This window comes from Staphylococcus shinii (assembly GCF_017583065.1).
Classification (GTDB): domain Bacteria; phylum Bacillota; class Bacilli; order Staphylococcales; family Staphylococcaceae; genus Staphylococcus; species Staphylococcus shinii.
The window spans coordinates 576,716-634,386 of sequence record NZ_JAGEVL010000001.1; the positions used below are offsets into that span (position 1 = coordinate 576,716).

The following is a 57,671-nucleotide window of genomic DNA, read 5'->3' on the forward strand; positions in this document are numbered from 1 at the left end:
TATCATTCAGGTTATATTTATGATTGTTAAAGTATCGCTTTCTTAATGCAACTGTTAATTCTAGTTGAACGCCAGCCTTTTTTTGCCCACAGTTAACAAAATTGTCGGTATGCATACCTGATATATGTGAAGGGGCAGGCTTAACAATAATGTTCATTTTTTCTAATTCTATTTTTATTTCAGACGCTAACTCAACGTCTCTACCACCAACATAGACTTCACGCAAATCTCCCATACATCCATGTATAGATACAACGCTATGATGACTATATACCATCTGCTTAAGTTTTGGTTCATCAAAATGTCTTGACGTAACATGTAATTCATTATTTTTATTATTTCTAATTCCTTTAAAAGTGTAAAAACTATGGTTACCTTGTTCACTAATTAACTGTGCTATTTCTGTTGTTCCTCGCTCAATCGCCCCACCATGTATGGCAGTTATGAGCGTTGCTGATTTTCTTTTTGTAGTCTGTATTTCCCAATCTTTATGTTCTGTGGTCTGTGCAACCAATTCGGTCATCGACTTAAATTTATCTACCATACCTATTGCCTCCGTCACTTAATCATCCTATGAATTTTATAGTAATTTCGCGTTTAAATCAAAACAAAAAAACCGTTACATTATAGATAATAGCATTATGGCATGTTCCCCTAATCTAATTGGTCAATAATGTAACAGTTTTATTACTTAACAATGTTAAATTTTAATTCATATATTTATACAAATTGTTTTGTTAAAGCTTCAAATTGATCCTCATCAATATGAAGATCTTGTTTAGCAAGTGGCGTACCATTCATTTCTTCAATTTGTGATTCATAAGATGGCGTTTCTGAATCTTGATAAACAATACCTTTAAGCAGTGAATTGTATTCTAAAACTTTTTGAGTCGCTTTTTGTTTGTCTGTCGCATCGAAGTCTTCGATTTCATCAATACTTGTTAGATTCTCTTTAAACCAATCATAAGTATTTACTTTATTGTATGTCACACAAGGTGAAAATACATTTACAAATGAAAATCCATCATGATTAATGGCATCCTCAATCATTTTCGTAAGTCCTTTGATATCACTTGAAAATCCTTGTGCTACAAATGTCGCTCCCGATGAAAGCGCAAGTTCTAATGGCGCAACATTTTGTTCGATATTTCCTTTTGGCGTTGATTTAGTTACAAAACCTTGCGCTGAAGATGGAGATGTTTGTCCTTTTGTTAAGCCATAAATTTGATTATCCATTACAATGTATGTCATGTTCATGTTTCTACGTAAGGCATGGATAGTGTGTCCCATACCTATGGCGTAACCATCTCCATCTCCACCTGAGGCGATTACAGTTAAATCTTTATTAGCCATTTTCACTCCTTGAGCAAGTGGCAGTGAACGTCCATGTATACCATGAACACCATAAGAATTTACATATCCTGATAAACGCCCTGAACAGCCAATTCCAGTGATAATAGCTACTTCTTCAGGTTCTAAACCTACATTTGCTGCAGCTTTTTGAATTGCTGCTTGCACTGAAAAATCTCCGCAGCCAGGACACCAATTAGGTTTGACATTATTTCTAAAGTCTTTAAATGTTGCCATTTATACCAACTCCTTTATTTCTTTAGCAATTTCGAGCCCTTTAGTTTCAATTTCTTTTGGTAAAAATGGTGTACCATCATATTTAGTTTGATTGATTAATTTATCACCTAAGTTTACGTTCATTTTTAAAATGCTAGCAAGTTGCCCTTGATAATTATGTTCCACGACAACAACTTTAGAAGCTTTATCTATTTCTTTTTGTATTGATTCACTAGGGAAAGGATGTAATTGTCTAATTTGAAGATGATTTACTTTTAATCCTTGAGCTTCTAATCTTGCTTTCCCTTCTTGAATTGCACCTTTTGTTGAAATAAAGCCTAAATATAAAATATCTGCCGTTTCATTTTTTCCCGTTGTCTCCACAGGATTTTGAATAAGTAAATGTTCTGTTTTACGCATACGTTTATCCATTTGCTGTTGTCTATTGTCTGCAGCTTCGCTTGTTTTACCTTCTTCATTATGTTCAACACCGGTTACATGGTGTATACCGCCTTTAACACCTGGGATAGGTCTTGGCGATACGCCACTTTCTGTAAGTGCATAACGTCTAAAGTAAGTTTTATCATCTTCTTCACGTTCAATATCTGATTGGATAATTTCACCGCGATTGATATCAATTTTACTATAATCTAATTTTTCAACAGTTTGTTTACCTAATGATAATTGTAAATCACTTAATATAATTACAGGACATTGATACATTTCCGCTAAATTAAATGCTTCCATAGTTAAATAAAATGCATCTTCAGCATCAGTCGGTGCTACTACAATTTTAGGGATATCACCGTGTGTACCATAAATCATCTGCATTAAATCAGATTGTTCTTGTTTTGTTGGTAATCCTGTAGATGGTCCACCACGTTGCGTATTAATAACTACAAATGGCGTTTCTGTCATGCCTGATAAACCAATTGCTTCCATCATTAATGAAAGACCAGGACCTGCACTCGCTGTAAATGAGCGAACTCCTGCATAGTTAGAGCCAATTGCCATGTTTGCTGCTGCAATTTCATCTTCAGTTTGAACCACCGTACCGCCTACTTTTGGTAAGTTCTCAATCATATATTCCATGATTTCAGAAGCAGGAGTAATTGGATATGCTGCCATAAATCTAGAACCAGCTGATAAAGCACCTAGACCAATTGCATCATTCCCAATCATATATAAGTGTGGTACACCCTCAGTTTCTTCTAAAACAAAATCACCGTCAACGGTAGTTAATTGTTCACGCATTAAACGATAGCCTTCATTCAATGCTTCTATGTTCATTTCTACAACTTTGTCACCTTTTTTTGTAAACATATTGGTGATTAACGTTTCAAAATCTGAAATATCAAAATCCATAATTGCACAAGTTGCACCTACTGCAACCATATTTTTCATTAAAGCAGTCCCTAATTCCTTTGCAGTCGCAGTAAAAGGTAAATCTATTAATTGTGCGCGACAATCCTCTGGTTTTTCAGGTTTTGCTTTACTATCAGCAATAATCACACTATCTTCACGCATTTCATGATGATTTAACTCTATTGTTTCTTGGTCAAATGCAATTAAAATATCTAAATCATCGCTAATCGCATGTACTGGCGTCGTAGAAACTCTTATTTTATTATTTGTGTGGCCGCCTTTAATTCTACTTGAAAAATGACGATATCCATATAAGTAATATCCTTTACGGTTCATAGCAGTCGCGAAGATTTCTCCAGTAGATTCAATACCTTCGCCTTGTTGTCCGCCCACTTTCCATGATACTTGTGATTTCATATCATCTTGCCTCCTAGTGGTTATAATAATTCATTATTCATCATATCAAAAAATACCACTCTATTACTATGTTAAGAGTGGTATTTTTCAAATTCATACTAATGGACGATACTTTTAAAAAGGATGGTCATCATTAATTAGCACACGTTCAATGTGAGTTGTTTTCCCTTCTTTATTGATATCAATGATAACGCCTGATAATACACTTCTACCTTCGTCTGGTACCACGTGTCTTTGAGGCAAACTTGTGATAAATCGAGTAATCACTTCATCTCTATTAATTCCTAGTATACCATCATAAAAGCCTGTCATGCCCACATCTGTAATATAACCTGTACCCCCAGGTAATATACGTTCATCTGATGTTTGGATATGTGTATGTGTGCCTACAACCGCACTTACTTTGCCATCTAAAAACCAACCCATTGCATTTTTTTCTGAAGTAGTCTCGGCGTGAAAATCTACAAAAATATAATCAGTTTCTTTTTGAGCTTCTTTGATAAGCTCATCAGCCTTTTTAAAAGGATCATCAATGTCTTGCATAAATACACGACCTTGTAAATTGATAATCGCTAATTTAATTTCATTTATTTGAATAAATCGCATACCTACGCCTGGTGCTTCTTCGGGAAAGTTAGCTGGTCTAACCATACGGTTTGCGGAATCAATAAAATCATAAATTTGACGTTGACCATAAGTATGATTACCCATCGTCATAAAATCTACGCCTTCTCGTAATAGTTCTTTATATATCTTTTCGGTTAATCCTTTACCATGTGCAGCATTTTCAGCATTTACAATAGTAACTGTAGGACGATACGATTGTTTCAATTTAGGTAAATACGTTGTAATAGCCTCACGACCTACTTTACCTACTATATCTCCAATAAATAATAATCTCATTTAGATGTTCATCCTCTCTCTTAATGTTAGTTTAATGCAATTTATTTACGATGAAAAGTGGCATTATAAAAATTTCATTAAATTAATTTAGTTTTAACCTTAAAATTGGTGGTATAAATTATAGTAGGAATTAAATAATTCAAAATATAGGAGTTGGAAGTAATACATGGCAATAAATATTGATCCACAACATTTTGCTGACTTAGTTGTCACAGCAAATCCATCCAAAAGTGAAGATCCAGAGGATATAGCTAAGGAAAGCTTAGAATTATATATCCATGCTTATCGTTTAGCTGAAAGATATGCTAATATTTCAACAAATTGTTATGATACAGCTGAAATTATTCAAGAAGTTAAAAATGCTGATTTAGAATTAACTTAGTTTTAAACTCAGTAATTTAGCACAAAACACTTAAAGTTAATTTGAAAATGAATATAAATAATCTTAGCACCTCATTCGTACTTATAGCGTTTGAGGTGTTTTTCATTTGTTTTGGTTTATCTAAATATCAAATCTATATGCTCATTTGACTATAAAAAAACAAACTAAACGATAATTTCGTTTAGTTTGTTTAAAAAATTCGTCATTAAATTTTTAAAATTTTATTTTGCATATTCAATTGCCCTAGTCTCACGAACAACTGTCACTTTTATATGGCCAGGATATTGAAGTTCATCTTCAATTTGGCTCTTAATATCTCTTGCTAAGCGATGTGATTTTAAGTCGTCGATAGTATCAGGCGATACAATAACTCGAATTTCTCTACCCGCTTGGATTGCAAATGCTTTCTCAACACCATCATAGCTTTCTGAAAGTGTTTCTAGTCTTTCCAATCTTCTAATATAGTTTTCTAGAGTCTCTTTACGAGCACCTGGTCTTGCTGCTGACAATGCGTCGGCAGCTGCAACTAAAATAGAAATAATAGAAGTCGGTTCGACATCACCATGGTGAGAATGGATTGCATTAATAACTGTTTCATTCTCAGCATATTTTTTAGCTAATTCAACGCCAATTTCTACATGGCTTCCCTCAACCTCGTGATCAATTGCTTTACCAACGTCATGAAGTAGTCCAGCACGTTTAGCTAATGTAACGTCTTCTCCTAATTCTGCTGCTAACATACCACTTAGGTGTGCAACTTCAATAGAATGTTTCAATACATTTTGTCCATAGCTAGTACGATACTGTAAACGACCTAAGATTTTCACTAAATCTGGATGCATGTTATGCACATTAATTTCAAATGTAGCTTGTTCCCCAGCATCTCTAATGATATCGTCTACTTCTTTTCGAGCTTTATCTACCATATCTTCAATACGTCCAGGATGGATACGACCATCTGAAACAAGATTAACTAATGCAGTTCTTGCAATTTCACGTCTAATTGGGTCAAAACCAGAGAGGATTACCGCTTCTGGTGTATCATCTATAATTAAATCAATACCAGTTAACGTTTCTAAAGTTCTAATATTTCTACCTTCTCTACCAATGATTCGACCTTTCATTTCGTCGTTTGGTAAATTAACAACTGATACTGTTGATTCAGAAGTATGTTCTGCAGCTAACCTTTGAACAGTAGTTGCTAATAACTCTTTTGCATTTTTATCGACTGCTTCTTTTGCTTCTTTCTCTTTTTCCTTAACAAGTATAGCAATATCTTGTGACAATTCCTCTTCAACTCTTTGAAGTTGCTCTTGTGCAGCTTCTTCTTGAGAGAGACCAGAGATGCGTTCTAATTCTTGTTCATGCTTATTTATTAATGTTTGAACACTACTCTCTTTTGCATCTACTTGTTGTTGTCGTTCTTCAAGTTTAGACTCTTTTTGCTCTAAAATCTCATCCTTTTTATCTAACAGGTCAGATTTTCGCTCTAAGTTTTCTTCTTTTTGTAGAAGTCTTGCTTCTTGCTTTTGAAGATCTGCACGTCTTTCACGAAGTTCATTTTCAGTTTTTTCTTTTATGACTTGGTTTTCTTCTTTAGCTTCTAGAAGCTTTTCCTTCTTAATATTCTCTGCTTCTTTATTACCTTGTTCGATAATATCATCGGCAGTCTGTCTTGCTTGTAATTGCTTTTGATGCAATATATTTCGGGCAACGACGTACCCTACAACAACTCCGAGAATAATACCTAGCAAAATGAGTAGGAGGCTTAACAAATTCACACAAACACCCCCTTTTATCTAGGATTTTGCTCTGTATATCAAAATTCAATATGATTATATGAAGTTATATAAGAATCATACAATGTAATTGTACGGTTTTAAACTAAGAAGTGTCAAGGTTTGACTACACAATAATTCAATATTTGAGGCGTCTCTTTTACACTAAATTTACTTCAATGTTTATTAAGCCTTAATTCATCTTGTTTTTGAAACGAAATCGATTAACATAATATTTTTATATTCTTATATGAATATCATACATAATGATAAGATATAATGAATTTCCTTATAAACTATTTTATATTTTAAGTATATCCTGATAAAATTCTACAGATGTTTTAACCAAACAATAATTTAAATTTATGTTGCCAACTTTTTATATACATTGAACAAAAAACAAACTAAACACCTTGTTGAGGGTTTAGTTTGTTTTCCTACTAAATAAATGTAATAAGTTAATAATTTACAGTATGTTATTGCAACTATTTATCCTATTCTTCTTCATCAAAAAGTGTCGCTGTATTTTCAGCTTCCGACTCTTCGACATCGCCATCAAATATGCCTAATTTTTCTCTTAGTTTTCTATCTATTTCTGCTTTAACAGCTGGGTTTTCTTTAAGGTAAGATTTTACGTTTTCTTTACCTTGTCCCATTCTGTCACCATTGTAAGAATACCAAGCACCCGATTTATCAACGATTTCATTTTCCACACCTAAATCGATTAATTCTCCCTCTTTAGATATGCCTTTACCGTACATAATATCAACTTCAGCAACTCTAAATGGTGGTGCGACTTTATTCTTAACAACTTTAATTTTAGTTCTATTACCAACAATATCTTGTCCTTGTTTTAATTGTTCCGCACGACGTACTTCTAAACGAACAGAACTATAGAATTTCAGTGCACGGCCACCTGGTGTAACTTCAGGGTTACCAAACATAACACCGACTTTCTCACGAATTTGGTTAATAAATACTGCAGTTGTATTTGATTTAGATATCGCTCCTGAAAGTTTTCTTAGGGCTTGTGACATCAAACGTGCTTGTAAGCCAACGTGTGTATCTCCCATTTCACCTTCAATTTCTGCCTTAGGCGTTAATGCTGCAACAGAGTCAACGACAACTATCTCAACAGCACCACTTCTTACAAATGCTTCTGCAATTTCTAATCCTTGTTCACCATGGTCAGGTTGTGATAAATATAAGTTTTGAATATCAACACCCAATGCTTCTGCGTAAACTGGATCTAATGCGTGTTCAGCGTCAATAAAGGCTGCCACGCCACCATTTCTTTGAACTTCCGCAATGGCATGAAGTGCCACAGTCGTTTTACCAGAACTTTCAGGACCATAAATTTCTACAATTCTACCTTTAGGGTAACCACCTACTCCTAAAGCATTATCTAATGTTACAGAACCACTTGAAACACTTGAAACTTTGCGTGCTTCATTGTCACCCAATTTCATTACTGCGCCTTTACCAAATGATTTCTCCATATTTTTAATTACTGTATCTAAAGCCTTTTGACGATCGTTATCCAATGTTGGACCTCCTATATGAGAATTCTCTCTCTGAAAAATATCTTAACCATACTATACCTTGATTTAGATTATTCTGCAAGTATTTTGCGAATATTTGTTCGCTAAAGAAATATGATAAACACTCAAAAATAGAACACACGTGCTATATTTTTGAGTTTTAGCAAACAGTTATTAACTATTTAAACAAATTTAGTAACCTAATTAATACATAATTTTGTGTTCTACTTTTCATTAGATTCCTTTTACGAGTCATTTTAAATGATTGAATTGTTAAGTTATCACCTTTTAAAATACCTAAATACACGGTGTCAACTTCACTCAATATCGAGATACCGACTTTTGCATTGTAAAAATCTCTTATAATTTGTGCTGTCATTGAAAGTTGAGATTCAATTGTATCATGTTCATTTATAAATTGTGAGTGATGAGGTAACATACCTCTCAACATTTGACTTTCATCAAAATTTTTCATTCTAGAATATAGTTCGCCATCAGTCACGCCATCATAAATAGCAAAAGTTTCATTGACCAATGACATAAAAGCTTGTTCTAGAAGAATATCATCAGAACCGTAATAATAATTACCAATGCGATTTAATATTGAAGCTTTCACAGGTGCGATTAAATCCTTGCATGCTTGCTGTGATGTCCCGTTTGCAGTTAATCTTATATTTACTTCATGAGTTCCAGCAAGCGGTGCAATAGTAGGATTTGTTTGCTGATCTATTAAATCCATTAATTCAGTTTCTATTTTTGATTCACCTATACCTGCAAAGCGTAGTAACTCTGAAAATATTGTGTGTTCACCATTAAGGAGATGAGGTAATAACTCGTGTTTCGCCATTGGTTGCATTTCTTTTGGGGGACCTGGTAGCAAAGCAATTTTTTTATCTCCATGATTAACAAACATACCCGGCGCCATACCAACTTTATTTTCTAAAATAGATGCACCTTCAATCACAAGCGCTTGTTGTCTATTATTTGGTGTCATGTCGATGTCTTGCTCTCTAAAATATGATTCAATATAATTTAGCGCATGTTCATCAATTACTAATTCGCGACCTAATATTTTAGCTACAGTATGTTTGGTTAAATCATCTTTTGTTGGCCCTAAGCCACCCGTTAAAATCACGGTATCATATTGAGTAAGGGCTTGATTTACTACTCTTTCTAAACGTTGTGGATTATCCCCAATTACAGAATGCTCTACAACATTATGACCGACACCATTTAATAATTTTGATAGATATTGGCCATTCGTATTAACAATCTGTCCTAATAATAATTCCGAACCTACTGCGATGATTGATATATTCACAAATACTCCTCCTCAAAAACAAAGTTCATATAATCTTATATATACTTTTAATGTCCTTTGTTAAACAATATGTTTTTACTTCCCTTAATTATAAAATGAAAACCTCTCAAAAACGAAAAATCTGACTTCATATCATAAAACATCAAAAAACTGGAAGATGTCTATAGAACTAGTCCATCTTCCAGTTTATTAATAAATTTAATTATACTTTAAAAACATCTTTACCTTTGTAGAAGTATTCTATACCAGATAAAATTGTAAAGAACACACCAATGTACAACAACACTTGTCCTATTGGGAAACCAACCCATGTAACGAGTGGATCACCAAAGAGTATCCAAATGATTGCTACCATTGTAACGGCTGTTTTAATCTTACCTAGTTGACCAGCAGCACTTACAAATCCTTGTTCAATCTGCAATAAACGCAAACCAGTAACTGCAAATTCACGGGCAATAATGATAATGGCTACCCATGAATTTGTTAAGCCAATTTCTACAAGCGCAATAAGTGCACTTGAGACTAATAATTTATCTGCAAGTGGGTCTAAAAATTTCCCCATATTTGTAACAAGTCCCCATTTTCTAGCTAAATAGCCATCTAAGAAATCACTTAGGGATGCAATAATAAAAATTACGCCACTTATTAATAATTCAATTTTAATTTCATATCCACCGATAAATGAAACGTTACCAAATCCAAAATCTACTAATGCAAAAACAAGAAATATTGGAATTAGTATAACTCTAAACACAGTTATCCAATTCGGTATATTCATACAAAGTCCTCTTTTCTATTTATAACTTATAACTTACATTTATTTGTCACTTTAAAATACCAATACTGAAAATACCCACAACAATGCTGTAATAATAATTACTACACTTATCACAACAGCCACTTGTAAGGGTTCTTTATTCTTGCTACGGTATGTTGGTTTGTCCTCATTCGCAAAAGCTGCAATTGTTTGATGTATCGCTTCATCATTATTCGGGATTTCTTCTCTGTGTGCATTAATCAACTGTACAGAATCAATATTCACTGCTTTAGCGTATTTCCTAATGAAACCTTCCGCATACTCAGCTTTTTTTAATGATTCGAAATCATTATTTTCAATCATTACTAATGTTTGTCGCTTAATTTGTGTACGCGATTCTAATTCATTTAATGTCATACCTAAACGTTCTCGTCGCCCTTTTAATGTCTGACCAACTAAGTTCATGATGTCAGCCCTCCTCAATCAACAATCATTATTATTCAAAGAAACCAAAGCCGCCACCAAATGGATCATTACCAAAATCCAAATTGTTTTTGCTCTTAACTGTTTGTTTTTTCATTTCTTCATAATGAATCTCTTGATTTTTATTTTCTCTTAATTCAATAATATAATCAAAATCGCTCATCTTATAGTCGCTTGCTTCAACAAATAAGTCAGGGTGTTCAACTACTTTAATAGCTGGAAGACTCATAACTTCTTTCACTAATTCTTGGTGCTTCTGACTGGACTCTCTTGCTGTAACAGCACCATCAATAATATAGACATGGTCTGAATCATATTCACCTTTGATTAGTGAACTACGCACCGTTTGTTTAATAAGGGTAGAGCTAATAAATAACCAACGTTTGTGCGCACAGACGCTACCTGCTACGATTGATTCTGTTTTACCAACTCTAGGCATTCCACGAATACCAATTAATTTATGACCTTTTTCTTTAAACAGTTCCGCCATAAAATCAACTAGTAAACCTAAGTCTTCTCTTTCAAAGCGAAATGTCTTTTTATCATCGGCATCCTGCTCTATGTATCTTCCATGTCTTACTGCCAATCGATCTCTTAACTCTGGTTTTCTTAATTTAGTAATCGAAATATCATCTATTTCTGTCACGATATTTTCGAAACGGCTTACTTTTTCTAGACTATCAGATTTAATTAATAGACCTCTACGACCTTCATCAATACCATTGATTGTTACGATACTAATCCCCATCATGCCTAACAAACTTGATATATCACCTAAAAGTCCTGCTCGGTTCATCGTTATCTCATACTCTAAATACCATTCTTTTTTAGTAGCAACTGTCATGAAATAAGCACCCCTTTATTTTAAAACCACGTATGTACAATTTATACGTAAGCATATAACTCATTTAAAACAACTTAGTCATTACATTTTTTAAACTTAAATATCCATATAAGCATTTTATTGTAATGATATTATATCATTGAATGTTTCATAGTTGGTTTATTTTCTGTATATTATTAAAAAATCTATACGTACCATCCACCATTAACTTTTTGAATTGTTCCGGTAATGCTTCTTGCCATAGGATGACACAAATAACTACAAGTATGCGCTATCTCAATAGGGTCAATAAGTCTTTGCTGAGGCAATTCTTCAGTAATTGCCTGTAATTCTTCGTCAGACCATACTTGAGACATGTTTCCACTAACAAACCCAGGAGTAATCGCATTTACGGTTACTGTTGTCATCGCTAATTCTTGACTCAAAGCTTTTACAAACGCAATTTGAGCCCCCTTCATTGCAGAGTAAATTGTCTCCATACTTGCACCGGTTTCTCCCCAAATAGATGATATGATAACAATGCGACCATGACTGCTTTGTCGTAATCGGTTGGTGAAATATCTACATATTCTAATTAATTGACGCACGTGGATTTGATAACAATCATCTATTTCTTTATCAGTTACATCTTGTAACTGACCATATAAAGCTGTTCCACTTGCGTATACCAAGCAGTCAAGATTTCTAATATAAGCAAAGTGTGATTCTAAATCTATATCTTGATTTAAATCACATTGCAAAAACTCTACTGGCTTTCCAATAAAATCGCTTTGGAGTGTTTCAATATTCGCATTATTATAATGAACAATCACTTCAAAACCATCAGCTAATAATCGCTTCACAATTGCTTTTCCTATTGTACCGGAACCACCTATAACTAATGCTTTCACTATTACTTCATCTCCAAGCGACTATCTACTACTTGTGATAAATTCAAACATGTTTGTGCTGTTTCATTAACACTCTCTAAAGTAATACCTTCAACAATATCTAATAAGTCGAACAAACTTACTCCTTCAAAATATAACTTTGTATATTGATTTGCAATATATTCCGGAGAGTTCAAACCTGAAATAAATTCACCAATAAATTGTTTTTTCAATAGGCTAAAAGCTTCTACATCGTCAAGTTTGCCTAAGTTGCTTTTAATTTCATCTAATAATAATGCCTTTAACTTATCGGGATATTGCGTTGCACTTGTTATAACGGAAAAACTATATGTAGATTCTAATAAAAATTGATATCCAAAAGTTTCATCAATTAATTCGTCATTGAGTAATGACTGATAAAAATCTGTTTCTTCACCAAATATCATTTCATAAAATAAAGTCATTTCTAAATCACGTTTAACAAAAGTTTCATTTGGTTCATCAGATAATGGTTCATTTTTAAAACCTAACATTAATCTTGGTGATTGTAATTTCATCGTTTCTGAAACATTTGGTGTTTTCACTGAAGTCTGCTCAATCAATGGGTCTCTTACAATTTGTGGTTGTGCTTCTTTATCACGTTGGTTCTCATGCTCATCAATAATTTTATAAATATGATTTACGTCTACATCACCAACGACAAATAATACCATATTAGAAGGATGATAAAACGTTTCATAACATAGATATAAATCGTCTTTAGTTATTTCATAAATACTTTCAATACTACCAGCAATATCAACACGTATTGGGTGTGTATCATACATAGCTCTTAAGGTATTAAACATCAATTTATAAGCAGGTTGTTCTTGGTACATTTTGATTTCTTCAGCAATTATACCTTTTTCTTTATCTACTGTTTCTTTAGTGAAGTAAGGTGTTTCGACCATAGTTAATAAGCGTTTGATATTACGCTCTATATTATCTGTTGCACTAAATAAATAGCTTGTTCTATCAAAACTAGTAAATGCATTTACCTGTGCATTGTCTTCAGCAAATGCTGTAAATAAATCTTCTTCATCGTTATCATTTTCAAATAACTTATGCTCTAAGAAGTGAGCCACACCATCAGGAACTGTTACAAATTCATCACTACCATGTGGCTTAAATTTATTGTCTAACGACCCAAATTGCGTTGTATAAGTCACAAAGGTTTTTTGAAACCCTTTTTTAGGAATTATGAATAATTTTAAACCATTTTTTAATTCAGCTTCAAATACTCGCTCGTCAATTTGGTCATAGTAGGTTTCATTCATTAGTCATCGCCCTCTTTTGTCAAAATATAGATTGTATCTAGTGTAGTTGCTTGTGCCAACTGTTGGATTTCTAATTTACCAACATTTTGAATCCCTGAAATATAACTTTCTTCTGACATTGGTTCATCTAACAATATATTGTTATTCATGATTTCTATAATGCTTTTAGCCCTATCATGGGACTCTTGTCTTTGTGATAAAATAACCTTTTTAGCAAGCGTTATTTTATCTTCTTCAAAATCCCCTTGTTGGAATTTCTCGAATTCTGACACAATCGTCTCTTTAGCAACTTCATATTTATCAATTGACACACCACTTAATACAAATAGAAAACCATTTTTAGCGTCTATTTGAGAATGAATGGAATATGCTAAACTTTGCTTTTCTCGTACTTCATTAAATAATACGGATGATGGATCTCCGCCAAACATTACATTAAATACAATCATCGCAAAATACTCAGGATCTCCGTATTTAGCTGGTAATTTAAAGCCCATATTTAATTTAGCTTGATCGACGTCATCTGTCTCTACAATGACTTGAGGTTTAGCATGTGCTTGTCCTATTGGATTAGCTTGTGATAATTCAAAAGAGAATGGATTAATATTAAAATATGTTTGTATTTGAGATTTTACCTGTTGTTGATCTACATTACCTACTACATATACTGCGCAGTAGTCATTTTGCAACATAGATTGATATGTATGATATAAAGTTTCTGGCGTTATGTCAGCTATGTATTCAACTTGTCCAGTTGCTAAATGTCGGTACGGTTGTTCGCCAAACATATATTTCAATAAGTTCAAAAATGAAATTTGCGATTTGTTGTCAATCATAGCATTTAATTTTTTAGATAATAACGATTTTTCTTGAGTAACAAATGTTTCATCAAATTGATTATCTAATATTAAAGGATTGTATATCATTTCTTTAAGTAATTCTAATCCTTTTTCAAAAAGTGGCGTTTGGTCTTTTAAATAACGTTCATTTACTAATTCTAAAGATATTGTGATAACATGTTTATCTTTAAATTTGGACACAAAACTGTTTACATAAGCTCCGTATAAATGAGATAAATGTCGATTAAAATCCTTATCTGATGGCCATTGTTTTGTAGCACGTACTAAGAGTTTGCTTAAAATAGATCGTGCAGTCATCGTTTCGCTATCTAATGGTGCCATAAATTTTAATGTAATCGTTGTGGTTTTAAATTTTGTTGTCGGCAACACTTTAATGTGTAAATCCTTCTGTGGTTTTTCTATTTTCAAATTGTCATGCCTCACTTCCATAAATTTATTATTATAATCTGTTTTTAACCGTTTTAAATTTAACTAAACTACTTTTGAAATAATTAAATGAATATAATATCGGTTGATCATTTGTATCATAGTGGACTAATTTTAACAACATGAGCCCTTCATGTGGCGAAGCTCCTAAGATATCCGATATATGGGGCTCATAACTAATCGCTTCCATTTCAGTATCTGCGTATGAAACTTTTTTATTAGTATAGGCTTCAATTGCACCTAAAAGTGACTCATCACTACTTTGGTATTGTGCACAAGTCAAATCATTTGCAGGCACTTTATCTAAACAATAAACGACTGGCTTTCTATCTGCAGTTCTTAAACGTTCTATAATAGTTACAGGCGCCTTATCTGCAATATTTAATCTTTTAGAATCTAAAGAGGTTGCTGGTTTTTCATCGAAACTAATATATTCTGTTCCTGGGGTATAACCTTGGTCTTTAATCATTTTACTAATGCTCACAACTTCTTCCAATGGATAATAGAATGGGTGCAGTGATTTAACACGTGCACCTTCTTCTAAATTATTGGATAATACTTGCTCAGTAATTAATTCATCTACTGCGTCATAAACATCATCTGTTTTTACTTTTAAAGTTCTTGCTATTGCTAAATTACTCGGAAGTGGCTCCCCATGTTGTAAATTGCCTTCCTTAATTTGTTGAATCATCCATTCTTTTACTTTATAAACTGAAGTTAGTTCCATATTTACACCTCATCACTATCAATATCCACTAAAATTTGTCTAGGTTTACTACCCTTTTGTGGTCCAATAACTTGATTACGTTCTAAATCGTCCATTAATCTTGAAGCTCGATTATAACCAATTCTGAATTGTCTTTGTAATAAAGAAGTACTCGCTTTTTGTTGTTCTAAAACAAACAAATATGCTTCATCATAAAGCGCATCTTCACTTTTCATTTCTGATTTATCAACTGGTGCATCTGGTTCCATTTCTTTTACATAATTAGCTTTTTGTTGTTCTACGACATAATTCACGACATCTTGTACTTCTTGGTCACTTAAAAATGCGCCTTGTACACGCGTTCTAGTAGAACCACCATTAGCTACATATAGCATGTCGCCTTTACCTAACAATTTATCAGCACCGGCGCTGTCAATAATTGTACGAGAGTCGATTTGTGAGCTTACTGCAAAAGCTATTCTTGAAGGTATATTATTTTTAATTAATCCAGTAATGACATCTACAGAAGGTCTTTGAGTTGCAATAATTAAATGAATACCTGCCGCACGTGCCATTTGCGTAATACGTTGAATAGCGTTTTCTACTTCTTTACCAGCAACCATCATCAAGTCTGCTAACTCATCGACAATAACAACAATGTATGGTAGTTCTGATTGTTTTTCTTCTAATTCGGCATTTTGACGTCTAATTGCTTCATTATAACCTTCTATATTCCTAGTAGAAGAATGTTGGAATAAATCGTAACGACGTTCCATTTCAGCAACGACTTTTTCTAGTGCCTGTGATGCTTTGTGAGGATTAGTCACAACTGGTATCAGTAAATGAGGAATACCGTTGTATATGTTCAATTCTACCATTTTTGGGTCAATTAACATAAGTTTTACCTCATGTGGTTTAGCATTAAGTAAAATACTTGTAATTATACCGTTAATACAGACAGATTTACCACTTCCTGTAGACCCTGCAACAAGCATATGTGGCATTTTATTTAGTTCGACTGTTATAGGATCACCTGAAATATCTCTGCCTAAACCTACTTCTAATTTATTTTTAGCTGGGAATTTTTCATCTAAAACTTCTTTTAATGAAACAAGAGAAATCTTATCATTAGGGACCTCAATTCCAACAGCAGAACGGCCAGGTATCGGTGCTTCTATTCGAATGTCTTTGGCAGCAAGTGCAAGTGCAATATCATTATGCAAGTTAACAATTTTACTAACTTTAACCCCTTGTGCTGGTTGGATTTCATATTGTGTCACTGCTGGCCCTATTTTTATCTGTGTAACTCTCGCATCGACACCAAAGTTTTTAAGTGTTGTTTCCAATAGTTGTCCTTTTTTCTGAACTTCTGCTTTAGACGTAGCCTTTTGTTTCGCTGGTTGCTTAAGTAAAGTAAGAGGTGGTAAAGTATATGTTTCATTTTCTACTTCACCTGCTTCAGAAATTGAATTAATCGCTTCACCTTGTTCGCTTTGTTCAGAATCCATATCATCTATTTGTTGGTCTAGTGATGCCTGATTTAATTTAGTGTCTGGTTGTGTTGCTTTTTGTGCGAGATGCCCTTCTTGATCAAACATTCGCTTAGTGCGTTTGCCTATAGGCTTTTCTGAATTTTGCTTGTGGCCATCTTCACTATCACTATGACCGTATATAGGGATAGATAATTGTTGCTCAGATTTTGGCCTTGGTATTTCTTTTAAATCACTAACATCTGTAACATTTTCATCTGATTTTTGAGTTTCAGTTCTCGCTTGTTGTTCTGCCTGTTGTTCTGCTTTTTTCTCTGCTTTAACACGTGCTTTAGCTTCTTTCTTCACTTTATTCTGCTTGCGTCGTTCTTGGTAATTTTCGGAAGCATCTTTACTTTTAACTTTCACCTTTTCAAATAATAACTTAGATACGTCACGATGCTTTTGTTTTAATAACAAAATGATACTTGAAGCGATTAGTAGTATCGTTACAATAATAATACCTACAATAGAAATCAGGGGGATAAATAGTGCTAATAGGTAATGACCTATTAAACCGCCTCCAAATACAGGAAAATTAGAATGCTCATAAGATTTATATACAAAAGATAAAACTGGTTCACGTTGGGCTTGTACTTTATGTGAAAAGTAAAAGACAATATGACTAACTAATAGTAAGGCCAATTGTAATACAAATGCGCCAACAGTGCGCCTCGTTTTGGGCAACGCTTTATAATATGTAATAAAAACTGTACCTATTAAAATAAGAATATATGTTAAGAATCTACTTGTGCCAAATAAATAGTTGAAGAAACTATCTATCATCGTTCCAACAATACCAAGTTGAAAGATACCCAAGGTTACTATTACAAAAATGGCGATTGCCACAATATATCTTAATGGGCTATCCCCTTGTTTTTTCTTATTATTAGTTGTTTTCTTTCTTGTATTCGTAGGTTTTCTTTTTGTTGTTTGTTTCTTTTTTGTTTGTGCCAAGTTTACCACCTTCTTCTTCGACTGTGCTCAAAATTATTTTTATATTCACCCACTACTGTAAAAATAATTTTTTAATATTAGCAATAATAATAAATTTATTAATTGAATATATACAATTTTATGTATGCTTAAAATTTAACCCTTCCATCTATAATAACATAAAAGAGGTAAGACATATTACGCGTGTAGTCATTTCAAAGGGTGCGTGAATGTCATTTCACTTCAAAACATTCAATCGCAATTCACCTTACAAAATATTTACCTGAGCGCTTGTCTTAACCTCTTTGTTTAGTACAGAAATTATTAAATTTCAGAAATTACTGGAATAATCATTGGACGACGTTTTGTATTTTCAAATAAAAGTTTGCTAATTTGATCACGCATATTTTGCTTAATTTCAGACCATTCAATACGTTTCTCTTGTAATCCTAATTCAACGATTTCACGGACTTTTTCTTCAGCTTCATTTAATAAAACTTCACTTTCTCTAACATAAACGAAACCTCTAGATTGAATTTCTGGACCAGCTGCAATTCGTCTATTTTTAGGATCAAGTGTTACAACTGCGATAAAAATACCATCTTCAGCTAACAGGTGACGATCTCTTAGTACGATATTACCGACGTCGCCGACACCAATACCATCAATTAGTACATTACCCGAGTGAACTTTTTCATTTAAAATCATTTCTTCTCCATCGTAATTAACTACGTCGCCTTTTTCAACAAGGAAGATTTTTTCTGGTTGCACACCTGCTTCATTCGCTAATTTTGCGTGTGCAATCTGCATTTTAAATTCACCGTTAACCGGAATAAAATACTGAGGTTTCATAATGTTAATCATCATCTTCAATTCTTCCATACAACCATGACTTGAAGTGTGAATCTTTTTACTATTTGGGATAATTTCTGCACCAGCACGTACTAATTCGTTAAGCGTATTTCCGACAATCACTTCCATATTAGCAGAAGCAGTAATAGCTAAAAATACAGAATCTCCTGGTTCGATATTCATTATTTTGTGTTTTTTTTGAGCCATTTGGCTTAAAGCTTCTACTGGCTCACCTTGCATACCAGTAGCAATAATAATAACTTCATTTTTAGGATAATTTTCAACTTCATTTATTGGGATTAATAAGTCTTTTGATATATCAAAGTACCCCATTTTTCTAGCAATATTAAAAGAACTTTCCAATGAACGACCTAAGAATGATACTTTTCTATTTAATCTTTGTGCAAGATTTAAAACTTGCTGAATACGGATAAAATTAGATGCGTAGCAAGACACAATCAATCTACCTTTCACTTTTGTAAAGGCGTCATACATGTGCGATTCAATCACATTTTCAGGTGTATTATATCCAGGTTTTTCTGCTTCAGTTGAATCGCTAATTAATGCAAATACACCTGCCTCACCAATTTCAGTCATTTTCTTTAAGTCTGGCGCATAATGACCTTGTAAACTTTGGTCAAATTTAAATTCACCTGTATATACAATTGCCCCATAAGAAGTATGAATGCATACACCTAAACTATCTGGAATACTGTGTGTTGTATCAAAGAATGTTACATTGACACCTTTGAAACGCATGATAGATTCATTATTAACGGTATAATATCTAACTTTTTTATTAATATTACGTGCTTTCATATTTTCTTTAATTAAAGCAATTGTAAGTTTCGATCCATAAACTGGTGCATCAACTTGTTCTAATACATAAGTAACAGCACCAATTGCGTGTTCATGTCCATGTGTTAAAAAGATCCCTTTTAATTTATCTTTGTTCTCAATAACATATTGAATATCTGGTATAACGATATCTACACCTAACATCTCATCTTCTGGGAACATTAAGCCAGCGTCAAGCATGAACATTTCGTCATCTACTTCGACGATATACATATTTTTCGCTATTTCTCCAACTCCGCCGAGTGGAATGATGCGAATATCTTTATTATTTTTCTTTATTAAACTCAAAATGTTACCTCCTATTTAAATTCCCGTCCATATATAAACTCATAATTTATTATAAGTTAAAATAGGCTTTATGTACACTATTAAAGTAATATCTGGTAAAGGTTAAACACTTATAAATGTAATCGTTATTACATTTTCTTAAATTATTTGTATTTGAAATCAAGCTGAAATTTCAAAATAGTCTAAAATATTTATAGAAAATTACATATTGCATATCAATAATTTTATAGTATTTAAATTTTATGTATAATTTTATCTTTACGATATAAATAATTGACTTTTATATAATAAAAAAGAAACTAGTTTATACTGATTAAGCATGCTTTTACAATAGAATTAACGGCATTCTACTATAAAAGCATAAACCAATGACTAGCCTCTAATTAAAAATTCAATGTATTAAGATTTTGATTTTACAACAAAGCTTTATGCGAAGCATTAACGCGTCCTTGTTTATCAATTTCAGTTACTTTTATTTTAAATGTGTCTCCAACTTTCAACACATCTTCTACTTTTTCAATGCGTTCATTAGCAATTTGTGAAATGTGAACAAGCGCATCTTTACCTGGGAACAATTCAACGAAAGCGCCATATTTCTCAATACGTTTTACTTTTCCTTCGTATACTTGGCCAACTTCTGCTTCACGCGTGATATCTTCTATAATATTACGCGCGCGATCAATCGCATCTTTATCAACTGCGCCAATGAATATTGTACCATCTTGTTCAATATCTAATTTAACACCCGTTTCATCAATAATTTCATTGATTTTTTTACCGCCAGGCCCAATTACATCTCTAATTTTTTCTGGTTTAATCGTCATAGTTACTACTTTTGGTGCAAATGCACTTAATTCATTACGTGGTGTATCGATCGTTTGTAACATATGATCCAGAATTGCAAGACGACCAACGCGTGCTTGCTCTAAAGCTTCTTTAATAATTTCTTTTGTTAAACCGTCAATTTTGATATCCATTTGAATAGCAGTAATACCTTCAGATGTTCCGGCAACTTTAAAGTCCATATCGCCTAATGCATCTTCCATACCTTGAATATCAGTTAAGATTGTATAACTATCATCACGTGTAACTAGTCCCATCGCAATACCTGCTACTGGTGCTTTAATAGGTACACCTGCATCCATTAATGCTAATGTAGAACCGCAAATTGATGCTTGTGACGAAGAACCATTTGATTCTAAAACTTCACTTACAATTCTAACAGTATAAGGAAAATCTTTTACATCAGGAATAATATGGCTAAGCGCACGCTCTCCTAAAGCACCGTGTCCGATTTCACGACGTCCTGGAGAACGTACTGGACCAGTTTCACCTACTGAATAGTTAGGGAAATTATAATGATGCATAAAGCGTTTTTGTTCTTCTTCGCCTAAACCATCTAGAATTTGATATTCGCTCATTGAGCCTAACGTTAATACTGAAAGTGCTTGTGTTTGACCACGTGTAAATAATCCCGAACCATGAGCTCTTGGTAATACACCAACTTCTGATTCAAGCGGACGAATTTCATCCGTTTTACGGCCATCTGGTCTTATTTTTTCATCTGCAATTAATCTTCTTACTTCTTCTTTAACTAAATCGTTCAAAATGCTATTAACTTCTTTAATTAAAGCTTCATTGTCAGCATCACTTTCATCGATAAATTCAGCTGCAACTTTTTCTTTTAAATTATCTAAGTTAATATCACGTTGTTGTTTATCAAATGTTAAAACAGCATTTTTCAAACCATTTGCTTCTGTCAATTGAGTAACTTTTTCTACAAGTGACTCATCTTTTTCAACCGGAACGAACGGTTTCTTCTCAGGTTGGATATGATCTACAATTTCTTGTTGGAAATTAACTAAGCGTTGAATCTCACTGTGTCCAAAGAAAATAGCATCTAACATTTCACTTTCAGTTATCTCACTAGCACCGGCTTCAACCATATTTACAGCGTCTTTATGACCAGCAACTTCTAAATCTAAACGTGATACTTCCTTTTGTGCAACTGTTGGATTGATAATATATTCTCCATCAATATAACCAACATTCACGCCAGCAATTGGTCCTTGGAACGGAATATCAGAAACGCTCAATGCCATTGATGAACCTATCATTGCCGCCATTTCAGGTGAACAATCAGGATCTGCACTTAATACAGTATTCATGATTTGTACGTCATATTTATACCCTTTAGGGAATAATGGACGAATTGGTCTATCGATTAAACGCGCAGTTAAAGTTGCTTCATCACTTGGTCGACCTTCGCGTTTTTTGAATCCTCCTGGAATTTTACCAGCAGCATACATTTTTTCTTCATAATTAACCATTAATGGGAAGAAGTCACCATCACGTGGTTCTTTTGAAGCGACCGCAGTAGATAAGACTACTGTATCACCATAACGAACGAGTACAGCACCATTGGCTTGTTTAGCAAGTTGACCAGTTTCAATCGTCAATGATCTGTTTGCCCATTCCGTTTTAAAAACTTTTTTCTCTTGAGACATTACAAATCTCCTCTCATATATCTAATAGTACTATCATATCATTTCTTAGAAAATTTTTATATTAGTATATTGTTTTTTAAAAATGCTCATTTCAAATTATAAAAAAGGAGCAGGACAGAAATCTAATAATTTTAATAAGATTTCATTATCCCACCCCAAGTAAAGATGAGTAGAAGAAACATTTAAATCGTTATATAAATCTTACTCGTATTATAATTTAAGTCTTATACATTAGCAGTAGTAGGTTTTATAAGTGCTTTTTCAAATCTATCAATACCTATATCAAAGTTGAGGCTGAGACATGTAATTATGCCCCAGCCTCTATCAATATACGCCTTATAATTAACGACGGATACCTAATGATTTAATTAATTCACGGTAACGTTGAACATCTTTGTCACGTAAATAGTTAAGTAAGTGTCTACGACGACCTACCATTTTTAATAATCCACGACGTGAATGATGATCTTTTTTGTGCTCACGTAAGTGTTGATTTAATGCAGTGATTTCTGCAGTTAATACAGCGATTTGAACTTCTGGAGAACCAGTGTCCGCTTCGTGTGTACGATATTCTTTAATTAATTCATTTTTACGCTCTTGTGAAATTGCCATTGTCAATTTCCTCCTTTAATTTTATTCGCCTTTATCCGAGCAAATCGTCGGAGTTTCGAAGTGCCAAGGTAAAGGTGCTAAAATGTGTAATACACATTCGACTTAAATATTATATGATACTTCGTCACCAAAATCAACCGATAACAAGTATTTCGCTTTTTCTTTATCTTTATTCATTTGTTCCACTAACGGGTCAATACCATCAAATTTAATTTCAGGTCTTAAATAATGATGCCAAAATACGGTAACACGTTCACCATAAATATTTTCACCAAAATCAAATAAATTTACTTCGATTACGACTTGAGCTTTAGAAGGGTCGTGAAATGTTGGTTTTACCCCTACATTAGCAACTCCTCTATAAATCTGCTTATCCGCACCTATTTCCATGCTAACTGCATAAACACCATTCTTAGGCAATACGTAATCACCGCTTGGTTGCACATTTGCTGTTGGAAAACCTATTGTTCTTCCTCGTTTTTCGCCTTGCACAACTGTACCTTTAATACGATAGCGATAGCCTAATTCATCATTAGCTTTTTGTAACTCTCCAGTTTTCAATGATTTTCTTATATCAGTAGTAGAAATTTTTTCAGAATTAATTTCTTGTTTGCTTACAACTGTCGAATTAAATTCAGTCATTTCATCTAGGATCATCATATTTCCTTTGCCATATTTTCCAAAAGTAAAATCAAAACCTGCGATGACTTCTTTAACGTGATTCTTTATAATATAATCTTGTATAAAATCCTCAGCACTTACTTCTGCAAATTTAGATGAAAAGTTAATGACAATACAATAGTCAATATCATATGATTCTAAAATTTCTATTTTATCTTGAATCGGCGTTAAATAATCAGTCCGTTTTAGTTTAGGATTTAATACGACTGAAGGATGTGGATCAAATGTCATCACTGCTTTTTTTAAATTCGCAGCTTCTGCTTTTTGATTTAAAATATCAAATACTTTTGCATGGCCTTTATGCATACCATCAAAAAATCCAAAAGCCATAGCAACATCTTCTGTTATATATTGTTCTTCTTGAATTGGATGAGTTACTTCTATCACTTTCATGCGTATTTCTCCTTTAGTTAAACACCTTTTTAGGTTTAATTTCATCTTGTTTTTCTGGATGAGGTTCATAAATTGCTATTACTTTTTGTGTGTCCTCATCTACCATTGTAACCATATCGTCTATATTTTGCTGGAACATCGTTTTTTCAAATTTTTGTCCATTCAAAATTTTAGCTTTGATATTTTCTTCTGAAATTATAATTTGTGGTAAACCTTTCAAACCATATTCTATAGGAAATAACTTTTCTTGTAATGATTCATGCTCATGTAATTCCACTATTTCATTTAAAGTCAAACTATCTTTAATGTCAAATCCACCACTCTGTGTACGCGTTAATTTTGACATATGCGCAGGGAATTGTAATGCGCTGCCAATATCTGTTGCAAGCGTTCGTATATATGTACCTTTACCACATCCTACAATTATATCAAATTGACAGTGTTTATCTTCAAAACGTAATTCGGATGTGCGCTTAATTTTATATACGTGTACCTGACGTTCAGGTCGCTCAACTTCTTCGTTATTTCTAGCATATTCATATAATTTCTTACCATTTATTTTTACCGAGGAATACATTGGTGGTATTTGAGTAATTACTCCTTCAAATTGTTTGAGAATCAAGTCAACATTTTCTGCAGTAATTTCACCAGGTAATATATATTTTTGCTCTATCACATCACCAGTTTGATCTTCAGTAGTAGTTGTACTACCCAAACTTACTGTTGCTTCATAAGTTTTACCCATTTCCATTATGTAGTCACTAACTTTTGTCGCAGCCCCTATACATATTGGTAACACACCAGAAACTTCAGGATCTAAAGTGCCAGTGTGCCCTACTTTTTTAGTTTTCAATATTTTTCTTAATTTAAAAACCACATCATGACTCGTCAATCCTCGATCTTTAAATACAGGTAATATACCATTATACATTCTTATTTCACCTTCAAAGTCTGATTTTTAAAGCTCTAATCTCATATTAACATGTAATTGTTAATAATAAGTTATGTAAAAAGGAGCGGGACAGAAATCAAAACTAAATTTGATTTCGTATTCCCGCCCCCACAATTTTGTCAAATCAACTAAATAAATTAATTTAATTATAATTTAGAAGAAATTCGGCAATTGCGCAAGTTATATATTACAGCATGAACATTATAAGTTATATGAATGTCTTAACTGTTTTTCGATAAATTAATCCTTTTTATGCAAATCTTGAATCATTCGTTCAATTTTATTACCATAATCGATTGATTCATCATATTCGAAATTTAACTCAGGGATAATTCTAAGTCTCATTCTCGAACCAAGCTCAGATTTAATAAAACCTTTTGCTTTTTCTAGACCTTTGAATGTATCTGCTTTTTGCTTTTCATTTCCTAGTACAGTTAGATAAACTGTTGCAATAGATAAATCATTAGTTAATTGAACCTCTGTAATTGTTAGGAATCCAATTCTTGGATCTTTAACTTTATTATTAGCGATATCCATGATTTCTTGTTTCATTTGTTCGCCTACGCGTTCCGCTCTCATATTCATTAAGTTTCACCTCTCATTGTTTATCAGTCCGTTAATCTTTCCCTTACTTACAGATTATATGACAGTTTATTTCATAACGTCAAACAAATTTCACTTATTCGAAGTTTAAAATAATATATTGCATATAGCTAGGATTGTTAAAAGGATAAATTGCATAGTATTAATAAAATACAAATATCTTATGACAGTTGAGCATTATTTTATTCCCTAACTGTTAAATTATGTAATAATTTTTCATAAAAACGCTATAAATTTCATTTTGAGTTGCCTAACTGTTATAAATTTTTGCTTTAGTGTTAATTTTAATGCAATAAGATATGTTATTATGTATTCCCTTACTATTTATGTGATTTAAAAATAAAATATTACACATTTCATAATTTATAATGGTATACTTCTAAGGAGTGAGACAGTGGCAACATATTTTCAAAAGTATATTATCGCCCTCCCCCATATTTATATCTAAGATTAACCAACAAGCGCACAAATACATTAGCACCATTAACTTAAATTAGTAGATTAATTCATGATGAATTATACTTAAGTGACACTTTAACGGTCGAAACATTTTAATGACCCGGCCTTATTTTCAATATAATAGGAGCGTATATTATTGGAGAAACCAGAACGGCTTTTGTACATTTATACACGATTTTTAAATGGAAAAGCATTAAATAAAGAAGCACTGGCACAACGACTCAATGTAAATGTAAGATCTATCCAAAGAGATATAAGTGATATAAACAATTTTTTATATGAAGATCAAGAATGGCATGGTCTAGAAGGGCAGATTGTATACGATAACGCCTTAGAAAAGCACCGTTTAAAAATTGATAGGTATAAATTCAAAAATAATAGACTACTTAATTTAATTTTTAGAATGAAAAATTTTACCCCTATAATACACGAAGATACATATAATCTCATAAGAGGTTTAAATGCCAATTCGAATTTAGCAGAAAAACTATTATCTAATAAAATGTTAAGCCAATTCAATATCCACCGTGAACTTAGTGAATCAACCTTAATCTTCAGAATACAATTAGCGATTGAAAACAGTCATAAAATTTCTGTTCAATTACAAGATACACAAATTACAGGTATCATTCCTATATACACAAGGTATTTTTCTGATAAATATTGGTTTACTTACTTAGCTAACGGAAAAGTTAATACTCTCATTTATCTGTTGTAAGAGAAGTTGAACAACTTAATGATGTTTATGACCAATCTGTATTCGAAAATATTAATAGTGTGACTATGCTCATTCAAGATTATATTTGGCCTAAAATTAAGCATCAGTTTATCATAGTAAATACCAAATCTGTAGATAATGGACGAATTGTAGATATTATTATTTCAAAAGAAGAAAGCATGCATATTGCTTATGAACATCCTAACCAAATCACTTTACTAAAGCCCCAACACTATGTTGACGATTTCAAAATGATTATAAAATCTTTGTTCAACACTTACAATATTTAAATTAGTTATTGAAAAATAGTTTAGCTAAATAGCTTTACTCTTAGATTTTAGTATTGGCGTGCTATTGATTCAGTAAAAAACTGTTTCGCTTTATTTTGACGCTTATAAAATGGCATAGGTTTTGCTAACTTCTCAAATAAAACTTAAAATAACCATATATACATGTCGATTGATTGTTTCTTTTTATTTAATTGTGAAGTTTTAAATAACTTAAAGATGGGAAAAGTCAGAGACAAAAATTTCTATTCTCAAAATAAAGGACTCACTCGTATTAACGAACCCCATCTTTCAAATAGAAATTAAAAAACAAAATATTTATGGCTACTTTATACTTATGATATAAGGATAGCCATTTTTAATGTAATTCGTTCTTTATTAAAAATTATATGTATGAAATTTCATTTGAAAACAAACAAAAAACTTAATGAAGAATTATAATTGCGAATATTTCAAATTTCAAATTAATCAACAGCTTTCTGAACCATAAAGTAAAAAATCTACAATCAAAGAAAAATTGATATAGAATTAATTTGGGGTTTATAAAAGCTATTTTAGGTTGGACTCGTATGTCAGTTCGAGGAATAAACAAGGTAGAAGTTCGCCTTAATTGTACTATATGTAAGAAAGATGATAGCTCAACACGCTATAAATTTTTATAAAACTAAATAAACGTCAATTTCTATAGAGATTGACGTTTATTATTTAGGCAGAGATATAAATATCTCTGCCTTACTCATTATATTAGCAATAGCTAAAACTTTCACTTCTTCGAAGACCCACCACTTATTAATTTATGAAGTTAATGGCTTTATGCATGCACTACAGCTCAGTAAAACTTTTTATCTCTATCGAGCTTAATCATCTTTGTGAAATAGAACAAATAAACCTTTTTAACTGAATTAGATTTCTGTCCCACTCTTTATACCAATGCTTTATATTTAAACAGCTAGATAACGAGGCTAAATCACTATATTTTATGATGGTATTTATTGATTTTTAATATTAACTTATTTTCCTTAAGAGCCTTGCCTAATTTATTAATGTTGATTCTCCAATGTATATTGCAATGATTTTACTTTTTCGTGGAAATCGGAATACCCATTTTCACGTGCTGCTTTTTGTTCTTGGTTCCATTTATAGTATTCGATTTTACTAAGCTCTTGTTTTTTCTTAATACGCATACGTTGTTCTCTATAACTTAGCACATTACATACTGTAAGGTGACGATTTTGTTTTGATGATAGTACGAATAAATGATCAATTAAATACTGACATAATTCACTATCTGCAAAATTCTTAAATATAGAAATATATAGTTCTTCTTCACTAACGATATAAATGCGAGGCTTATCGTCTTTCAACATTTTAATTAATAACTCAAAGTTTTTAACTTGAGATGGAAGTTGATGGTTAAATGATAAAAAATCTTTAGGTATACCCGCAGAATGTCCAGTTTGATATGGAAAGAAATTGATAACCATAACTCTGTTAGGATCGATATTAAATTGTTTTAATGTAGACGCATTACTATATAAATATTTTACAAACCATCTATGTCTATCTATATAAGGTAAAAATAGTTTTTTTCCATTAAATGATAACTTACCTTGGATATCTAAGAATATTCTCTGTCTATATTCAATAGCCTCATCATCAGTCAGATTACGTTCGTATGTTTTGAAATCATTTTCTGGCTGCTTTTTTAATATAACTATATCGGCAATTTCTGGATTCCCAAAATATGGTCTTGCTATTGCTGGGTTTAAATCTGCATTTTCAAATGTAACTCTTTGTCTATTTTTATTTAAAGTAACTTTGCCGTTCGCAAAATCTATCATTTTTTTAAACCTTGGAATGTCAGTAAAATTATCTCCAAAATGTTCTTGAAAATATGCATAATCCATAGGATGTAAAAACGCTGTTGTATCATTTTTTTTTATAATCGCCTTTAATGTTGATTCGTCATAAATAGAGTTATACTGACTAAAATATTGTTCCCAAAATTCATTTATATCTTTTAAATATTTACTCATCATTTATAACCTCCTATTCAACTTAATTCTAATTAAAAGCATAGACAACTATTGTCAGCCCTCTCAAAAGAGTGAATATTTACAATAATTTTTCAATCTAATTTACAACTATAAATAGGCATATAATTTATATAAATAAATCGGTCAACGTTTGCAATATTCAATTTTTATATTTTACTATTATTTTAAAAAAGAAAAATATGGTCATGTATATTGTACATAATTCAAGTTTATTTTATCAGTAAATTAATGTGTTACCATTGCTTGTTAACAATGTTCCAAAGAGAAAAAATATAAAAAATGAGACAAAAAAACAAAGCAAACAGTATACTATATGTTTGCTTTGTTGCTAATAAAAATTTATTTTCAAAAATGAAAATATTGTTAGAATCTAAAAGTTATCTTTTAATTTCAACCATTTCGAATGCTTCAATAATGTCGCCTTCTTTAAGGTCATTGAATTTTTCAACTGTTATACCACATTCGTAGCCTTGAGCTACTTCTTTAACATCATCTTTGAAACGTTTTAATGTGTCTAATTCACCTTCAAATTGTACTACGCCGTCTCTTATCACACGTACCCCAGCATTACGTGTGATTTTACCGTCAATCACATAACTACCAGCGATTGTACCTACTTTAGAAACTTTGAAAGTCTGACGAACTTCTGCTTGTCCAATAACTTGTTCTTCAAATTCTGGATCTAGCATACCTTTCATTGCAGATTCAATTTCTTCAATAACGTTATAAATAACGCGGTGTAAACGCATATCTACGCCTTCATTGTCTGCCGCTCTTTTCGCACCAGTATCTGGGCGTACATTAAAGCCGATAATGATACCATTTGAAGCATTTGCAAGTGTAACGTCTGATTCATTAATTGCACCTACTGCTGTATGAATGATTCTCACATTAACGCCTTCAACATCTATTTTCATTAATGATGCTGCAAGTGCTTCTACTGAGCCTTGTACATCACCTTTAATAATTACGTTAAGATCTTTCATTTCACCTTGTTTCATTTGTTCGAACAGGTTATCTAATGAAACGCTCTTACTTTCTTGACGCTGTTGCAACACATTTGCTTCATGACGTGCTTCACCGATACGTCTTGCTTGTTTTTCATCTTTGAAGACAACAAATCTATCACCAGCTTGTGGTACATCATTGATACCAGTAATTTCTACAGGTGTAGAAGGACCAGCTGACTTAATACGTTGACCTAAATCATTTACCATAGCACGGATTCTGCCATAAGTGTTTCCTACTACTAGTGAATCGCCAACATTAAGGGTTCCGTTTTGAACTAATAATGACGCAGATGGTCCGCGTGATTTATCCAATTCAGCTTCAATCACAGTACCCACAGCGTGTTTACTTGGGTTTGCTTTTAATTCCTGAACTTCTGAAGTTAGTACAATCATCTCTAGTAAGTCTTCAATACCGTCTCCACTTAAAGCTGAAAGTGGTACGAAAATTGTATCGCCGCCCCAAGCTTCAGGAATTAAACCGTATTCTGTTAATTCTTGCATTACACGGTCAGGATTAGCTGTTGGTTTATCAACTTTGTTTACAGCCACAATTGTAGGTACCTCTGCTTCTTTAGCATGGTTAATCGCTTCAATTGTTTGTGGCATTACACCATCATCTGCTGCTACTACTAAAATTGTAATATCAGTAACTTGGGCACCACGAGCACGCATTGTTGTAAATGCAGCGTGACCTGGAGTATCAAGGAAAGTGATTTTTTTGCCATCATTTTCAATTTGATATGCACCGATATGCTGAGTAATACCACCTGCTTCACCAGCAGTTACTTTAGTATGACGAATTGAGTCTAATAATGTTGTTTTACCATGGTCAACATGTCCCATGATTGTTACAACTGCTGGACGTTCAATTCCATTTTCTTCATCAGCATCATCTTCAAAATAAATTGATAAGTCTTCTTCATCAATGATAACTTCTTTTTCAAGTTCTACACCATAATCATCTACGATTAATTCTAAAGTTTCATCATCTAAAGATTGGTTAATGTTTGCCATTATACCAAGTAAAAATAATTTTTTAATAATACCTGAAGAATCTATATTTAGCTTCTCAGCAAGTTCACCTACAGTTATACCATCATGATACGTAATTTTAGAAGGTATTTCCTTTGGCTCTTCTTGTTTAGGTTGTTTATTATTTTTATTGTTTTTATTAGTATTCTTATTGTTGTTTTTATTATTTTTCTTGTTGTTTGATTTATTATTTTGATTGCCTTTGTTACTTTGGTTATTTTTATTATTCGTCGTTGATTGTTTGTTTTGAGCACTTTTCTGTTCTGCTTTAGCAGCTTGTTGTGCTTGTTCTGGTTTATAGATTTTATCTAATGCTTTAATTTGGTCGTCTTCTAACGTTTGCATATGGCTTGTTACCTCAACGTCCATTTTAGCTAGTTCATCTATAATATCTTTACTTTTTAATTTTAAATCTTTTGCGTATTCGTAAATTCTTTTTTTACTCATATAGTCACTCCTTACGATATTCATCAATCATTGACAATAACTTTTTAGCAAAGCCTTGATCAGTGATTCCAATGTTTACACGTTCTGCTTTCCCTAAAGCTTGTCCTAATTCAGCTCTCGTTCCAAATATGCGTAATGATATATGGTAACTTTCACATTTGTTCTGTATCACTTTAGCTGTGTTATCAGAAGCATCTGTTGCAATGATTACGAGCTTTAACTTGTTCTTTTTTAAATCATTTAAAATGACAGATTCACCTGTTTTAACTTTTCCAGCACGCATTGCTAAACCTAAAAAATTTACGATTTTGTCCTTGGTCATTTAGGAATCTCTTCACGATAAATAAGACGTATAATTTCTTTATAAACAGGTTCTAGTGTTTCAGCATCAGCTTTATAATATTTTTCTAATATACCTTTTTGCTGAGCCTCTTCTACTAATTTAACATCTTTTGATACATATGCACCACGACCTTGTTGTTTTCCAGTTGTATCAGCAAAAATTTCGCCTTCTTTATTTATCACAACTCTTATCATGTCGTTTTTCGGATGCATTTCATTTGATAGTATACATTTACGCATTGGAATTTTTTTCTTTTTCATAAAGTAATCACTCCAATTTATTTTTCAGTATCTACATCTTCTTCTATAATTTCGCTTGTAGCATTTTCGGAATGTGCTACCTCTGTGTCAACTGTTTCAGAAGGCGTGTCAACTTCTTCAATGATACCTTCATCAGTTGGATAAACGCCTGCTTCTCTTGCGTCAGTTTCAGATTTAATATCAATCTTCCAACCTGTTAATTTAGCAGCTAAACGGGCATTTTGGCCACGTTTACCAATCGCTAATGATAATTGATAATCTGGTACGACAACAATTGTAGATTGGTTTGCTTCATCAACAATAACTTGTAAAACTTGGGATGGACTTAAGGCATTTTTGACAAATATTTTTGGATCTTCGTTCCACTGAACGATGTCAATTTTTTCTCCACCAAGTTCTTCTACTACAGCTTCCACACGAGAACCTTTGGCACCAACACATGCACCGACTGCGTCAATATCAGGATTGTCAGAGTGTACACTGATCTTAGAACGATCTCCAGCTTCACGTGCTACAGATTTAACAATTACTGTACCATCAAATATTTCAGGTACTTCTTGCTCAAACAAACGTTTTAGTAAGCCTGGATGACTTCTTGAAACATAAATTTGTGGGCCTTTTGTAGTTTGTTCAACTTTGTTTACGTATACTCTAATTCTTTCATTTGGAATATAACTTTCATTTGGACTTCTTTCCGCTTCAGATAAAACTGCTTCAGTACGTCCTAAATTCACATAAACATAGCGATGATCTACTCTATCAATTAAGCCTGTTACGATGTCATCTTCTTTATCGATAAATTCATCATATAGGATTTCGCGCTCTGCATCACGTAAGCGTTGCATCACTGCTTGTTTGGCTGCTTGAGCACCCACACGCCCGAAATCGTTTGGTGTAACATCTTCTTCATAAATATCACCAATTTCATATGCAGGGTTTTTAACAAGTGCAGTACTTAAATCAATTTCTTCTCTATCATCCATTGATTCTTCGACAACTTCTTTTCGTGCGATAACATGAAATGTACCATTATCCATATTTAATTCAACACGTACACTTCTTGCACTATCATAATTCTTTTTATAAGCAGTGATTAAAGCTGCTTCTATAGCATCAACTAACACTTCTCTAGGAATCTTTTTTTCTTTTTCTAAGTACTCAGTTGCTAATAATAATTCATTACTTGACACGACTTATCATCCTCCTTATCACGTTATATCATTACAGCATGACGTGCTTTAGCGATCTTGCTTCTTAATATTTCAACTTGTTTTGTTTTTGACTTATCCTTAACTTCCATAGTTATCGTTTCATCATCAACAGATTTTAAAATACCTAACCATTCCTTAGAACCTTCAATTGGTGCATATAAAGAAACGAAAATAGGTTTTGTTACAGCGTTATGGAAATCTTTGTCTTTTTTAATTGGTCTTTCTGCACCAGGTGACGCAACATCTAAGTAATACATTTCTTGAATAGGATCTTCTGCATCCATAACTTCGCTGATTTTCTCAGAAGCTAACGCACAATCGTTTAAGTCTACGCCGCCTTCTTTATCAATAGATACTCTTAAAAAATGGTCTTTTCCTTCTTTTGTAAACTCAACTTCTACTAATTCAAAATTTAAGTCGTTAAGGACAGGTTGAATAATTGCTTCAACTTGCTCAGTTATTTTACTCATGCTGACCTCCTTTTTTGGCAAATAGAAAAGAGCGGGTAATATGCCCACTCTTCCTGCCTGAGTCTAATTTTTTAAGCACTATTATTATATCATATGTTTATTTTCTATACAAATAACTATATTTTATAAATCCCATAATGACAAGCTAGTCACTTTGTTGTGCTATGTTTTATAAGTTTTAAATTCTTTTTTTATTAAAGCATTGTTTCAAACGCTTCGTAATTTAAATCCGCTAATGTTGTTATTTTAACGCGCTAAAGCCATTATACCTCTATATAAATTAAAATTTGTAAGTCATCTAATTTTTATAGCTTCAAATCACGCACCTTAAGTTTGAGATAATTGTTCAAACCTAATTTAATCAATTTTAGTATTAGCATTTATAATTTAATTGATACAACTTGTTACATGTCAAAAATTGAAAGTTGTGCTTTGTCTGGCAAGTTAGGTAATGAGCCTAATTCATCTAAATACTCAATTACTTTCTGTGATAAACCTGCCTTCTTATTTAAATCCTCTTTAGATAAGAATGGTCCTTCTTCACGAGCTTCAACTATTCTTTGTGCAACGTTTTCCCCTAGACCTGGAACAGATATAAATGGTGGGATTAAAGTATCACCTTCAATTATAAATTCGAAAGCCTTACTCTTTTCTAAACTAATTGGTTGCATCCGGTAACCACGTTGAGCCATTTCATTCATAATTTCAAGTACAGTTAAAGTATCTTTTTCTTTTTTAGCTAAATCCATATATCTTGAATACATGTCATTTACTGTATTACGAATACTTTCTTTATCTTTAATCATTGAAATTAAGTCAAAATCAGAAGCACGTACCGTGAAATAACTTGCATAATAATACAATGGATAATGCACTTTGAAATATGCAATACGTACTGCCATCAATACATATGCAGCAGCATGCGCTTTAGGGAACATGTATTTAATTTTTCTACATGAATCTAAATACCAGTCTGGTACTTCATTATCGACCATAGCTTCAACCATATCGTCTGTTAATCCTTTACCTTTACGCACAAATTCCATCGTTTTGAAGGCAAGTGATGGTTCTAAACCGTTATACATCAAGTAAACCATAATGTCATCACGACAACAAATTACGCTAGCTAAATCGCATTTTCCAGAACGAATTAAATCTTGCGCATTACCTAACCATACATCCGTACCATGAGAAAGACCAGAAATTCTAACAAGTTCCGAGAATGTTGTAGGCTTTGTATCTTCTAGCATTTGTCTAACAAAGCCAGTACCAAATTCAGGTACGCCAAATGTGCCCGTTTTACATAGAATTTCCTCTGAAGACACACCTAATGGTTCTGGTGAACTAAATATACCCATTGTTTCTTTATCATCAACTGGAATCGTTTTCGGATCAATACCAGATAAATCTTGCAGCATACGTATCATAGTTGGATCATCGTGTCCCAGAATATCTAGTTTCAAGACATTATCATGAATAGAATGGAAGTCAAAATGCGTTGTCATCCAAGACGATGCTTGATCATCTGCTGGAAATTGGACTGGCGTAAAATCATATATATCCATATAATCAGGCACAACGATGATACCGCCTGGATGTTGTCCTGTTGTACGTTTTACTCCTGTACAACCTTTCACTAGTCTATCAATCTCAGCACCACGTTTATGGATACCTTGGTCATTTAAGTAACCTTTAACAAAACCAAATGCAGTTTTTTCAGCAACTGTGCCTATTGTACCAGCACGGAACACTTTATCTTCCCCAAAGAGTTCCTTTGTATAATTATGTGCTTCCGGTTGATATTCCCCACTAAAGTTCAAGTCAATATCTGGTACTTTGTCCCCTTTAAATCCTAAGAATGTTTCAAAGGGAATGTCTTGTCCTTCTTTAATTAAGTCACAGCCACAAGATTCACATTTTTTATCCGGTAAATCGAAACCAGAACCAACTGAACCATCATTAAAGAATTCACTGTTCTTACATTCTGGACAAATATAATGGGGCGGCAATGGATTTACTTCTGTAATTTCTGTCATTGTTGCTACAAAACTAGACCCCACCGAACCACGTGAACCTACTAAATAACCATCATTTAATGATTTTTTAACAAGCCTCTGTGAAATCAAATAAATAACAGAGAAGCCGTTTCCAATAATACTTTCTAGTTCTTTCTCTAAACGATCAATAACAATTTGAGGCAATTCATCGCCGTATAATGCTTTAGCATTAGAGTAGCTCATTTCACGAATTTCATCATTTGCGCCTTCCATTCTTGGTGTATACAATTCGTCTTTAATTGGTACAACACGTTCAATTTTATCCGCTAATTCATTTGTATTTTTGATAACAAGTTCGTATGCTTTTTCCTCACCTAAAAAATGTAATTCATCTAACATTTCATCAGTTGTTCTAAAATGTGCTTTGGGTAAAGTTGAACGATTCAACGGATTACCTGGTTGTGATGCAATTAAAATTTTACGGGCAATTGCATCATGTTCATTTAAATAGTGTGCATTGCCTGTCGCGATTACAGGAATATTATTAACATCTCCAGCCCTAATTAAACGATTATATATTTCATGTAATGTTTCATTATCTCTCACAAGTTCTCTATCGATTAAATCTTGATAAAGTGCTGGTGGTTGAACTTCTATAAAATCATAGTACTTAGCAATGCGTTCCACTTGAGATTGATCTTTTTGCATTACGGCTGTAAATACTTCACCCTCGTCACAAGCTGAACCTACTAATATCCCTTCACGGTACTCATCTAAAAGTGAACGTGGAATCCGTGGGGTACGATAATAATATTGAACTAACGAAGCACTTACAATTTTAAACAAGTTCTTCAAGCCTTGTTGGTTTTGTACAATGAGAGTAACATGATTAGGTCTCGCACGCTTATACGCGTCCTCGTTTGTCAAAGAAGTATTGATATCTTGATGATTGTGAACCCCGAGTTCTTCTAATTGTTTCAACATTTTTATAAACATATACGCAGTTGCTTCAGTATCATAGATGGCTCTGTGATGTTGAGTCAATTCGACACCATATTTTTTAGCTAAGAAATTCAAACCGTGCTTACCATATTCTGTATTAATTGTTCTAGATAATTCTAATGTGTCAATAACACCGTTTGTAGAAGCACCTATACCAACATGTTCATAACCAGTATCAATGAAGCCCATATCAAAGGAAGCGTTATGAGCAACAAAAATTGCATCTCCGACCCATGTTTTAAATTCTGTTAACACTTCTTCAATTTCTGGTGCATCCACTAACATATCATCAGAAATATGAGTTAAGTTTTTAATTGTTTCTGATAAACGTTCATGTGGATTACTAAATCGTTCAAACTTATCTATAATTTCACCGTCTTTAACTTTGACAGCCGCAAGCTCAATAATCTTATCGTATTGGTTAGACAAACCTGTGGTTTCAACGTCAAACACAACATAAGTTGCTGTTTTCAAATTACAATCTTTAGGTTTATAAGCTATAGGCACCCCGTCATCAACAAGCATACCTTCCATGCCATAAATCATTTTAATACCATTTTTTTCTGCCGCAGCGTGTGCATCTGGAAATGCTTGAACAACGTTATGATCTGTAACAGCAATAGCTTTATGACCCCACTTAGCAGCTTGTTCTACATACGTAGAAATATTTGGGATGCCATCCATTTGGCTCATAGAGGTATGCAAGTGGAATTCTACTCGTTTTTCTTCAGCTTTATCTTGCTTCGTTGCTTTTTTAATTTCTTCTATGTCTGACATCATCATAACTAAATCTCGTACAAAAGTATCTTCTTCTATTCTACCTTGTGCACGTACCCATTTCCCTACGCTTAAAGCTTTGAAATGAGCTAAGTCATCTTTATTTTTACGGGTGAACATTTTTAATACGAGAGAATCCGTATAGTCTGTTACTTTTATTTCTACAATATGTCTACCACTTTTCAACTCTTTTAGATTAATATCAAAAATAACGCCCTCAACGGCTACTTTAAACTCTTCTTCAATAATAGAATCAATTGTACGTACGTTTTCAATTTGAATTGGTTTACCAATTTGACATTTTGAGACAGAACTTTCGTTATTATCTTGTTGTTTTGCTTTTTCAGCTTTCATTTTTTCTAATTTTTCTGTTGCTTCACGTGCACTCTTTTCATCTTCTTCTTGTATATGTGCCTCTAATGATGCTAAATCACCATCATTTACAGCGCTATCAGTTTCAAAAACAACTTTACTTATATTAAATCCGCACTGTTGATATGCTGCAATTAAACTACCGTTACAAGCTTTATCAAAATGATCTCGTTCAATATCGTTTTGACACATCACTTTTAAAATATCTCCAGACATTATCAAACGTTTCTGTTTCAATTGACCTTTAACTTTTGGTGATAACTTTGTTTGATCGATACAATGACTAAAGTATTTAATAGCAAATTCATCTTGGTTTGCTTTATCTTTTATCGTGATATTACATTTTACCTCAGCAATTGTTTTGAATTCTTCAGTAATTGCACTAGTGAAAAGTAAGTAATCTTCTATTGTTAAAAAATATGGGAAAGTGATTTGAAACACCCATGAACGATCTACTGTTTTAACGTCCACACGTGTTAACTCACTTTGTGTTAATATTTCAGAATCCAAATGCTCTGCTATTTTAATTTGGTCAGCTAGGATTTTAAACTTTTCCTGATTTGTCATTGGCATGACGATAACCACCTTACTATTAATTACACTGTTTTACTTGTATATTATTGATTACATTTTATGACGGTGTATGTATTATTTTTCATTCTCTCTATTATAACGAAATATATTTGAAATTCTAATAGTTCAACTCTTTGGACCTAATTCATAATTTTTACAAACAAATAAGTGGGAGCGGAACAGAAACCAAAGTTTTAAATTTGATTTCATATGCCCGCCCCCACAAGACTGAATAAGTATTTAAAAATCTTGAAACCCTTATTTTTAAATACTAAACAGCTACTGTATATGCTCCAAGTTTAAACACATCAGTATTTAATACTCTATTTTTTGTTTCAGCCTTATGATTTTTTATAGGTATTATTAACCTATTTACATTAGCTATTATAACAAATTGTCATCGACTCTGCTTTCAATTTATATATTTGAATATAAGTCACTTACATAGTTTGTTAAGTTATCAATGTGAATATCTTCGCTGTCACCAGTGTCACGACGCTTAACCTCAACAATGCCTTCAGCTGCATTTTTACCAACAACTACTCGTATTGGTAAGCCAATTAAATCTGCATCATTAAATTTCACACCCGCACGTTCTTTACGATCATCATATAACACATCAAATTGCTCTTTTAACTGTGTATAGAGTTGATCTGCTAATTCACGTTGTTCATCTTTTTTAGGATTTATTGTTATTAAATGTAAATCAAATGGTGTAACTGACTTCGGCCAAATAATACCATTTTCATCATTATTTTGTTCAACGATCGCGCTTAATGTTCTAGAAACACCAATACCATAACAACCCATTAATAGTGGTTTAGCTTTACCTTGATTATCAAGGAAAGTAGCATTCATACTTTCTGAATATTTTGTGCCTAGTTTAAATACTTGTCCTACTTCAATACCTTCGGCAAAGTGTGCTGAACCTGAACCATCTACTAGTGGCTCACCTTCTAATATAAATCTGAAATCGCCATATTCTGTAACTTCAAAATCGCGACCTACATTTGCATTTAATAAATGGTAGCCATCTTCATTTGCACCAACAACGATATTATTTAAGTCTTGAATGTAATTATCAGCATAAATCTTAATATCTTTATCGAAAATTGGACCTAAAGAACCGGGTTTCGCTCCAAGTAAATTAACAATTTCATCTTCAGTTGCTAATTCAATGCTATCAGTAGCAAAGTACGCTTTTAATTTAATATCATTGATTTCATGATGGCCACGTACTAAGACCATAATGAATTCACCGTCTACTTTAAATATCATAGATTTCGTAATTTCATCCAATGGCTTTTCAAGGAATGTCGCTAACTCTTGTGCAGTATGCACATTAGGTGTTTCTATTTTAGTTAATGGTTTAATCTCATCATGCTTTTCATTTGGTTGATAAATAACTTCTGCCTTTTCAATATTTGCAGCATAATCACTTTGGTCGCTAAAGACAATCGTATCTTCACCAATTTCACTTAATGCCATAAATTCATGCGTATGACTACCGCCAATTGCACCAGAATCAGCAACTACGGGTCTCGCATTAATACCAACTCGTTTAAAAATACGACCATATGCATTGTACATATCTTGATATGAGGCATCTAAAGATTCTTCATCAGCATGGAAAGAATAAGCATCTTTCATAATAAATTCTCTGCCACGTAATAATCCAAAACGTGGTCGTTTTTCGTCTCTATATTTAGATTGAATTTGGAACAATGTCAAAGGTAATTGTTTATAAGATTTTAATTCATCTCTTACTAAAGAAGTAACTACTTCTTCGTGAGTTGGTCCAAGGGCAAATTCACGGCCATTACGATCTTGTAAACGCATGAGTTCCGGCCCATATGCGCTCCAACGGCCAGATTCTTCCCACAATTCTGCTTGTTGCAGTGCTGGCATTAAGATTTCCACTGCATCAATACGTTCCATTTCTTCACGGACAATCGCCTCTATATTATTCAATACTCTAGCTGCGAGCGGTAAATAACTATATATGCCACTTGTGCTTTGTTTGATTAAACCTGCTTTCAATAACAAACGATGGCTTAATGCTTCAGCACCGGCTGGTACTTCTTTCATAGTTGGTATAAATACTTTAGACTGTTTCATTTATATACTTCTCTCCCTCTTTATAAGAAATAACGTTGTATATCGTTCCAAGTCACTAAGACCATTACGATTAATACAAATACTGCACCAATTGCAATAATCGTTGTTTCTGCTTTTTTATTTACAGGTTTTCTAAATATTGCTTCGTAAAAGACAAATAGTATGCGACCACCGTCTAAAGCAGGTACAGGTAATAAATTCATTAATCCTAAGTTGACACTTAATAATGCCGTCCAAGAAATTAAGTTTATTATACCAGTTTTAACCACAGAATCGACTGAATGATAGATACCAACAGGTCCATTTAACATATCAAAAGAGAAGTTGCCTGTGAAAATACTAGCAATCATCCCGACAATTGCAGAGAAAATAAGCTTTCCAGCTTCTAATGTGCGGTCAATACCAGCAACGATTGGTTTAAATAAAGTGTGTTCTGTGGTAGGAGTATAGCCAAATAAATATCTTGTTTGACTCTTATTTTTAGTAACTTTTTGTTCTACTTTTTTAGGCTTTATATCCATCGTATGGGTTTTACCATCACGTTCTACTGTCATTTTTGCTTTTTTGTCTTTATTCTGTTCAACAAATTTATCGATATCACTTTTGTCTTCGATTTTTTTATTATCTAATTTCACAATTGCGTCACCAGATTTAAGTCCAGCTTGAGCTGCCGGCGTATCTTTCGCTACTTCATCAACTGAATTCGTCGGTGTACCTTGATAATAAGCTAAACCGATAAATAAGACTAATGTAAGTAAGAAATTAAACAATGGTCCAGCAAATAACGTTAAGAATTTTTGATAAGGCTTTTTATATGTGAATTGTCTGTCTCTAGGTGCAATTTGAATTAAACTACCATTTTCTACAAAATATGATTTTTCTGCAATAGGGAAACGATGACGTTCATCATCATAGGCAGTCACACCTTCCACAAATAAGCCATTTTTAAAATCACATTGTTTTACTTCCATAGCTTCAATTTGTTGGAATTTGTGTTGGTCATCTAAAATGATATGTGTAATTTCTTCTTTATCATTTAATTTAATTTTTACGTGCATTCCTGGTTGAACAGGCGGCTCTTCTAAGCCGTCGCCCGCCATACGAACATAACCACCTACAGGTAATAGTCGTATTGTATATAACGTTTCATTTTTTCTAAAACTAAAAATTTTCGGTCCCATACCAATTGCGAATTCTGGACACATAATCCCTGCCCGTTTGGCAAAAAACATATGCCCATACTCATGCACGGTTACGAGGACACCAAAGACGATTATAAAAGAAATAATTGTTACTAGAAAACTCAATTTGATACACCTCATATATTCTTAATAAATTAACTACGTTTAACTTTTAAAAAACAAGCGCTTTACTTTAAAGTTTGTTATTCGTACTTCAGATTATAAAATTATAACACAATAATGCTAACTGAAACACGTTACTATTATATATTATTGTGGCCATTTTTTATGTAAAAAGGTATCAGCTAATAATTTAGTTTATTTAATCTCTAAGATGTTTTGATTATGTAATAACAGTGGCCTAATTCAACTTGCATATCTCGTAATAGCAAAACGTAGTATTAAGTTAAATTCTTTAGATTTATTAAAGGAGTTAAGAATCATATTAACTGTATGCTTAGCGCAGTTACTCCAATTCATTAACTCCATGTTTATAATTTATAAAATTTTAAGAACAACTATGTTTAGCTTTGAATTAATAATATATTCAACAATGGCAATACAAACATAAAACTATCAAATCTATCTAAAATACCACCGTGGCCCGGTAAAATTCTACCTGAATCTTTAACACCAAAATGGCGTTTAAAACCTGATTCAACAAGATCACCTAGCTGTCCGAACATACTTAAAATAATTGTAACTATGATTAATAGCCAGGTAGCTATATTAAAATCAACAAATAGCATCATTACAAGTGGGACAATTATACTACAAATTAATCCGCCAATAAAACCTTCTATTGTTTTATTAGGGCTGATAACTGGCCACAACTTATGTTTGCCCATCAATCTACCAAAAATATAAGCGCCCGTATCTGTTAACCACACAACTAAAAATGCGAACAAGATGTAATGCAAGCCTTCTGAACGAGTTTCATATAAATACATAAAACCAATACCAACATATGCGATAGACATAAGACAGAAAGCTGCATCCATAAAGCTAAATCTATTCTTAGAAAGCACGGTATAACTTAATAAAATAAAACTCATAGCTATTAACGATTTTAATTGGAAATTATTAACCCAGTCGCCTGCTTCTTGAGGCAACATAATAATTAAAATACCTAATGCACTTATTATACCTGGTATAGATAAGAACTTAATCATATTCATATTAAGCAATTCTTTTAGAGCTATAAATGCTAATAAATATGAAAATAGCATTAGAATAAAGCCGCCCTTTAGTAATACAGGGAGAAAAATGATAAGTGCTATGATTGCGGTTAAAGTTCTAACTTTCATACTAATCTCCTAACTATTTATAACCCACCAAAGCGACGTTGGCGTGATTGATAAATTTTAATACAATTTATTAATTCTTCCTTATCAAAGTCCGGCCATAATTTTTCGTTGAAAATAAATTCACTATACGATACTTGCCAGATAAGGAAATTACTAATTCTTTGTTCTCCTGAAGTTCTTATCAAAAGATCTGGGTCAGGATATGCATGAGTCATCAAATGCTCATCAATCATTTGTTCAGTGATTTCATCACTCGATAAACCTTTAGCAGTTAATTGATCATAGATTTTTTTCACACTGTTTACAATTTCGGCACGTCCACCATAGTTCATAGCAAAGATTAATTTTAAGCCTGTGTTGTCCTTAGTATCTTCTTTCGCTTTAGCTATTGCGTTGAGTGTAGAATTTGGCAAATGTTCCAAAAAGCCAATCGTTTCTACTTTCACATTATTCTCTATCAATTCCGGTAGAAAAGTTTTTAAAAATGTGCCTGGTAAACTCATAATATAATTAACTTCATTTTCCGGCCTTGACCAATTTTCTGTAGAGAATGCATATAATGTTAAGTATTTTATTCCCAGATCACTAGCTACTTTAGTGATGTTTTTTACGGTTTGTGTACCTTGGTAATGACCTTTAATTCTAGGCAATTTCCTTTGTTTCGCCCAACGACCATTACCATCCATTATGATTGCAACATGTTCAGGTATATTATGTAAATCCAATTCGAAATCGGATTGGTTAGGCTGATTTTTTTTCTTATTTAACTTTTTAAACATGGTATTTCCTCCGAGCGTGATCATCTATGTTTATTATAATAGGTTCTAGATGCAATTATCTACCATTTTATCATACTAGATAGGCGCATTGAATAAACAAATAAAAAAACTGTACCAAAGTCTGATTTGATACAGTTCAGATAAAATATGATAGACTTCTGTTTTTTGAACCCCGTTGATTAATTGAAACAACAGAATTGAAGCCAAGTCTTATCATTCATTACCATGTTTATACTGACATAATATCTTGTTCTTTTTCTTCTAACAATTTATCGATTTCTTTAATTGAATCGTCAGTTAGCTTTTGTACATCTGCTGTTTGTGATTTTAAATCATCTTCAGTGATGTCAGCATTTTTTTGTTGTTTTTTAAGTTCATCATTAGCATCACGACGTACGTTTCTAACAGCCACTTTAGCATCTTCGCCGATTTTCTTAACTTCTTTAACTAAGTCTTTACGACGCTCTTCTGTTAAAGCAGGCACACTTATACGAATCACTTCGCCATCACTTGAAGGATTAACGCCTAAGTTAGCAGCATTAATCGCTTTTTCAATGTTACCTACAGATGATTTATCGTATGGCGCAATTACTAATAAACGCGCTTCTGGTACACTGATGCTTGCAAGTTGTTGTACAGGTGTCGGTGCACCATAATAGTCAACAGTTACACCATTTAATAAATTTGAGTTAGCTCTACCTGCACTGATATTAGCTAATTCTCTAGAAAGATTATCTACAGATTTTTGCATTTTTGATTTCGTGTCATTAATAATGTCACTCATAGTCATACACCTCTAAATTATTTTGTTATTAACGTTCCTATTTTTTCACCCATAACAGCACGTTTAATATTGCCTTCTTCTGTTATAGAAAATACATTCAATGGGATATTATTATCCATACAGAATGATGAAGCCGTTGAATCCATGACTTGTAAACCTTCTTGTAACATTTGAATATGTGTTAAATGTTCATACTTAATTGCATTTTGATCTACTTTTGGATCAGCAGAGTAAACACCATCAACATTGTTTTTACCCATTAAGATAACATCAGCTTCAACTTCAGCCGCACGCAATGCTGCTGTAGTATCAGTAGAGAAATAAGGATTCCCTATACCAGCTGCAAATATTACAACACGTTTCTTCTCTAAATGTCTAATTGCACGACGACGGATATACGGTTCTGCAACTTGTTTCATTTCAATTGAAGTTAAGACACGTGTATCGCACTCTAATTGTTCAAGGCTATCTTGTAAAGCTAATGCATTCATAACCGTAGCTAACATACCCATGTAATCAGCAGTACCACGGTCCATGCCTAAATCACTACCAGTTTTACCTCTCCAAATATTGCCTCCACCAACGATAACAGCAATTTCACAATCCATTTTTGCTACTTCAGCTACTTGTTTTGCAACACTTTTAATAATAATTGGGTTAATTCCAAACCCGTCGTCACCTGCTAGTGCTTCGCCACTTAATTTTAATACAACACGTTCGTATTTAGAAGTTTGAGCCATTGTCTTATCCTCTCTATTGTAAAATATGTAATTATACAAGTAAAGAAGACACAATAGGTCTTCCAATACAAAAGTGAATCTTTCATACGGAGCACAAAAGGTGTCTTCTTTCTTGTTCTAACTATGAAAAATTATTTCATTTGTCCTTTAACTTCGTCAGCAAAGTTTTCTTCACGTTTTTCCATACCTTCGCCTACTTCATAACGTACGAAGTCTACAAGTTTACCACCTTTAGATTTTAAGAAAGCTTCAACTGTTTGATCAGGATCTTTTACAAAGTTTTGGTCAACCGCACAAATTTCTTGTAAATATTTACGTAAACGGCCTTCTACCATTTTTTCAACAATTTTCTCAGGTTTACCTTCATTTAAAGCTTGTTGTTTTAATACTTCTCTTTCGTGATTAATTTCATCTTCACTTACTTGTTCTGATGAAACATATTTAGGGTTAATTGCAGCAATGTGCATAGCTACATCTTTAGCAGCTTCTTCGTCAGTTGAACCTTCAACTACCGTTAATACACCGATGCGTCCGCCCATGTGTAAGTAAGCACCAAATGAATCGTTATCAGTTTTTGTTCTGATAGCAAAACGACGGATACTTAATTTTTCACCGATTGTAGAAATCGCTTCTTTAACACGTTGGTCAACTGATTTACCATCTGATAATTCAGTTTCTAATAAAGCTTCTACTGATTCAGCTTTTGTATCCAATACTTGGATAGCAATTTCTTTCACTAATTGTTGGAATCCTTCGTTACGAGCTACGAAGTCAGTTTCTGAATTAATTTCTACAATTGCTGCTTCGTTCCCTCTTGCTTCAACGTGTACTAAACCTTCTGCCGCAATACGGTCAGATTTTTTAGCAGCTTTAGCAATACCTTTTTCACGTAAGAAGTCTACTGCTTTATCGATGTCACCATCAGTTTCTGTTAACGCTTTTTTACAATCCATCATGCCAGCGCCAGTTTTTTCACGTAATTCTTTTACAAGTTTAGCTGAAATTGCCATTTCATATTCCTCCATTATTTAATGAATTTTATTGTATTTATTTTAAAAAAAGGTGATAAGCTTAAATATCTTATCACCCATTTTACATTATTCTTAGTTTGATTCAACAGAAGTGTTTTCTTCAGTTGTTTCTGCTTCAGTAGCTTCAGTTGATTCGTTTAAATCAATGTTTTGTTCAGCTGCTACTTCTTCATTTGATACACCTTGTTGACCTTCTAAGATTGCATCTGCCATTTTACCAGTTAATAGTTTAACTGCACGGATAGCATCATCGTTTGCAGGGATAACGTAATCAATTTCATCTGGATCACAGTTAGTGTCTACAATACCAACGATTGGGATGTGTAATTTACGTGCTTCAGCGATTGCGTTGCGCTCTTTACGAGGGTCAACTACAAATAATGCTTGAGGCATAGATTTCATATCACGAATTCCGCCTAAGAATTTAATTAAACGGTCATATTCTTTTTTAAGTTCTACAACTTCTTTTTTAGGTAATACTTCGAATAAGCCATCTTCTTCCATTTTTTCAATTTCAGAGATACGTTTGATACGTTTAGAAATTGTTTTATAGTTAGTCAAGATGCCGCCTAACCATCTTTGGTTTACGTAATATTGACCAGCACGTTCTGCTTCAGATTTAACTGAATCTTGTGCTTGTTTTTTAGTACCAACAAATAAAACTTTTCCGCCATCTTCTGATACTTGTTTAATGAAGTTATAAGCTTCTTCTACTTTTTTCACTGTTTTTTGTAAATCGATAATGTAAATACCGTTTCTTTCAGTGAAGATATATCTTTTCATTTTTGGGTTCCAACGGCGTGTTTGGTGACCGAAGTGAACACCTGCTTCTAGCAATTGTTTCATTGAAATTACTGCCATAATAAAATTCCTCCTATTGGTTTTCTACCTCCATAAAAAGCTCATATAAACACAACATTTAGTATGTCGCACCCTTTATACTTTCACTTTTTATGTGCGTATTGGCTTCATAGCCGTCAATAAATATAACATATACATTACTATAAATCAATACTTTCAAACTACTATTTTAAACATTTAAGAGGCTCAAACATCATGATCTGTTTCAGCCTCTTAATTAGTATTGTAAATGTTTGATTGTATTTAAATAGTGCTATAAAAACACATTATTCCTTCATGATTAGCTTTAATGATTTGCACAAACCTTTAGGTTATAAAATCAAAATATTTAAATTTGTTTTATATATTTATTACTAATATAAATTATTTAATACGGTCTAATTCATCCAAGAATTTTTCTTTTTTAACTTTGATGAAAGTACCTTTCATTCCTAGTGAACGTGATTCTATTACGCCAGCACTTTCAAGTTTACGTAGTGCATTAACAATCACTGAACGTGTAATACCAACTCGATCTGCCACTTTAGAAGCGATTAAAAGACCTTCTTTGCCGCCTAATTCTTCAAAAATGTGTTCAATCGCTTCGCTTTCTGAATATGATAGTGAATTGATTGCCATGCTTATCGCAGCTTTATCTCTAGCTTCTTTTTCTACTTCGTTGTGTTTTTCACGTAAAATTTCCATACCGATGACTGTAGCTGCATATTCGCCTAAAACTAGATCGTTTTCTGAGAAATCGTCAGTTACACGTCCAAGTACTAACGTACCTAGTCTTTCGCCACCGCCTAAAATTGGAAAAATTGTTGTTTTGCTATCGCCAAATAAATCTTTGTTTTCTGGCGGGAATACAGTTAACACATTATCAATGTCGATATTAGATTGTGTTTCTTTAACATCCATCAACTGATCTGTATATTCTACAGGGATATGTCTACTTTCTAACATTTGGATAATACGTTCATTTTTTAACAGCTCGTTTAAACTTGATCCTAAAATTTTACCTTTTCTTGAAACTATAAATACATTAGTAACCGTTACACTACTTATCGTTTGTGCTACATCTTTAAAATCTACAGCAATACCTTTATGTTTTTGTAAAAGCGTATTTAATTCTCTAGTTTTCGATAATAAGCTCATATTCCTTCTCCTTTTTATTTATATTATAAAATAAATGCACTTAAATCTTTATTTGTTGAAATTGTTTTCAACTTATCGTCTACGTATTGTGGTGTAATATCTACCACTGCATTAGGCATACTTGGTGCTTCAAAAGATAAATCTTCCAACATTTTTTCAAGTATTGTATGCAATCGACGTGCACCAATGTTATCAGTATCTTGATTTACCTGGAATGCTATCTCTGCTAATCGTTTAATTGCATCATCAGTAAAGTTGACTGTTACTTGCTCAGTTTGAAGTAACGCTTCATATTGTTTGATAAGTGATAATTTAGGTTCAGTCAAGATTCTAACGAAATCTCCCACTGATAAACTTTCTAATTCAACACGAATTGGAAAACGACCTTGTAACTCTGGAATTAAATCACTTGGTTTAGACACGTGGAATGCTCCTGCACCAATAAATAGCATATGTTCAGTATTAACAGTACCATACTTCGTTTGAACCATGCTACCTTCAAGAATTGGTAAAATATCTCTTTGTACACCTTGTCGTGAAACGTCTTGACCTGAACTTTGATTATTTGTGGCTACTTTATCAATTTCATCGATAAAGATAATACCCATTTGTTCCGCTAATTCAATCGCTTCTTGATTTGCTGTTTCTTGATCGATTAACTCGTCGGCAAATTCATCTGTCAAAATCTTGCGCGCCGTTTTAACAGGCACTTCTCGTTCAACTTTTTTCTTAGGCATTAATTGATTCATCATATCTTGCATTTGTTGATTTTGATTCGTACCTAACATACCCATTGCAGCAGGGTCTTGCTCAACCTTCAATCTAACTTTTTCTTCTTCTAACTTACCGTCCAGTAATTGCTGTTTAATTTCTGAACGCTTTGTTTTAACTTCTTCAGTAGGTGCTTCTTCCTCTTCGTCATTATTTTGACCGAAATTAGGCATCGAACCTCCAAAAAGTGACTCTAATGGGTTGTTATTATTATTTGTCGTTGCCTTTTTCTTCATGCTAGGCACTAATAATTTAACTAACTTTTCATTGGCTTTATTTTGCGCTTCATCATGTACTAATGTTTTTTTCTGCTCTTTTACTAATCTGACCGCAATATCGACGAGGTCACGTACCATACTTTCTACATCTCGACCTACATAACCAACTTCCGTAAACTTCGTAGCTTCTACTTTAATAAATGGCGCACCTACTACTTTTGCCATGCGTCTAGCGATTTCCGTTTTACCAACACCTGTTGGTCCAATCATCAATATATTTTTCGGAGCGACCTCTTGTTTTTCTTCTTCAGTCAAAAGACTTCTTCTATATCGATTTCTTAAAGCTATCGCAACTTTACGTTTTGCATCATCTTGTCCGACTATATATTCATTAAGTTTTGTAACAATATCTTTAGGTGTTAATTTAATACCATTCGTCTCCATTAGACAAGTTACCTCCGTTATAATCATTTTTTATCTCTGAAACATATTAATAGCTAATTATGGAAAATTTTCACTATTTCAACTATATCTTAATCTTAAACAATTTTACATTGCAAACAATTAAATTTCCATTTTTATTATTTACAATTCTTCTACGATGATTTGATCATTTGTAAATACACAAATATCTGAAGCAACTTTTAAACTTTCATACGCCATTTCACTCGCTGTTAAATGGGTTGCGTTACTCTTTAATGCCCTACCTGCACTTAATGCGTAGTTACCGCCAGAGCCTATAGCGATTAAATTATCATCTGGAGCAATAACTTCACCAGTACCACTAACTACAAGTATTGAAGTTTCATCCATAACTATAAGCATAGCTTCTAATTGTCTAAGTTGTTTATCTCCACGCCATTCTTGAGCCAATTCTACCGCAGCTCTTTCCAAGTTACCGCTAAATTGTTGTAATTTTGTTTCAAATTTTTCAAATAAAGTGAAGGCATCAGCTACACTTCCGGCAAAACCTGCCAAAACTTTATCATTATACAAACGTCTTACTTTTCTAGCTGTTTGCTTCATAATAACTTGCTCGCCAAGTGTAACTTGACCATCACCAGCCATTGCTGAATGACCATTATGCTGAACTGCAAAAATAGTTGTTGCATGGATTGATGTACTCATAAACTAATTCTCCTTTTTTGCACGTGGATGTGCATTTAAATAAACTTTTCTTAATTGTTCATTTGTCACGTGTGTATATCTCCCTGTTGTAGACAAGTTAACATGCCCTAATAAAGACTGCACTGTTCGTAAATCAGCGCCTTGATTTAACATGTGCGTTGCAAACGTGTGCCTTAGTTTGTGAGGATGAATTTCAGTCACGCCTGCGGTACGTTTTACAACATCATTTAGTACATAACGTACGCCACGTTCTGTAATGGGTTCTCCGTTCATATTGACTAATAAATACGTATGGTCACTATTTGTTTTAGGTTTGAATTGTATTAAGTAACGTTCAATACTTTGCTTGCAAAATTCACCAAAAGGTATAAAACGTTCTTTACCACCTTTACCCAATACTTTGACTCCTGGTGCATACATATCTACATCTTGTTCTTTTATATTAACCAATTCAGAAACCCTAATTCCAGTTGCATAAAGTAATTCTAAGATCACTCTGTCTCTCAAACCTTTCTTAGTATCACTTTCAACAGTATCAAATAAGGCTTTCATTTCCTCTTCATAAAAAAAGTGAGGTAAATATTGTTCTTTCTTGGGATGTACTAATTGTACGAATGGGTTAACTACTTGTTCATCTTGTGTCATCCAGTATTCGTAAAAACTTCTCAGCGTAGAAATTTTACGAGAAACTGAGGTTCTTTTCAAGTTTTTTGAATATAAGTAACTTAAATAGTTTCTAGCATCTTTATATTCAAATGTAGCTAATAACAAATGTTCCTGTGATAAGAAATCATTAAATTGTTCTAAATCATCGTGGTATGATTTCAATGTATGCTCTGAAAATTGTTTCTCCACTTTCAACATATATAAATATGCTTGTTGGATTTTTTCCATTAAAAACCCCTCCATCAATATGAATTGTAGCATATTGAAAGAGGAGTCTGCGAAAAAAAACTATTAAATTGAGTAAAACTTTCAAAATTTTCGGAGTTGTTTGTTAAATGCGATATTTTTAAAGTGTTTTTTTATAGTTATCTAAGTAGTCTAATGCACGGTTTGCTAATGTTTCATAACGTAATTTTTTATCTTTAATTCTATTTTCTAAAGTAGGTAAAAGTCCAAAATTAGCATTCATCGGTTGGAAGTTCTTTTCATTTTTAGCATGTGAAATATAATATGCCATACTTCCAATCATTGTTTCTCTCGGGAAAATGACCTCACCTTTATTTTGTATTTTATGTGCAACATTTATGCCGGCTACAAGACCACTCGCAGCGCTTTCTACATAACCTTCTACACCTGTCATTTGACCTGCAAAGTATAGTTCTTCTCTTCCCTTTAGTTCATACGTTTCTGTTAAAACATCAGGGGAATTAATAAAGGTATTACGATGCATCACGCCATATCTTACAATTTCAACATTCTCTAAGCCAGGTATAAGACGAATAACTTCTTTTTGTGCGCCCCATTTTAAATGTGTTTGGAATCCTACAATGTTATATAATGTGCCTGCCGCATCATCTTGACGCAATTGAACCACAGCATATGGTCTTTTTCCGGTCTTAGGGTCTTCAAGCCCTACTGGCTTCATTGGCCCAAATAGTAAAGTCTTTCTACCGCGCTCCGCCATAACTTCAAACGGCATACAACCTTCAAAGTATTTTTCTTTTTCAAATTCATTGACTGGAGCAACTTCTGCTTCCATTAAAGCATCATAAAATGTATTAAACTCTTCTTCAGTCATAGGACAATTTAAATAGGCTGCTTCACCTTTGTCATAACGTGATTTTAGATACGCTTTGTCTAAATCTATACTATCTTTTTCAACGATAGGCGCCGCTGCATCATAAAAATATAATTGATCTTTACCAGTAGCTTCGACAATTTCATTTGCCAATTTATCTGTTGTTAAAGGTCCAGTAGCAATAATAGTATACCCTTCTGGAATGCTATTAATTTCTTCATTTAATACTGTTATATTTGGATGTTCTTTTAATGTTTCAGTAACATAACCTGCAAAATCATGACGATCAACCGCTAAAGCACCTCCTGCTGGTACTCTTGCTTTATCTGCAGCACGAATAATCAATGAATCCAAATGTCTCATTTCTTCTTTAAGTACACCTACTGCATTTGTTAACGCATTACCTCTTAATGAGTTAGAACACACTAATTCAGCAAACTTATCGGTGTGATGTGCAGGCGTTTGCTTAACTGGTCTCATCTCAATAAGATTGACTTTTATACCTCGTTGTGCCAATTGATATGCAGCTTCTGAACCAGCAAGCCCAGCACCTACGACGTTTACTACTTGAGTCATTTATTTACCTCCTACTTATAAAATAGCAACTTAGACATTCTATCATATTTATAAATATATCCTCTAAATTATAAATATATGTCGTAAGTTGCTACTATCGTTCATATATAATTATTTAAAACAACAAGCGATATTTCATTATTTATTTCTGTTCTTCTTCTTTGTAATCACAATTAGAACATACAACTTGGCTCTTACGCCCTTGTTTTTTCTCAACAAGATATTGTTCACATTTTGGACAGTCTCGACCTATTGGTTTATCCCATGTAACAAAATCACATTCTGGATATTTCGAACAACCATAGAACACACGATTTTTCTTCGATTTACGCTCTACGACGTCGCCTTCTTTACATTTTGGACAAGTTACCCCAATTGTTTTAACAATGGCTTTTGTATTACGACAATCCGGGAAATTTGAGCACGCCATAAATTTACCATAACGCCCCATTTTAATGACCATTGGTGAACCACATACTTCACAGTCTTCACCAGCAGGTTCATCTTTAATTTCAATTTTTTCCATTTCTTCTACAGCACGTTCAACATCTTGGCTGAAACTACTGTAAAAGTCTCTTATTACCTTTTTCCATGGAATTTCACCGTCTGCCACTTTATCTAGTAATGTTTCCATATTCACAGTGAAATCAACATCTATGATTTCTGGGAAGTAATCTTTTACTTGTTCGTGTACGATTTCACCTAATTCTGTTGGTACAAAACGTTTACTTTCATTTTTTACATAATTTCTTTTTTGTATTGTATCAATAGTTGGTGCATACGTAGAAGGTCTCCCAATCTTCAACTCTTCCATTGTTTTAACTAGACGAGCTTCAGTATAACGTGGTGGTGGCTGTGTGAAATGTTGCGATGGTTCAATATTTGTAGCTGTAACCATTTCACCTTCTTCAATATTCGGCAATTTATTATCTTTACCATCATCATTATCATCTTTTGCTTCAACATATAATGTCATAAAACCTTTAAATTTGATTGTTTGACCATTTGCACGGAATTTTATATCGTTTTGCGTTATATCCATGGCAACTGTATCTAAGATTGCTGGTGCCATTTGACTAGCTACAAAACGTTCCCAAATTAATTTATAAAGTCTATGTTGATCTCTAGTTAAAAATTGTTTCATTTCATTTGGTGTACGTAAAGTGCTTGAAGGTCTGATTGCTTCGTGAGCATCTTGAGCTCCTTGACCTTTTGCTTTGCGATTTGATGTATAGTTTTGACCATAAGTTTCTTCAATATAGTTTTTAGCTTCTGCCTTAGCTTGATCGGATATTCTCGTTGAATCAGTACGCATATAGGTAATTAAACCAACCGTACCTTGTTTTTTCAAGTCAATACCTTCGTATAATTGTTGTGCTAACATCATTGTTTTACGCGCTTTAAAGTTCAACTTACGCGCAGCTTCTTGTTGCAACGTTGAAGTTGTAAATGGGTTTGCAGGGTAACGTGTTTTTTCTTTCTTCGTTACTTTCGTTACTTCGAATTGATCTCCGTCCAACTGTGTTGTCACTTTTTCAACGTCATCTTTATTTGTTAACTTGTATGGTTTGTTTTTTAAATGTAAAAATTTAGCTGTAAATTTAGATTTTTTATATCTAAATTCGCCTTCAATTTTCCAGTATTCTTCTGGTTTAAAGTTTCTTATTTCATTTTCTCGATCAATGACAAGTCTTAGTGCCACTGATTGTACGCGGCCGGCTGACAGCCCTTTTTTCACTTTTTTCCAAAGTACTGGTGAAATATTATAGCCTACCAAACGGTCTAATATACGGCGAGCTTGTTGTGCATCCACAAGCTCCATCTCTATACCTCTTGGATGTTTAAAGCTATCTTTCACTGCATCTTTTGTTATTTCATTAAACACTACTCTATTTTCTTTTGAATCTTCTAAATTTAATATATTTGCTAAATGCCAAGCAATAGCTTCACCTTCACGGTCCGGGTCACTCGCTAGGAAAACTTTTTTGGCTTTCTTAGCATGTTTCTTTAATTCTTTAACTACAGGCCCTTTGCCGCGTATTGTAATATATTTGGGTTCATAATCATTTTCTGCATCTACGCCCATTTGACTACGAGGCAAATCTCGAACATGCCCCATTGATGCGATAACTTTGTATTTTTTCCCTAAATATTTTTCAATAGTTTTAGCTTTTGCAGGCGATTCAACTATGACTAAATTTTCTGCCAAAGTAGTTACCCCCTTGCATTTTCTAATTACAAAGATAAATGATAAACGGTGTATTTTGTTTTTGTCAATGTTTTTAATTTTGGTGTGTATTAAATCAACGTATTATTGTGGTCAAAATTTATAATTGTCATTAGTTTTACATATGTTTTCTATGAAACTATATTACTAACTATTTAAAATTTCATAATACCTAAAATTTACATTGATTAATTATAATCTTCTAAAATGTCACATACTTTCACAACAATTTTTGCGCCTTCTTGGGCATTCATTAAATTTCCTTGGACCATAGGATTGTATATAGATCCAGGTAATACATACACTTCTCTATTTTGCTCCAATGCGCAATCTAACGTTATATTGGTACCACTATTCAAAGTTGATTCTGTAATAAAAACACCTTTTGCAAGGCCGCTAATAATTCTATTTCGCTCTGGAAAATAATGTTTCTGAGGACCTTCTGTCGGTAAATACTCACTAATTACTATACCTTTAGCCTCTATTTGCTTTCGAATAGCTTTAGTTTCTTTAGGATAGTGATATTTATGACCAAAACCTAACACAGCAATCGCTCCCATATTATATTTCAGCGTTTGTTCATGAGCCATTCTATCAGCACCTTTAGCCAAACCAGATATGATAATTAAATTTTCTTTTTTAAAATCGGGGAAGAATGTTTCTAGTGTTATTTGAGTATACTTAGTAGCTTGTCTCGAACCGATAATAGCAAGTGTTTGTGTAGATTGCATTAAAGAAGGATGACCTTTATAAAAAAGGATAAATGGTGGATCATGTATTTCACGCAATAATTTAGGATAAGTATTAGAATCAATAGTCACATAACTAATATGCCATTGTTTAAGCAATTTGAAAATATGCTTAAGCTCTAAATTTAAAAAGTTGTCATAAATCGTACGTTTTCTTTTAATTGCTGACTTTGTTAAAAAACTTTTGAGGGTGTATTTTTGTTCTATTTCACTATCATGTATAAATGACGGTGCAAATTCAAATAATCGGTGCAAATGACGTGTGGTTAGCCCTGAAAATCTCAGTTTTAAGTAAAGTTGTTCTTTCATGTATCGAGCTCCTTTATATGTATATTATAAAGGAATTTCTATTGGTTTTATTTTACATTATAGAATCATTTTTTATGAAATGTAATATAACTTTAAAGAGTAATTCTTGTAATTGAACGAGTTCGCTCATATAAGCGACGCATAATATAACAGTATAAATAGTACCAAGTGTAAAAACTACCTTATATTAAAATTGAACGCAATTTTTAATGATATATTATTGAACTATTAATATGGTAGAAACGCAACCTAAAAAAGCACAAACTCCGACATATTATCGGAATTTGTGCGCATTATGGAAGAAACAATTATTTAACAGTCAATAATTGTTCGTATATACCTGCTTCTTTTGCAGCATCTATCAATGTCGTACCAATTTCAGAAGGTGTATCTGCTGTTTTCACGCCACAGCTATTAAGTGTTTTAATTTTTTCTTCTGCAGTACCTTTACCGCCTGAGATAATAGCGCCAGCATGACCCATACGCTTACCTGGAGGAGCTGTTTGGCCACCAACGAAACCTACCACAGGTTTAGTCATGTTAGCTTTAATCCACTCTGCAGCTTCTTCTTCTGCAGTACCCCCGATTTCGCCAATCATAACAACAGCTTTAGTTTCTTCATCTTCATTAAATGCTTTTAATACATCAATAAAGTTTGTACCGTTAACAGGGTCTCCGCCAATACCTACAGCAGTTGTTTGGCCAATTCCTTCTTCAGTTAATTGATGTACTGCTTCATAAGTTAATGTACCAGAACGTGAAACTACGCCGACATGACCTTTTTTATGGATATAACCTGGCATAATTCCAATTTTACATTCATCAGCAGTGATTACGCCTGGACAGTTTGGGCCAACGACACGTGTTTTCTTACCTTCTGAGTAACGCTTAACTTTAACCATATCAACTACTGGGATATGTTCTGTAATACAGATTGCTAAATCTAACTCAGCTTCAATACATTCTAAAATTGCATCTGCAGCGAATGGTGCAGGTACGTATATAACAGAAACTGTAGCTCCTGTCTCTTCTTGTGCTTCTTCAACTGTATTGAATACTGGAACGCCTTCAACAACTTGTCCGCCTTTACCTGGAGTAACCCCAGCAACAATTTGTGTACCATATTCAAGCATTTGTTTTGTATGGAAAAGGGCAGTTGACCCTGTGATACCTTGTACAATTACTTTTGTATTCTTATCAATAAATACGCTCATCTTCGTGCTCCCATCCTTTCCTTATGCTTCTTTAACA

47 protein-coding genes and 3 pseudogenes (2 of these 50 running past the window's edge) are annotated in these 57,671 nt (G+C 33.1%); 4 read left to right on the forward strand and 46 right to left on the reverse strand.

The annotated features are described in order from the left end of the window. From J5E45_RS02770 to J5E45_RS02785, 4 genes are all read right to left on the reverse strand, one after another. Positions 1-544, reverse strand: the 5' portion of a protein-coding gene (locus J5E45_RS02770; RefSeq protein WP_069793429.1) for a poly-gamma-glutamate hydrolase family protein. Its footprint begins 89 nt before the window's first position; only the first 544 of its 633 coding nucleotides appear in the window; its start codon is at positions 542-544; its stop codon lies beyond the left edge, outside the window. A gap of 176 nt (positions 545-720) precedes the next feature. Next, positions 721-1,587 carry a 2-oxoacid:ferredoxin oxidoreductase subunit beta gene (locus tag J5E45_RS02775; RefSeq protein ID WP_069793428.1) on the reverse strand — a complete coding sequence of 289 codons (867 nt, stop codon included), beginning with the start codon at positions 1,585-1,587 and terminating at the stop codon, positions 721-723. Further along, entirely contained in the window at positions 1,588-3,348 is a 1,761-nt protein-coding gene (locus J5E45_RS02780; protein ID WP_069793427.1) for a 2-oxoacid:acceptor oxidoreductase subunit alpha, read from the reverse strand. A 114-nt stretch (positions 3,349-3,462) separates the two neighbouring features. Beyond that, a complete protein-coding gene (locus J5E45_RS02785) occupies positions 3,463-4,251 on the reverse strand; it encodes a TIGR00282 family metallophosphoesterase (protein WP_208181553.1) in 789 nt (262 codons plus the stop codon). Positions 4,252-4,417: 166 nt separating this feature from the next. On the opposite strand from J5E45_RS02785, the gene J5E45_RS02790 reads away from it, so the two are divergent. Then, positions 4,418-4,633 carry a hypothetical protein gene (locus J5E45_RS02790; protein ID WP_029377442.1) on the forward strand — a complete coding sequence of 72 codons (216 nt, stop codon included), beginning with the start codon at positions 4,418-4,420 and terminating at the stop codon, positions 4,631-4,633. A 221-nt stretch (positions 4,634-4,854) separates the two neighbouring features. Here the strand turns inward: J5E45_RS02790 and rny are convergent, their stop codons facing one another. The 18 genes and pseudogenes from rny to rbfA all read right to left on the reverse strand — a co-directional run bounded on the left by rny (position 4,855) and on the right by rbfA (position 25,727). Beyond that, positions 4,855-6,414, reverse strand: a complete 1,560-nt coding sequence (rny, locus tag J5E45_RS02795; RefSeq protein ID WP_069793426.1) for a ribonuclease Y — start codon at positions 6,412-6,414, stop codon at positions 4,855-4,857. Positions 6,415-6,905: 491 nt separating this feature from the next. After that, entirely contained in the window at positions 6,906-7,955 is a 1,050-nt protein-coding gene (recA, locus tag J5E45_RS02800; protein ID WP_039066722.1) for a recombinase RecA, read from the reverse strand. A 175-nt stretch (positions 7,956-8,130) separates the two neighbouring features. Then, positions 8,131-9,273 (reverse strand): CinA family nicotinamide mononucleotide deamidase-related protein, encoded by a 1,143-nt coding sequence (locus J5E45_RS02805; protein ID WP_039066723.1) that lies wholly within the window; start codon positions 9,271-9,273, stop codon positions 8,131-8,133. Between the two features lie 202 nt (positions 9,274-9,475). Further along, positions 9,476-10,051, reverse strand: coding sequence for a CDP-diacylglycerol--glycerol-3-phosphate 3-phosphatidyltransferase (gene pgsA, locus J5E45_RS02810; protein WP_039066724.1), 576 nt, complete (start codon positions 10,049-10,051; stop codon positions 9,476-9,478). A gap of 51 nt (positions 10,052-10,102) precedes the next feature. Next, on the reverse strand, positions 10,103-10,495 hold the full coding sequence (locus J5E45_RS02815) for a helix-turn-helix domain-containing protein (RefSeq protein WP_039066726.1): 393 nt from the start codon (positions 10,493-10,495) through the stop codon (positions 10,103-10,105). Between the two features lie 31 nt (positions 10,496-10,526). Next, positions 10,527-11,357 carry a YmfK family protein gene (locus J5E45_RS02820; RefSeq protein ID WP_017724318.1) on the reverse strand — a complete coding sequence of 277 codons (831 nt, stop codon included), beginning with the start codon at positions 11,355-11,357 and terminating at the stop codon, positions 10,527-10,529. A 185-nt stretch (positions 11,358-11,542) separates the two neighbouring features. Continuing rightward, on the reverse strand, positions 11,543-12,247 hold the full coding sequence (ymfI, locus tag J5E45_RS02825) for an elongation factor P 5-aminopentanone reductase (protein WP_069793425.1): 705 nt from the start codon (positions 12,245-12,247) through the stop codon (positions 11,543-11,545). Positions 12,248-12,249: 2 nt separating this feature from the next. Then, a complete protein-coding gene (gene yfmH, locus J5E45_RS02830; RefSeq protein WP_069793424.1) occupies positions 12,250-13,542 on the reverse strand; it encodes an EF-P 5-aminopentanol modification-associated protein YfmH in 1,293 nt (430 codons plus the stop codon). Next, positions 13,542-14,831 carry an EF-P 5-aminopentanol modification-associated protein YfmF gene (yfmF, locus tag J5E45_RS02835; RefSeq protein WP_208181554.1) on the reverse strand — a complete coding sequence of 430 codons (1,290 nt, stop codon included), beginning with the start codon at positions 14,829-14,831 and terminating at the stop codon, positions 13,542-13,544. The genes yfmH and yfmF overlap by 1 nt, the downstream gene beginning before the upstream one ends. 10 nt (positions 14,832-14,841) lie before the next feature. Then, positions 14,842-15,555: a GntR family transcriptional regulator gene (locus J5E45_RS02840; RefSeq protein WP_039066734.1), complete on the reverse strand. Its 714-nt coding sequence runs from the start codon at positions 15,553-15,555 to the stop codon at positions 14,842-14,844. Positions 15,556-15,557: 2 nt separating this feature from the next. Further along, positions 15,558-17,270, reverse strand: a pseudogene (locus J5E45_RS02845) (DNA translocase FtsK); the annotation flags it as partial. Positions 17,271-17,342: 72 nt separating this feature from the next. After that, a pseudogene (locus J5E45_RS14515) lies at positions 17,343-18,020 on the reverse strand (cell division protein FtsK); the annotation flags it as partial. 303 nt (positions 18,021-18,323) lie between these two features. Continuing rightward, on the reverse strand, positions 18,324-19,997 hold the full coding sequence (gene rnjB / locus J5E45_RS02850; RefSeq protein WP_208181555.1) for a ribonuclease J2: 1,674 nt from the start codon (positions 19,995-19,997) through the stop codon (positions 18,324-18,326). A gap of 413 nt (positions 19,998-20,410) precedes the next feature. Continuing rightward, positions 20,411-22,504 carry a polyribonucleotide nucleotidyltransferase gene (pnp, locus tag J5E45_RS02855; RefSeq protein ID WP_101050761.1) on the reverse strand — a complete coding sequence of 698 codons (2,094 nt, stop codon included), beginning with the start codon at positions 22,502-22,504 and terminating at the stop codon, positions 20,411-20,413. Positions 22,505-22,846: 342 nt separating this feature from the next. Continuing rightward, on the reverse strand, positions 22,847-23,116 hold the full coding sequence (rpsO, locus tag J5E45_RS02860) for a 30S ribosomal protein S15 (RefSeq protein ID WP_039066740.1): 270 nt from the start codon (positions 23,114-23,116) through the stop codon (positions 22,847-22,849). 102 nt (positions 23,117-23,218) lie between these two features. Next, the gene (ribF, locus tag J5E45_RS02865; protein WP_039066741.1) at positions 23,219-24,190 is read right to left on the reverse strand and encodes a riboflavin biosynthesis protein RibF; all 972 of its coding nucleotides are present in this window, start codon (positions 24,188-24,190) and stop codon (positions 23,219-23,221) included. Positions 24,191-24,203: 13 nt separating this feature from the next. Then, positions 24,204-25,121: a tRNA pseudouridine(55) synthase TruB gene (gene truB / locus J5E45_RS02870; RefSeq protein ID WP_069793420.1), complete on the reverse strand. Its 918-nt coding sequence runs from the start codon at positions 25,119-25,121 to the stop codon at positions 24,204-24,206. A gap of 261 nt (positions 25,122-25,382) precedes the next feature. Beyond that, a complete protein-coding gene (gene rbfA / locus J5E45_RS02875) occupies positions 25,383-25,727 on the reverse strand; it encodes a 30S ribosome-binding factor RbfA (protein WP_017724307.1) in 345 nt (114 codons plus the stop codon). A gap of 613 nt (positions 25,728-26,340) precedes the next feature. On the opposite strand from rbfA, the gene J5E45_RS02880 reads away from it, so the two are divergent. The 3 genes and pseudogenes from J5E45_RS02880 to J5E45_RS14310 all read left to right on the forward strand — a co-directional run. Next, positions 26,341-26,922, forward strand: coding sequence for an HTH domain-containing protein (locus J5E45_RS02880; protein WP_237282760.1), 582 nt, complete (start codon positions 26,341-26,343; stop codon positions 26,920-26,922). Positions 26,923-26,987: 65 nt separating this feature from the next. Beyond that, positions 26,988-27,212 (forward strand): hypothetical protein, encoded by a 225-nt coding sequence (locus J5E45_RS14305; protein WP_237282761.1) that lies wholly within the window; start codon positions 26,988-26,990, stop codon positions 27,210-27,212. A gap of 375 nt (positions 27,213-27,587) precedes the next feature. Then, positions 27,588-27,881 (forward strand): annotated as a pseudogene (locus J5E45_RS14310) (transposase); the annotation flags it as partial. A gap of 368 nt (positions 27,882-28,249) precedes the next feature. On the opposite strand, the gene J5E45_RS02885 reads toward J5E45_RS14310, so the two are convergent. The 24 genes from J5E45_RS02885 to sucC form a co-directional block, all read right to left on the reverse strand. Continuing rightward, positions 28,250-29,248: a hypothetical protein gene (locus J5E45_RS02885; RefSeq protein WP_208181556.1), complete on the reverse strand. Its 999-nt coding sequence runs from the start codon at positions 29,246-29,248 to the stop codon at positions 28,250-28,252. A 395-nt stretch (positions 29,249-29,643) separates the two neighbouring features. Beyond that, a complete protein-coding gene (gene infB, locus J5E45_RS02890; RefSeq protein ID WP_039066745.1) occupies positions 29,644-31,755 on the reverse strand; it encodes a translation initiation factor IF-2 in 2,112 nt (703 codons plus the stop codon). 4 nt (positions 31,756-31,759) lie between these two features. Next, entirely contained in the window at positions 31,760-32,077 is a 318-nt protein-coding gene (locus J5E45_RS02895; protein WP_039066746.1) for a L7Ae/L30e/S12e/Gadd45 family ribosomal protein, read from the reverse strand. Further along, positions 32,074-32,358 (reverse strand): RNase P modulator RnpM, encoded by a 285-nt coding sequence (rnpM, locus tag J5E45_RS02900; protein ID WP_208181558.1) that lies wholly within the window; start codon positions 32,356-32,358, stop codon positions 32,074-32,076. Before rnpM ends, J5E45_RS02895 begins: the two co-directional genes overlap by 4 nt. Before the next feature lie 17 nt (positions 32,359-32,375). Then, the gene (gene nusA, locus J5E45_RS02905; protein WP_039066749.1) at positions 32,376-33,548 is read right to left on the reverse strand and encodes a transcription termination factor NusA; all 1,173 of its coding nucleotides are present in this window, start codon (positions 33,546-33,548) and stop codon (positions 32,376-32,378) included. A 23-nt stretch (positions 33,549-33,571) separates the two neighbouring features. Further along, entirely contained in the window at positions 33,572-34,039 is a 468-nt protein-coding gene (gene rimP / locus J5E45_RS02910) for a ribosome maturation factor RimP (protein WP_039066750.1), read from the reverse strand. A 404-nt stretch (positions 34,040-34,443) separates the two neighbouring features. After that, the gene (locus J5E45_RS02915) at positions 34,444-38,760 is read right to left on the reverse strand and encodes a PolC-type DNA polymerase III (protein ID WP_039066752.1); all 4,317 of its coding nucleotides are present in this window, start codon (positions 38,758-38,760) and stop codon (positions 34,444-34,446) included. Between the two features lie 417 nt (positions 38,761-39,177). Continuing rightward, on the reverse strand, positions 39,178-40,878 hold the full coding sequence (locus tag J5E45_RS02920; RefSeq protein WP_208181559.1) for a proline--tRNA ligase: 1,701 nt from the start codon (positions 40,876-40,878) through the stop codon (positions 39,178-39,180). Positions 40,879-40,898: 20 nt separating this feature from the next. Next, positions 40,899-42,185 carry an RIP metalloprotease RseP gene (rseP, locus tag J5E45_RS02925; RefSeq protein ID WP_208181560.1) on the reverse strand — a complete coding sequence of 429 codons (1,287 nt, stop codon included), beginning with the start codon at positions 42,183-42,185 and terminating at the stop codon, positions 40,899-40,901. Positions 42,186-42,583: 398 nt separating this feature from the next. Further along, positions 42,584-43,366, reverse strand: coding sequence for a phosphatidate cytidylyltransferase (locus J5E45_RS02930; RefSeq protein WP_039066755.1), 783 nt, complete (start codon positions 43,364-43,366; stop codon positions 42,584-42,586). A 17-nt stretch (positions 43,367-43,383) separates the two neighbouring features. Continuing rightward, the gene (locus J5E45_RS02935; protein ID WP_039066756.1) at positions 43,384-44,145 is read right to left on the reverse strand and encodes an isoprenyl transferase; all 762 of its coding nucleotides are present in this window, start codon (positions 44,143-44,145) and stop codon (positions 43,384-43,386) included. A gap of 229 nt (positions 44,146-44,374) precedes the next feature. Further along, positions 44,375-44,929: a ribosome recycling factor gene (frr, locus tag J5E45_RS02940; protein WP_039066758.1), complete on the reverse strand. Its 555-nt coding sequence runs from the start codon at positions 44,927-44,929 to the stop codon at positions 44,375-44,377. Positions 44,930-44,946: 17 nt separating this feature from the next. After that, the gene (gene pyrH, locus J5E45_RS02945; protein WP_017724293.1) at positions 44,947-45,669 is read right to left on the reverse strand and encodes a UMP kinase; all 723 of its coding nucleotides are present in this window, start codon (positions 45,667-45,669) and stop codon (positions 44,947-44,949) included. A 131-nt stretch (positions 45,670-45,800) separates the two neighbouring features. Next, the gene (gene tsf, locus J5E45_RS02950; RefSeq protein WP_039066760.1) at positions 45,801-46,679 is read right to left on the reverse strand and encodes a translation elongation factor Ts; all 879 of its coding nucleotides are present in this window, start codon (positions 46,677-46,679) and stop codon (positions 45,801-45,803) included. A gap of 93 nt (positions 46,680-46,772) precedes the next feature. Next, complete coding sequence (gene rpsB, locus J5E45_RS02955) at positions 46,773-47,561, reverse strand: 30S ribosomal protein S2 (protein ID WP_039066761.1); 789 nt, start codon at positions 47,559-47,561, stop codon at positions 46,773-46,775. A gap of 363 nt (positions 47,562-47,924) precedes the next feature. Beyond that, positions 47,925-48,698: a GTP-sensing pleiotropic transcriptional regulator CodY gene (gene codY, locus J5E45_RS02960; protein WP_017724290.1), complete on the reverse strand. Its 774-nt coding sequence runs from the start codon at positions 48,696-48,698 to the stop codon at positions 47,925-47,927. Positions 48,699-48,721: 23 nt separating this feature from the next. Next, entirely contained in the window at positions 48,722-50,131 is a 1,410-nt protein-coding gene (gene hslU / locus J5E45_RS02965) for an ATP-dependent protease ATPase subunit HslU (protein ID WP_039066763.1), read from the reverse strand. A gap of 141 nt (positions 50,132-50,272) precedes the next feature. After that, a complete protein-coding gene (hslV, locus tag J5E45_RS02970; protein WP_017724288.1) occupies positions 50,273-50,815 on the reverse strand; it encodes an ATP-dependent protease subunit HslV in 543 nt (180 codons plus the stop codon). Positions 50,816-50,818: 3 nt separating this feature from the next. Next, positions 50,819-51,709, reverse strand: coding sequence for a tyrosine recombinase XerC (gene xerC, locus J5E45_RS02975; RefSeq protein WP_039066765.1), 891 nt, complete (start codon positions 51,707-51,709; stop codon positions 50,819-50,821). A gap of 118 nt (positions 51,710-51,827) precedes the next feature. Continuing rightward, on the reverse strand, positions 51,828-53,135 hold the full coding sequence (trmFO, locus tag J5E45_RS02980; protein ID WP_119585700.1) for an FADH(2)-oxidizing methylenetetrahydrofolate--tRNA-(uracil(54)-C(5))-methyltransferase TrmFO: 1,308 nt from the start codon (positions 53,133-53,135) through the stop codon (positions 51,828-51,830). A gap of 142 nt (positions 53,136-53,277) precedes the next feature. Next, positions 53,278-55,344 carry a type I DNA topoisomerase gene (gene topA, locus J5E45_RS02985; protein WP_208181561.1) on the reverse strand — a complete coding sequence of 689 codons (2,067 nt, stop codon included), beginning with the start codon at positions 55,342-55,344 and terminating at the stop codon, positions 53,278-53,280. Between the two features lie 206 nt (positions 55,345-55,550). Further along, positions 55,551-56,420 (reverse strand): DNA-processing protein DprA, encoded by an 870-nt coding sequence (dprA, locus tag J5E45_RS02990; protein WP_039066769.1) that lies wholly within the window; start codon positions 56,418-56,420, stop codon positions 55,551-55,553. Positions 56,421-56,728: 308 nt separating this feature from the next. Beyond that, positions 56,729-57,634 (reverse strand): succinate--CoA ligase subunit alpha, encoded by a 906-nt coding sequence (gene sucD / locus J5E45_RS02995; RefSeq protein WP_039066771.1) that lies wholly within the window; start codon positions 57,632-57,634, stop codon positions 56,729-56,731. 21 nt (positions 57,635-57,655) lie between these two features. After that, positions 57,656-57,671, reverse strand: the 3' end of a protein-coding gene (gene sucC, locus J5E45_RS03000; protein WP_039066772.1) for an ADP-forming succinate--CoA ligase subunit beta. The gene runs 1,151 nt beyond the window's last position; 16 of the gene's 1,167 nt are visible here — the last part of the coding sequence; its start codon lies off the right edge, out of view; its stop codon occupies positions 57,656-57,658.

What these genes read in the sequence shown, in the direction of transcription:
- J5E45_RS14305 (WP_237282761.1), top strand. Translation starts at nt 26,988, where the DNA reads ATGCTCATTCAAGATTATATTTGGCCTAAAATTAAGCATCAGTTTATC.
- rnpM (WP_208181558.1), bottom strand. Translation starts at nt 32,358, where the DNA reads ATGAAAAAGAAAAAAATTCCAATGCGTAAATGTATACTATCAAATGAA.
- rbfA (WP_017724307.1), bottom strand. Translation starts at nt 25,727, where the DNA reads ATGAATATGAGAGCGGAACGCGTAGGCGAACAAATGAAACAAGAAATC.
- hslV (WP_017724288.1), bottom strand. Translation starts at nt 50,815, where the DNA reads ATGAGTACATCAATCCATGCAACAACTATTTTTGCAGTTCAGCATAAT.
- trmFO (WP_119585700.1), bottom strand. Translation starts at nt 53,135, where the DNA reads ATGACTCAAGTAGTAAACGTCGTAGGTGCTGGGCTTGCTGGTTCAGAA.
- J5E45_RS02785 (WP_208181553.1), bottom strand. Translation starts at nt 4,251, where the DNA reads ATGAGATTATTATTTATTGGAGATATAGTAGGTAAAGTAGGTCGTGAG.
- rpsO (WP_039066740.1), bottom strand. Translation starts at nt 23,116, where the DNA reads ATGGCAATTTCACAAGAGCGTAAAAATGAATTAATTAAAGAATATCGT.
- ribF (WP_039066741.1), bottom strand. Translation starts at nt 24,190, where the DNA reads ATGAAAGTGATAGAAGTAACTCATCCAATTCAAGAAGAACAATATATA.
- J5E45_RS02775 (WP_069793428.1), bottom strand. Translation starts at nt 1,587, where the DNA reads ATGGCAACATTTAAAGACTTTAGAAATAATGTCAAACCTAATTGGTGT.
- pnp (WP_101050761.1), bottom strand. Translation starts at nt 22,504, where the DNA reads ATGTCTCAAGAGAAAAAAGTTTTTAAAACGGAATGGGCAAACAGATCA.
- pgsA (WP_039066724.1), bottom strand. Translation starts at nt 10,051, where the DNA reads ATGAATATACCGAATTGGATAACTGTGTTTAGAGTTATACTAATTCCA.
- dprA (WP_039066769.1), bottom strand. Translation starts at nt 56,420, where the DNA reads ATGAAAGAACAACTTTACTTAAAACTGAGATTTTCAGGGCTAACCACA.
- tsf (WP_039066760.1), bottom strand. Translation starts at nt 46,679, where the DNA reads ATGGCAATTTCAGCTAAACTTGTAAAAGAATTACGTGAAAAAACTGGC.
- J5E45_RS02815 (WP_039066726.1), bottom strand. Translation starts at nt 10,495, where the DNA reads ATGAACTTAGTTGGTCAGACATTAAAAGGGCGACGAGAACGTTTAGGT.
- codY (WP_017724290.1), bottom strand. Translation starts at nt 48,698, where the DNA reads ATGAGCTTATTATCGAAAACTAGAGAATTAAATACGCTTTTACAAAAA.
- infB (WP_039066745.1), bottom strand. Translation starts at nt 31,755, where the DNA reads ATGAGTAAAAAAAGAATTTACGAATACGCAAAAGATTTAAAATTAAAA.
- J5E45_RS02895 (WP_039066746.1), bottom strand. Translation starts at nt 32,077, where the DNA reads ATGACCAAGGACAAAATCGTAAATTTTTTAGGTTTAGCAATGCGTGCT.
- J5E45_RS02930 (WP_039066755.1), bottom strand. Translation starts at nt 43,366, where the DNA reads ATGAAAGTTAGAACTTTAACCGCAATCATAGCACTTATCATTTTTCTC.
- rimP (WP_039066750.1), bottom strand. Translation starts at nt 34,039, where the DNA reads ATGAGTAAAATAACTGAGCAAGTTGAAGCAATTATTCAACCTGTCCTT.
- yfmF (WP_208181554.1), bottom strand. Translation starts at nt 14,831, where the DNA reads ATGGAAGTGAGGCATGACAATTTGAAAATAGAAAAACCACAGAAGGAT.
- yfmH (WP_069793424.1), bottom strand. Translation starts at nt 13,542, where the DNA reads ATGAATGAAACCTACTATGACCAAATTGACGAGCGAGTATTTGAAGCT.
- rpsB (WP_039066761.1), bottom strand. Translation starts at nt 47,561, where the DNA reads ATGGCAGTAATTTCAATGAAACAATTGCTAGAAGCAGGTGTTCACTTC.
- xerC (WP_039066765.1), bottom strand. Translation starts at nt 51,709, where the DNA reads ATGGAAAAAATCCAACAAGCATATTTATATATGTTGAAAGTGGAGAAA.
- J5E45_RS02820 (WP_017724318.1), bottom strand. Translation starts at nt 11,357, where the DNA reads ATGACAGTTGCTACTAAAAAAGAATGGTATTTAGAGTATGAGATAACG.
- truB (WP_069793420.1), bottom strand. Translation starts at nt 25,121, where the DNA reads ATGTATAATGGTATATTACCTGTATTTAAAGATCGAGGATTGACGAGT.
- frr (WP_039066758.1), bottom strand. Translation starts at nt 44,929, where the DNA reads ATGAGTGACATTATTAATGACACGAAATCAAAAATGCAAAAATCTGTA.
- J5E45_RS02840 (WP_039066734.1), bottom strand. Translation starts at nt 15,555, where the DNA reads ATGGAACTAACTTCAGTTTATAAAGTAAAAGAATGGATGATTCAACAA.
- J5E45_RS02920 (WP_208181559.1), bottom strand. Translation starts at nt 40,878, where the DNA reads ATGAAACAGTCTAAAGTATTTATACCAACTATGAAAGAAGTACCAGCC.
- sucD (WP_039066771.1), bottom strand. Translation starts at nt 57,634, where the DNA reads ATGAGCGTATTTATTGATAAGAATACAAAAGTAATTGTACAAGGTATC.
- J5E45_RS02790 (WP_029377442.1), top strand. Translation starts at nt 4,418, where the DNA reads ATGGCAATAAATATTGATCCACAACATTTTGCTGACTTAGTTGTCACA.
- J5E45_RS02885 (WP_208181556.1), bottom strand. Translation starts at nt 29,248, where the DNA reads ATGATGAGTAAATATTTAAAAGATATAAATGAATTTTGGGAACAATAT.
- hslU (WP_039066763.1), bottom strand. Translation starts at nt 50,131, where the DNA reads ATGGAGACGAATGGTATTAAATTAACACCTAAAGATATTGTTACAAAA.
- pyrH (WP_017724293.1), bottom strand. Translation starts at nt 45,669, where the DNA reads ATGGCTCAAACTTCTAAATACGAACGTGTTGTATTAAAATTAAGTGGC.
- J5E45_RS02915 (WP_039066752.1), bottom strand. Translation starts at nt 38,760, where the DNA reads ATGCCAATGACAAATCAGGAAAAGTTTAAAATCCTAGCTGACCAAATT.
- J5E45_RS02935 (WP_039066756.1), bottom strand. Translation starts at nt 44,145, where the DNA reads ATGTTTAAAAAGTTAAATAAGAAAAAAAATCAGCCTAACCAATCCGAT.
- J5E45_RS02780 (WP_069793427.1), bottom strand. Translation starts at nt 3,348, where the DNA reads ATGAAATCACAAGTATCATGGAAAGTGGGCGGACAACAAGGCGAAGGT.